The organism is Bombella dulcis (assembly GCF_026385505.1).
In the GTDB taxonomy this organism is placed as follows: domain Bacteria; phylum Pseudomonadota; class Alphaproteobacteria; order Acetobacterales; family Acetobacteraceae; genus Bombella; species Bombella dulcis.
Genome location: NZ_JANIDV010000001.1, coordinates 402,990 through 460,660, shown reverse-complemented (window position 1 = coordinate 460,660; position 57,671 = coordinate 402,990). Strand labels below are relative to the sequence as shown.

The following is a 57,671-nucleotide window of genomic DNA, read 5'->3' as shown; positions in this document are numbered from 1 at the left end:
CATTGCAGAGTGTTATTTGTTTTTCATCGTCAGAAGCATCTTTGTATTCTACTATGCGTTTTACCTGACCACTGTTTTCTGTGACTATTCTGCCATAGTGCCCAGGGTTTTGGGGACGCATCCCTAATAGAGAAAGGGTATTGCCATTTTCATGTGTATCTAGAAGATGCTTCATGGTGCCAGATGTTAACAGGGGATTGTCTGCATAGAGGATGATAGCCTTGCCCCTGTCTAGACCCTTTATACCTATCCTTGCAGCATGGCCCGTACCCAAACGTTCTGCCTGAATGACAGTTTCATGAGGTGCCACAAAACGGGTCAGATCATCCATGTCAGGTCCAACGACGACCACAATTCGGTCGACGACCTTTTGGGCAGTCTCAATCAGGTGCCATATCATGGGGCGATTCCCCAATCGTTGCATGGCTTTGGGATGGCGAGACTTCATGCGTGTCCCCATGCCAGCAGCCAGAATGACGGCAGTGGTGGTACAACTCATGGATCGTGCCTCCTGTATGTAAAAAAAGCCTAGTGAGCCTGATCATGGGATATTGCGGAAAGTTTCGGCTCCGCCTGTAGAACGATCAGGATTTCACCCATTTTGTAATGGTCAAATTCAATACGCGCAGGCAAAAGCCCGGCTTTCTCATCCTGTACAAACCAGACACTTCCCGGATGTGGCGTGGATTGGGCTGCTTTGAAACGGGATCCAATTGAAAATCCGCCAATTTGCCGTCCTGTAAAATCACATCTCAGAGAATTTCCCTTGAAATATGAGCCGTGATCTCTGGGAATGGCTGCTCTGGCTGGGCCATGCACTTCCAGATAGGAAAGACGAATACCGTCAAAAACCGGTTTACTGAAATTACAATCATTCTTCAGGGACATGCGACGGGTCAGGAAAACCAGGTAACTCAGCATATCGACGGATTGTTTAAGTTCAGTGTCTGGTAATGGTTCCCTCTGTTTGTCTGGTGGAACCAAGACGGTGACGTGAGGACCAGAAATATCAAAATCAATATGAGCTTTCTGTTCTTCGCCATGAGAAAAGCCATTATTGCTAAAAGCAACGGGAGAAACATCATCGCCATTGAAATGGCCCTGAGCATTACTCAATAAATTGAGTGTCAGGAACCAGCTTGCCAGGCCAACGGTATAAAGGTGCGTTTCTACACCATATCCCCAAGGCTGCAGAACATAATCAGCATCGGCACTTAAAGCATGATAGCCATGAACAAAAACACCAAAATGAAGGTGTATATTCTGAGCTGTTGCCGACTTTATCGCACCTTCCGGCTGAGGAAGAACTGGTAAAGCAGACTGGGCATCGGCCCTTGTCATCCCGAAGAGACAAGAGGACACTATTGCCAGACCTGTAAACCATCCGGCTATATACCTCCGGAATGGGGATTGATGATTAGACGTCAAGGTTGGCAACTTTCAGGGCATTATCAACGATAAATTCACGACGCGGCTCCACGACATCCCCCATGAGAGTCGAAAAGACCTGTCCTGCCTCATCAACATCTCCGATCTGAACCTGCAGCAAAGTGCGGGAAGCCGGATCAAGAGTTGTATGCCAGAGCTGTTCGTCATTCATTTCTCCCAGCCCTTTAAAACGGTTGATGGCCAGACCACGGCGCCCTTGAGCAAGAACATGTTCCATCAACATACCTGGACCAGAGAATTTAGAACTTCTTTGATCCAGAGTCAGGACAACTGGTTTAGTGAAAAAAGTAGCCAGCCAATCTGTCTGAGCTTGAAGACGACGGGCTTCACTTGAGCGAAGAAGTGTTGTTTCAAATATGTAGCATTCTCCCACACCACGCAGGAAACGTCGGCAGATGACACCTTGTGTATCAGCTTCGATCTCCCATCCCCGTTCATTTTCGGGAGAGGCTGAATTCAGACGCATGGCGAATTGTTCCAGCTTCTGCTGACGGATCGCTGCATCAGCATTGATGAGACCACTTACGGCAGCCTGCTCAACAACCCAGAGTGGCACACGAGCTGCAAGAGCACGCAAGTCCTGAGCAATATGACTGAAACGCTCAATCACCTCACGAAGGGCAGCTCCTTCCAATACCTGGCCATCATGAAGGGTTATGGAGGCATTCCCGAGGGCCTTGTCCAGCAGATAGGCGTCCAAGGCAGGTTCATCTTTGAGATAACGCTCTTCCTGACCCCGTTTTGCACGGAACAGTGGAGGCTGCGCAATATAGAGATGACCATTCTCTATCAGCTGTGGCATCTGACGGAAGAAGAACGTCAGCAGAAGGGTACGAATATGGGAGCCATCCACATCAGCATCCGTCATGATGACAATTTTATGGTACCGAAGCTTATCGATATTGAAGCCCCCCTGCTCGGCGGGGCCATGACCGATGCCTGTGCCTAATGCTGTGATAAGCGTACCAATTTCGGCAGATCCCAGCATCCGATCGAACCGGGCGCGTTCAATGTTCAGAATCTTTCCTCTCAAAGGAAGGATGGCCTGGAAGCGACGGTCCCGCCCCTGCTTTGCCGTCCCTCCAGCAGAGTCACCCTCCACGATGAAAAGTTCCGCCCCTTCAGGGTTCCGTTCCTGGCAGTCTGCCAGCTTTCCTGGGAGAGATGATACATCCAACACCCCTTTACGTCGGGTCAGCTCACGGGCGCGTCGGGCAGCTTCCCGAGCGTTGGCGGCGTCAGCAATCTTGGCAATGACGATCCGGGCTTCCTTGGGATGTGTTTCAAACCAATGGCTGATCATGTCAGCTGCAATGGTATGCACTACAGGCTGAACTTCCGAGGAAACCAGTTTGTCCTTGGTCTGTGATGAAAATTTTGGATCCGGAACCTTGACGGACAGTACGGCAGACAACCCTTCCCGCATGTCCTCACCGGTCAGGCTGTTGGTTTCTTTCCTGTTTCCTAATTGAGCGGCATATTTTCCGACGGCACGTGTCAGGGCCTGGCGGAAACCGGCAAGGTGTGTACCCCCATCACGCTGGGGAATATTGTTGGTAAAGCACAGCATGGTTTCGTGAAAGCTGTCATTCCAGCACAGAGCAAACTCTACCCGGATGCCAGATGCTTCATCCTGAAGCTCACCCGTAATGGGCGGATCAATCAGGGCAGTTTTGGAGCTGTTGAGCCATTGGACAAAAGCCGTCAGCCCACCTTCATAATGAAAGACGACCTCCCGTGTTTCGCTATGGCGTTCATCACGGAGAATGATCTTCATGCCTGAATTCAGAAAGGCAAGTTCACGGACACGACGTTCCAGAATACTGAATTCAAACTCAGTCTTGGAGAAAGTCTCTGCGCTGGGCTTGAAGGTAACTTCAGTCCCATTTTCTTCATCAGAGCTGCCGATAATTTCCAGTGGTGCTACTCGTTCTCCATGACGGAAGTGAATGACATGTTCTTTGCCCTGTCGCCATATACGGACATCCATACTCTCCGAAAGGGCATTGACGACCGCAGCACCCACGCCATGCAGCCCTCCAGAAACCTTGTAAGAATTCTGATTGAATTTGCCGCCAGCATGCAGCTTCGTGAGAACAACCTCAGCAGCACTGATTCCTTCTTCTTCGTGCATGTCTGTGGGAATTCCCCGTCCATTATCACGGACAGTGACAGAGCCATCCCCATTGAGAGTCAGAATGCAATAAGTGGCATATCCTGCCTGAACCTCGTCGACTGCATTATCAATAATTTCGAAGACCATATGATGCAGGCCGGAGCCATCATCAGTGTCCCCAATATACATGCCGGGCCGTTTACGAACCGCATCCAATCCCCGCAGTACGGAGATGGAAGAGGCATCATATTCCTCACGATCGGAAGACTGAATTTCCGGCTGGTTATGGGATTCTGACATGCCTAAGCATTACTCCGGTTAGATGGCGGATATGAGGCGTGAATATACTGCGAGAACCCTCTTCTGACCAGTGCAATCCCTTGTTGCCCCGGTGATCATCTGACCATGTTTGGGAAGGTTCGGGCAGAATGAAGCTCTCCATCACGGACCTGAAAGAATTCAGCAAATTTTCTGACAGGAAAGAAAGGATCAGCTTCAGTTCCAGTCAAAAGAGTTGTGGTCTTCAGGACGGATAAACTTTCCATCAGGACTGTGCGCCGTCTTTCATCCAGATGGATCAGTGGTTCATCCAACAGGATGACGGGTGGATATCCCCATATCCGGTCTATAGCGTGGGCGTGAGACAGGATAATGCTGAGCAGCATAATCTTTTTCTGCCCACTACTGGAGTGTGAGGTTCTTCTGCCAGATGTCGTATCACGCAGGCTCATGTCGGCTTTATGCGCACCTACGGAGGTACTTTTTCGGATTTTATCCTGATGACGTGACTGTCTGAGAAGACAGCAGAGCCAGTCCTCCACTTCCAGAGCTGGTTTTTCTTTCAGGGCAGTTGAAATAGGGCAATGTATGTCGAGGCTGGTGCGAGGAAAGGCCTCATTGCCAAAAGGTGTTGCCTGTAATGTTTCTATGAGATTCAGGCGACCCGCCGTTACAGCAACAGCATGGCGACTGATGGATCTCTCCAGTGAATCGAGCCAGGCAGCTTCACCTGGTTGTTCCATCAGAACCCGGTTTCGATTCATGACAGAGCGTTCGTGTGCCACGAGTTGCTGGGTATGGTCGGGAACCAGAGCTGTGGTCAAACGATCCAGAAAGCGACGTCGGGCCGATCCTCCCTCAAGGAAGAGACGCTCCATTTGTGGCGTAAGCCAGACACAGGAATAAAGTCGTGCAATGTCAGCTACGGTGCGAGGTTTTTCACCATCCAGCAGGAAGGTACGACGCCCTCGCTCTCCTGAAAAACCAGTAGATAGATGAAAACACTCCTTCCCTCTTTCTAATGCGGCCGCTATCCCCCAATGGGATGTACCGTGGCGAGGAAGAAGCTGGGGAGCTGATCCCAGAAGCCCCCTCCCCGGAGCAAGGAGAGAGATGGCTTCCAGAAAATTGGTTTTACCGCTGCCGTTTTCACCTGTCAGAACTGTTAACGGAGTAGTCGGTTCCCAGATACAGCGTCCGTAATTACGGAAATCTGTTAATATCAGTCGCTGTAGTTTCAAGGTTATACGTCAGACTCGTATGGGCATGAGAACATATAGGGCGGAAGGCTGTCCTGTATCACGAATCAGCGTCGGTGATGAACTGTTGGCGAAAGCGAATTCTACTTCGACATCAATCTGATCTGTAATGTCAGTCAGATAGCGTGCCTGGAACCCAATTTCCACATCATCGCTGTCATAGGTGACACTATTTTCGTCTAGTTCTTCCTGTGCAATGCCCTGATCAGGGCTGACAGCAGAAAGAGTCAGATGATTTCTGGTGATGGTCAACTTTACAGGGCGTGAACGTTCCTGACTGATTGCAGCTACGCGTCCTACAGCAGCGGCCAGATCCTGCTTTGCAACCCGTAGAATACGGGAGTTATTCTGGGGAATAACCCGAGAGTATTCCGGGAAGGTGCCATCCACCAGTTTGGACGTCAGCAGGATAGAACCAATACGGAACTGGATACGGGTTTCAGAAAGGGAAACCTCTACGGAGGAACCGTCGCCCTCAAGCAGTTTTCGAAGCTCAGTTACCGTTTTGCGAGGGATAATGATCCCTGGCATGGTTTCTACTCCAAAAGGAGCTGGCGTATCGATTTTGGCAAGCCGGTGACCATCAGTGGCTACAGCACGCAGATAGTTCTTTTTATCTTCAAGAACAATGTGAAGATAGATTCCGTTCAGATAGTAACGGGTTTCCTCGTTGGACATGGCAAACCGGGTGCGGTCGATCAGATCACGGAGGCCATTGGTCTCAATAGAGAAATGATGCGGCAGATCTCCAGCAAGCATGGCTGGAAAATTATCCACAGGGAGAACGTTCAGATTGGTCTCATAACGGCCAGCCCTGAGATGAAGAGGCTCTTCCTGACTTTCCTGCTCAAACTCAATCAATGCGCCATCGGTGAGTTTTCGAACAATTTCGAACAGAACAGCGGCAGGCACAGTCACAGACCCTGCACGGGTTGCCTCTGACGGAATTTCTTCCACGATTGCAATTTCCATGTCTGTTGCTGTCAGACGCAGAATTTCACCGTCGTGATTCATCAGCACGTTGGCCAGAATGGGGATGGTGTTCCGTTTTTCGGCGACACCCTGAATGTGAGAAAGTGCACGCAGAAGCGGCGCGCGATCAACGGTGAACTTCATGAGGACCCCAGAGCCTTATCGGGAATAGCAGTACGCATTCCTAGCAAAATAAGTGTGTGTTTGAAAAGATGTCTTCAACCCTCCAGCATATGCCGCAGAAGTTCAACACTTTCAGCTAGACCGGGATCCTGTTCCATAAGTTCAGAAACACGGCTGACCGCATGCATGACTGTTGTATGATCCCGATTTCCAAATTTCCGACCTATCTCTGGAAGGCTGCGGCTTGTGAGCTGTTTGGCTAGATACATGGCAATCTGTCGAGGACGTGCTACGGCCCGTGCCCTACGTGCTGAAGACATGTCTGTCAGACGAATGTTGAAGTGCTCCGCAACCTTACGCTGGATCTCATCAATCGTGACCCGTCGTTCATGAGCCTTGAGCATATCTTTCAGGACATCCTGCGTTGATTCCAGTGTTACAGGACGACCAACAAGGTCCGCATGGGCGATCAGGCGATTCAGTGCGCCCTCTAGTTCCCGTACATTAGTTGTGATCTTATGGGCAAGATATTCCAACACCTTGGGAGGCACCGGTGTACCGGAGGCTTTTGCTTTTGCTTCCAAGATGGAGATACGGAGTTCGAAAGTGGTTGCATGAATGTCAGCGACCATGCCGCAACCCAGCCGTGTCCGTAATCTGTCTTCAAGTCCTGAGAGGTCGGAAGGACTTTTGTCTGCGCTGACAATAATTTGCCGACCAGCATCAACCAGCGCATTGAAAGTATGAAAGAACTCTTCCTGAGTACTGTTTTTCCCAATGAGGAACTGAAGGTCATCAATCATCAGGACGTCAACGGAGCGCAGCTGTTCCTTGAATTCCATCTGTGATTTTGACTGCATGGAGGCAATGAAGCGGTACATGAATTTTTCAGCAGACATATACGCTACTGAAATGTTTCCACGACTCATCAGTTTGAGACCAATGGCATGCATGAGATGTGTTTTACCCAGTCCCACTCCGCCATACAGAAAAAGCGGGTTAAACCCGGGGCTTGCCGGATGATCTGCAACTCGCCCAGCACAGGCATAGGCAAACTCATTGGGCTTACCGACAACGAAATTATCGAATGTGAAGCGTCGATCGAGAGGGACAGCCAGATCATTCCGCACTTCATTAACTGAAGAAGGCAACGTAGTAGTTGTTTCTCGATCTAAGGCAGCAATATCTTCTTTAACCAGAGTTTGAATATCTGGATCAAAGGGTGTGGTCTTCGGGGTCGAAGAAGATGCTTCTCTTTCTGCATTTGAAGAACGCTGGGCCTTTTTATCAACCCGTAGTTCGACATGCTGGACAGTATGGCTTTCTTCGCGCCAGAGCGTCTGAAGACGCTGGCCATATTGACCCCGCACCCAGTCCCGTAAAAAGCGTTCCGGCAGGTAAAGAGTGATTTCATCTTCATCAAGTGGACCTAGCGTAATGCGCTGTATCCACATTCTATACTCTACGTCGCCTACTTCATTCTTTAGACGTTCGCAAATGCGTAGCCAGGATATTTTGAGAGACGATGCTGTATCAGAAGAGGCCAGAGCAGCGTCCTGAGACTGAGCTTTTTCCACTTCCGATCTCCATAATTACAGGCCTGCACATCCCCAGCAGGGTAAAGCTTGCTCACAAGGGGAATCAAGCATTTTCACCTGCACTGACGGATCGTGCATCAGAAGCAATGGTCCATCGTAGGGAATTTTATTCACTGGTTTGAATAATAAAAAAGAACGCGCCCGAGGGCGCGCCCCTGTCGATTCACCGGTTACGCATGAATCGACCTTACCACTCTGATAGGCAATCAAGCTGCAGCAGAGATAGACTTGATGCGAGCTGACAGACGAGAGAGCTTGCGGCTGACCGTATTCCGGGCAATGACACCTTTACCAGCGGCACGCTGCATCTCCGGTTGAGCAGCCCGCAGGGCCTCTGTTGCAGCTGCTTTGTCCCCGGACAGAATAGCCTTTTCAACATTCTTGATAAAGGTACGCATACGGGACAGACGGGAAGCGTTGCGCAGACGGCGACGTTCATTCTGACGGATGCGTTTACGGGCAGATGCGTTATTGGCCATGGGCTTCAGGTTTCCTGCGGATAGTTCGCTAAAAATAATGCTTGCCATTTACCTCTCTGGCAACGTTACGTCAAGCTCTGTCTTCAGTTCCGACGATAATGACAGTTCCTTTATGCTAGATTTTCTGACAGTGCGGACAAAAGAACGTGGATCGACCACTCTGCATCATGCGTCTGATATGAGATGGGCGGCTTTCTGGGGCACAGTTGGGACAGGGCTCCCCTTCTCGATCGTAGACGAGATGTAGTTCCTGAAAGGCCCCGGGCTGGCCATCCGTGTGAACATAATCCCTCAGGGTAGACCCTCCGGCAGCAATGGCAGACTGAAGAATATCCGTAATGAATCTGCGCAGATGATGAAGTTCTTCATATGTCAGGCTGTCCGCAGTTCTGGCAGGATGAATATGGGCTTTGAACAAGGCCTCGCATACGTAGATATTCCCCAGACCGACAATTCTGCGCTGATCCAGAAGAACATTCTTTATGGGCACACGGGTTGATGCACAGATGGAGGAAAGTTGGTCCGTCGTAAAATCATCTGACAGAGGCTCAAGGCCCAGATGTTTCAATGGAGGATATTGATTTTCCTGATCTGTCTGGAACAGACCGACCATGCCAAACCGGCGGGGATCGACCAGACCAATACGACACCCATTGTCAGTCCAGAATATGAGATGTTCATGTCTGCGCAAAGGAATGTTGCGTGTAGCAGAATCAATGAACAATCGACCCGACATGCCAAGATGAATCAGCAGGCTCCATCCATGCTGAAAATCAAGCAGGATATATTTTGCCCTCCGGCGTAACCTGACAACCGTTTCATTGAGCGGTATGGTGGAAAGACCGGAGGGAAAGGGCGTACGTAGGTCTGGCCTGTTGATGTCTATTGAGGTGAATTTCTGCCCTGTTAAAGCAGGTTTCATGCTCTGAAGGATGGTTTCGACTTCTGGGAGTTCTGGCATAAATATTCGCAATGGGATAACAATGGTTGCATGACTGAGAACCATTCTTCCCACACCTCTCCTTACCCGTCAGCTGATTTTGATGCTGGCACGATTGATTTTGGGTATCGTGACGTACCTCGGGGGGAGAAAAAGCCACTTGTCCGGCAGGTTTTTGAAAGCGTTGCGGGCAAATATGATGTCATGAATGATGCCATGTCCCTGGGCATTCATCGGGTCTGGAAACGCATTTTCGTGACCATGTTGTCACCTCAACCTCGGCATCATCTGCTTGATCTGGCAGGAGGGACGGGTGACATCACTTTTGGCTGGTTGCGTCGTGGTGGTGGACATGCCGTACTGTCTGATATCAATGAGGCTATGCTTGAGGTCGGTCGGAAACGAGCCATCAAGGCTGGACTGATCGGGAAGATGGATGTCTGCGTGGCCGACGCTGAAACTTTTCCCTTCCCTGATGCGTCCATGGATCGAATCTCCATGGCTTTTGGGCTGCGAAACTGCACGGACAAGGATGCTGTCTTACAGGAAGTCAGACGTGTTCTGAAACCAGGAGGGCGATTTTTATGTCTTGAATTCTCGAAGGTGGACGTAGCTGCGCTTTCAGCGGTTTATGATGCTTGGTCTTTTCAGGTGCTGCCTCGTATGGGGCAGATGATCGCCGGGGATGCTGAAAGCTATCAATATCTGGCCGAAAGTATCCGTATGTTCCCGGATCAGGAAACATTGGCTGAGATGATGCGTTCGGCAGGTATGGAACGAGTGTCTTATCAGAACCTTTCGGGAGGTATCGTAGCCATACATTCGGGCTGGCGACTCTAGGGGTAAGCTATCATGCCACGTATTATCCTTATCCTAGGTGGTGGTATTGCAGCTTATAAGGCTCTCGACATCGCCCGTCAGTTGAGCCGTGAGGGTATGGATGTTGTCCCGGTGATGACAGAAGCCGCCCATCATTTTGTGACGCCTCTATCATTGGAAGTATTATGCGGTCATTCTGTTCATGCTGATCTTTTCCAGCCCGGACAGGAAAGTGACGTAGGTCATATTTCTCTCGCTCGTTCGGCTGATCTGATATTGGTCTGTCCAGCCACGGCCAATCTGATGGCTCGTATGGCGCAGGGCATGGCCGATGATCTGGCAACAACCATTCTGTTGGCAACGGATGCTCCTGTCCTGCTGGCACCAGCCATGAATCCGCATATGTGGAGCCATTCTGCAACACAGGCCAATTTGTCTCTGTTATGTCAGAGGGGAGTAAAATGTGTTGGGCCTGCTCAGGGCAATGTGGCCTGTGGCGAGACAGGAACAGGGCGCCTGGCTGAGTTGGATGACATATTAATCGCCGTTCGAAGTGTGCTGGGTGCAGGAGAACTGGCAGGACGTAGGGTGCTTGTTACGGCAGGCCCTACTGTTGAGCCAATTGACCCTGTCCGTTTCATTTCCAATCGTTCTTCTGGATTACAGGGCTATGCCATAGCGGCTGCCTTAGCCAGAAGAGGTGCTGATGTCAGGCTTGTCAGTGGCCCTGTGAGCCTGCCAACACCTCCTTCAGTAAAAAGGATTGATGTACAGACAGCAGAAGAGATGAAAGCAGCCTGTCTGAATCAGAGTCCTTTTGATGCTGCCATCTGCGTAGCTGCTGTAAGCGACTGGCGGCCCGCTGCTGTCTATGAGAGCAAGGTGAAAAAGACAGGCGATACTCCACCTGTTCTGAATCTGGTTGAAAATCCGGATATTCTGTCCACCATTTCTCATATGAAAGGTCGGCCAGCACTTGTGGTGGGTTTTGCGGCAGAGACGGATCATCTTCAGAAGCATGCAGAACAGAAACGTCAGAAAAAAGGTTGTGACTGGCTTCTTGCTAATGATGTAACGAAACATCGCTTTGGCGGTACCCGTAATCAGGTTCTGTTTCTGGCAGATGCTGGAGTGGAAAGTTGGCCTGAGATGGATAAGTCGTCTCTGGCAGACCATCTGGCAGAACGAGTGGTGAATTTTTTCAGAACCGGGAATGACCGGTGATTCCTAGTGTTGAGGTCATGACTTATGTTGAATGATGTGCCCGTCCGTATTCTTCGTCTTCCTCACTCTGAAGGTCTGGCTCTGCCTTCATATGGGACTGCAGGTGCTGCTGGAATAGATTTCCAGGCTGCTGTAGACACTCCTCTCACGTTGAAACCGGGGGAGAGATGTTTGATTCCGACCGGTTTGTGTATTGCTCTACCGAAAGGGTATGAGCTTCAGATCCGTCCCCGTTCAGGACTGGCATTGAAACATGGCCTCGTGGTGCCGAATAGTCCCGGTACGATTGATGAAGATTACCGGGGTGAAATTCGTATCATCCTTATGAACATGGGAACAGAGGATTTTGTTATCGAGCGAGGTATGAGAGTGGCGCAGGGCGTTCTGGCCCCTGTAGTGAGAATACAGTGGCAGGAATGTATCAGTCTGGATACAACCGAACGGGGCTGTGGGGGGTTTGGAAGTACCGGTCACTGACTTGTCCCTTATGAACCGGAAGTTTGGCTGTTAAGGTCTGAGATTATGGACGTCAGTGTGTATTCGAGCCGATCATGAGAAGAGATGGGTGGCCTTTTGCCTATCTTTCAAAACTGGAAGGGCGGTTCGCGCGTTGGCTTCTAGGTGGCTATGGAAGTGGCCTGTCCTGCTGCATTCTGATCCTGGGGGCCCTGTATGGTCTCTGTCGGGGATGTGGGGTGCTGCCTCTTTCCCCACTTCCTACCCCGTGGGAAGATATGTTGTGGACCCTAGGTAAGGTAGCAACCGCCTTATTATTTGTTGTTTTAGGATATTGCCTTCTTCTATCTATTGCAGCCTGTTCTACATATCTGAAACGGGTGCTAACGAAACTTACAGTCGTTCTGGCCGAGATACCAGCTTTCTGTCTGCTTGGTTTTTTCTGTGCCATCTTCCCCTCCTTCTGGAGTGTGGCAGGCGTGGCCTGTTACAGTCTTCTGGCACGCACTGTTCATGAGAGTTTAAAAGCTGGAAATGAAATACCTTCCAGTTATCTGAAAACGGCACGTGCTTTACGGTTGGATCGCTGGCAAAGTTTCTGGCGTTTACACATGCCTTTTGCATTTCCTGATCTTGTTCGGACTGTGTTGCGTGGGCTTCCTGGATTCTGGTTACAGATTTTGGGAGGAGAGCTGGCCGTATCTCTGTTTCTTCCTCACACCTCGCCGGGATTGGGAAAAATGTTTCTTCAGGCCGTACAGAGGAAGGAACAGTTGGTTGCCTTTGGTATATTGGCACTTATGATGATGCTTATTTTTCTTGTACAGCATGGTTTTATCAGACCATTACGAGGATATGGGCGTCACTATGCCGTATGCGATCTGGCAAAAGCTGAAATAGATAAATATAATGATCGCCCGTCATTCTGTCGAACACATTATGTTGCCGGAGCGACGGGAACATTATTGGCATCTATTCTGTTATCTTGTGGTTTTTGGGGCTTTCCGGGGCCATTCATTGCATTGCTTGTTGCTATTCTGATGAACGGTATTTTTTGGGGAGTGGTTGGCGGCCTTTTACTGGGACTATCTATGGATATAAGAAAAAAATTTCGGAAATGTTGTCTGATTGCTGCTCTTATTCCTGTCTTTCTATTCTATATGGTATTTCCTGTTTCCTATTTGGCATTTATCGTACCGGCCTTGGCCATTGTGAGCATAAGTGGCTGGGCCTTCTTCCTGTATGATTCAAATGCTTCAGGAAGACAGTTTGTCATGATGGGACGATATCTACGTCTTCCTTTACTGTCTCGATGGAAAGATATTCGTTTTCCTCTACTATCCCCGGCTCTTTTGCAGGCAGCTATCATGGCACTGCCTTTTTTTTGGGACAATGTCTATATGATAGCCCTTCTGAAACAGGGAACGTATCATCTGACTATTCTTCAGGCCCATACTTATGGGATGCAGGGAATACTCCTGATTCTGATGACCCTGTTAGCTATTTCAGTACGTTGGGGAGTTTTTATTCCTTTACAGGAACGCATGTCACATCGGTATAGGATCTAGCTGTGAATGGTATTTTACGCTTGGTTGATTGTGCCCAATTTGCACACAAATCACGAAATCAGGACGTACCAATTGTTGAACAGATCAACATGGAAGTCCGTGAAGGTGAGATTCTGGGTCTGGTCGGGCGTTCAGGATCAGGCAAGTCAAGTCTTCTCAAAATTATGGCAGGTCTTGAAGCCCCTCGAAAAGGAAGAGTCTTCTGGAGGAATGAGAGGGCAATAGCTCAGGATCTTGAGAAAGTATCAATTATTTTACAGGATGATGTACTTTTCCCGTGGTTGACAGTTCGAGAAAATATTCTTCTGGCCCTCGAAGGAAAACGCTGGCCTAAAGAGGAACGGGAGAAGATAGCTAGTGCTATTATTGAAGTGCTTGATATGGACGGATACGAAGGAGCCTATCCTCGTGAATTATCTGATGCATTAGAAGAACGCACATCCCTGATCCGTGCTCTTGCACGACAGCCTGAAGTATTATTGCTTGATGAGCCATTTCTGAATATTGACCATCTGAGTGCAGAAAATCTGCGGACTGACCTGATTGAATTATGGCAGGAACACCGTCTTGGACCACTCAAGGCTATGGTCCTGGCAACACATGCCATAGAAGAAGCTGTGCTGATGTGTGACAGGATTCTGCTTTTTTCGTCCGGGCCAGGGCGTATCACTCATGAGATCGTTGTTCCTTTTCCTCATCCGCGCAACCGACAGGCTGACGACTTTCGACATTTTGTAGATCAGATATATACACTCATGACGTTGCGTGCTCCCAGTGTTTCAGAAGCTGAACTGGCTTTACCTGGGCAGGGAGAGGTACAGAATGAGAGCGATTCTTTCATCGTACTGCCTGATATTTCTATTGAACTATTAGTGGGGCTGATGGAATCTTTGAACCATGAGCCTTTATCTGGTCGAGCTGACCTGCCGGAACTGGCCAATCAGCTGCAGATGACACTTGATGACCTGTTCCCCTTAGGGGAAACGTTACAGCTTCTGGATTTGGCCGAACTGGAAGATGGTGACATCATGCTGACCAATACAGGGCGTGTTTTTGTGGAAGCTGATGCGGATGCGCGGCGTGACATCATGCGGGCTGCACTGCTTCATTCCGTCCCGCTCCTGAAATTGATCCGAGGAACACTTGATGAGCGGGCTAGCCACGCCACGGATGCTGGCCTCTTTCGACGCAAGTTGGAAAATTCCATGTCCGCGACATATGCGCGGCAGACGCTCAACGCAGCCATATCATGGGCACGTTACGCTAATCTATTCTGCTATGATGAGGAAACGGACTTGGTTCTGCTGGAAGAAGGTGAATGAGGGAAGTCTCTCCATATAAAAGAGCTTCCCTTCACGTACCAGTGGTCAGACTGTTTTTAATCTATCCCGATAGAGTTTCCGGGCCTTGGCAACTTTTGGTGCAACAACTGCGGCGCAATAGGCCGTTTCCGGGTTACGTGCAAAATAGTCATGATGACTCTCTTCAGCTTCCCAGAAGTGAGTTGGCCCTTCAATAGATGTTACAATTTCTCCTCCCCAGATATTCTGTTCTGCGATCTCATCGCGGATTGTACGGGCAGAAGCTTGCTGGGCGTTATCACCAAAAATGACAGAACGATATTGCGTTCCCATGTCATCCCCCTGGCGGTTGAGCTGGGTCGGATCATGAGTGGTAAAAAATACCCTCAAAATATCTTTTAAACTGATTTCTTCGGGATTGAAGATAACCTGAACAACCTCTGCATGCCCGGTTTTCCCTGTACAGACGTCTTTATAACTGGGGTGTTCCGTATGACCTCCCGCATAGCCTGGTTTGGCTGAAACGATACCTTTAAGCCCTGTAAAAATGGCTTCAACACACCAGAAGCAGCCGCCTCCGAGAATGATGGATGATGTCTGTGTCATGCTGGTCTCACTCCTATTGGATGTTATCATCCCATATGGTTCGTGGAAGAACAGAAACCTAGAGGGGTGTCATATGCTTTTCATATATTTCAAATTTCGTATGTTATAATTCTGTTTCTTACGATAAGACGCCATCAGACGTTTTTTCCTGAAGAGGTTTTTCAATGCCCGCTTATCGCTCTCATACAAGCACTCACGGCCGTAACATGGCAGGTGCCCGTGCCCTCTGGAGGGCGACGGGCATGAAGGACGATGATTTTAGTAAACCCATCATTGCCATAGCCAATTCCTTTACCCAATTTGTGCCTGGTCATGTGCATCTCAAAAATATGGGAGCACTGGTTGCTTCAGCTGTAGAAGAAGCAGGTGGTGTGGCCAAAGAATTCAATACGATTGCCGTGGATGATGGCATCGCCATGGGACATGGGGGAATGCTGTATTCCCTCCCCTCACGGGAACTGATTGCTGATTCTGTTGAATATATGGTCAACGCACATTGTGCTGACGCTCTCGTCTGTATCAGCAACTGCGATAAAATAACGCCGGGCATGCTCATGGCATCTCTGCGGCTGAACATCCCAACGGTTTTTGTATCTGGTGGTCCTATGGAGGCTGGAAAGGCCGACATGGATGGTATTGAACGTGCTGTTGATCTTGTGACATCCATGGTTGCAGCTGCTGATGACCGGATCAGTGATGATATTTCTGAACAGGTGGAACGGTCTGCCTGTCCGACATGTGGGTCCTGCTCTGGTATGTTCACAGCCAATTCCATGAACTGTCTGACAGAGGCTCTGGGACTTTCTCTGCCAGGAAATGGCTCGCTTCTGGCAACTCATAGTCAACGAAAAGAGCTGTTTCTGAAGGCTGGGCGTCTGAGTGTGGAACTGGCCAGACGCTGGTATGAACATGATGATGTTACGGCCTTGCCTCGTGGTATTGCTACAAAGGCAGCTTTCGTGAATGCCATGACACTGGACATCGCCATGGGGGGGTCCACGAATACCGTGCTTCATCTTTTGGCTTCTGCGCATGAGGCAGGTGTCGACTTTACGATGAATGATATTGATGCTCTTTCTCGAAAAGTCCCTCACCTTTGCAAAGTGTCTCCGTCGGTTGCCAATGTACATATGGAAGATGTCCATAGAGCTGGTGGTATCCCGGCAATTCTGGGCGAACTGGATCGGGCGGGACTGCTTGATACGACCGTTCCGACAGTTCACTCTCCTACTCTGGCTGATGCTCTGGAAAAATGGGATATCGTTCAGAATCATGAAGAAGCGGAGGCATTATTCCGTGCGGCTCCTGGTGGAGTCCGTACTGTTGAGGCTTTTTCGCAGAACAGTTCTTATAAGGAACTGGACAAAGATCGCCAGGCGGGTGTGTTACGGAATCGGAAACATGCTTTCTCGCAGGATGGAGGTCTTGCCGTTCTGTACGGGAATCTGGCTCTGGATGGGGCGATTGTTAAAACGGCAGGCGTTGCGGAGAATATCCTGAAATTTAAAGGTCGTGCTCGGGTTTTTGATAGTCAGGATGCTGCCGTGAATGCCATTCTGGGTAAGAAAATCATCCCGGGGGATGTTGTCGTCATACGATATGAAGGGCCTAAAGGTGGACCGGGTATGCAGGAAATGCTGTATCCAACAAGTTACCTGAAATCCATGGGATTGGGAGAAGTCTGTGCTCTGATTACAGATGGCCGTTTCTCTGGGGGAAGTTCCGGCCTTTCAGTTGGTCATATTTCTCCAGAAGCCGCAGAAGGTGGCCTGATCGGTCTTGTTGAAGAAGGTGACGATATTCTTATTGATATTCCAAGAAGACTACTGCATCTGGATGTATCGGATGATGAACTTGGGCTACGTCGTGCTGCCATGCATCAAAAAGGAATAGCTGGCTGGCAGCCTCAGCGTGAACGCACTGTTTCCACAGCCTTACAGGCTTATGCTGCCATAACAACCAGTGCAGCCCATGGTGCCGTTCGGGATCTTTCTCAGATCATCATAAAGAAGCGTTGAAAATCACAAGGGGAAAATAGTCTTTTTCCCCTTTCAGTTTCAGACAATGGCCCGCTCCCTTAGATAAGAGAGCGGGCCATTTTAATGAGATGTCCTTAACTGATACGACCAAGAGCGACAGTCTGTTTGGTCAGTTCTTGCTGGAAACTTTCCAAACGATCCCGATTCTCCTGTACAATCTCAGGCTTGGCACGAGCAACAAAATTTTTATTGGAAAGTTTTTTCTCAACCTTACCAATTTCACTCCGTAGACGTGCAATTTCTTTGCTCAGACGATTCCTTTCCGCATCGAGATCGATCACACTTTCCAGAGGAAGGAAAATTGTTGCCTCATCTATAACCAGTTGGGCCGCCATTTTGGGAGGTTCACTTGTTAGCGTAGTGACTTCAGATGCACGAGCCATCTGTTCAATGACAGCCTGCCATTTCTTGGCCCGTGCAATCGTCTTACTGGAAGCATCACGCAACAGTATGGGAGCTTTCTGAGAGGGAGGTACATTCATTTCTGAACGCACTGTTCGGACTTCGCTAATTAGACGAATGATCCAGGTGACTTCATCTGAGGCCTCCTCAGCGTCTGTCATTTGTGGGAGATCGGGCCAGCCATTAATTTCAAACGGCCCGGAATATCCCAATTTCTGCCAGAGTGTGTCTGTTACAAAAGGAATGGCCGGGTGCATCATGCGTAGAATAATGCCCAAGACATGGGCTGCTGCTGCTTTGAGTTCTTCAGCTTCATGTCCACCTGCGCGGAAAGTTGGCTTCGAAAATTCTACAAACCAGTCGCAGAAAATATTCCAGACAAAACTGTAGCAGCAACGGATGTATTCATCGAATCGGGAAGATTCCAATGCGGCATCAGCCTGGTTTACGGCTTTACGGGCTTCTGCCAGAATCCAACGTGCCAATGTGGATTGAACACTGGATGGATCGAAATCAGATTTTGGTTCCACACCATTCATCTGGAGGAATCGAGATGCATTCCATAATTTTGTGATGAAGGCACGGTGTTCTTCAACACGATTACGGCCCAATTTGATGTCACGGCCGAGACCTGCCCCAGCAGCAATGGCAAGACGCGTTGCATCTGCTCCATATTCTGAAATCAGGTCCAGTGGATCGATCCCATTGCCACGAGACTTGGACATTTTTTGCCCTTTTTCGTCACGGACAAGCCCATGAATCAATATTTTGCGGAAAGGGACTTCCCCCATGAAGTGAATACCCATCATCATCATCCGGGATACCCAGAAGAAAATGATATCAAAACCTGTTACGAGTGTGCTGGTAGGGTAATAAAATTCCAGAACATCAGTTTTATCTGGCCAGCCCAAGGTAGTGAACGGCCAGAGTGCTGAACTGAACCATGTATCGAGGACGTCTTCATCCCGTATCAGCGTAATGGACGGGCCTGCCTGCTTCTGGGCCTCTTCCTCTGTTTCAGCTACATAAGTCTGGCCGTCTGAACCATACCATGCCGGTATCTGGTGCCCCCACCAGAGCTGCCGACTTATGCACCATGGCTGGAGGTCTCGCATCCATGCAAAGAAAGTATTTTCCCACTGCCGAGGTTCGAAGATCATTTTACCGTTTTTGACGGCATCAACTGCAGGCTTGGCCAGTGCAGGCGCATCACAATACCATTGCAGTGTCAGACGTGGTTCAACAATGGCCCCTCCTCGTTCGGCGGTTGGTACCTGAAGGATATGGGGTTCAATTTTTTCCAGCCAGCCTAATTCTTCCAAGCGTGTAATAATTTTTGTTCGTGCTTCGTCTCGATGGAGTCCCTCCAGTGACTGCACGAAAGTTATATCGCTTACGCCATCATGTTCTTTCAGGTCTGATCGGATTTCATCCAGCCAGATGCAGGCTCCTTCATCCAGAATGGTTGGGGCAGGCAGTCCATGACGTTTTCCGACTTCAAAATCATTAAAGTCATGAGCTGGGGTAATTTTGACAGCCCCTGTTCCTTTCACTGGGTCAGAATGTTCGTCAGCAACAATAGGTATATGTCGTCCTGTCAAAGGCAGAATGACTTTTTGGCCAATCAGGGATGTATAACGCTCATCTTCAGGATTAACAGCAACAGCGACGTCACCGAGCATGGTTTCTGGCCGAGTTGTTGCAATCGTAATTGTTTTACCGTTCTCCAGAGGATAACGGATATGCCACATGGAGCCTCTGGTTTCCTTATTTTCCACTTCCAGATCAGAAATGGCTGAATGGAAAACAGGGTCCCAGTTGACTAGGCGGCGGTCTCTATAAATCAGTCCTTCTTTATAAAGTTGGACGAATACTTTACGAACCGCACGAGAAAGACCTTCATCCATCGTGAAGCGTTCACGTGTCCAGTCTGCAGATGCTCCCAGACGTCGCAGCTGTCTAATGATGGTACCACCATATTTATTTTTCCATTCCCAGACACGGTTAATGAATCCGGGACGGCCAAGCTCTTTGCGCCTGATGCCTTCCTGATCCAATGCTCGTTCAACAACCATCTGAGTGGCGATACCAGCATGATCTGTTCCAGGCTGCCAGAGAACGTTGCTCCCTTTCTCTCTTTGCCAGCGTATGAGGATATCCTGCAGCGTAAAGGTCAGGGCATGACCGAGATGAAGGGTCCCTGTTACGTTGGGGGGCGGGAACATGATCGAATATGCTGTTCCTTTTTTTTGAGGATCAGCATTAAATACGCCACTTTCTTCCCATTGTTCATAAAGCTGTCCTTCGTAGTGAGCAGGGATAAAGGCCTTTTCCAGAGTGGATGGCGTGCGTGATATGTTTGTTTGCTGTTTTGACATGGTATCCTAGAGGTGATTGCGTTTATGTCAGGTGTGACTGTTCATATCATCAGGTCAGAAACTTGCCGATAGAGTGGGTTTTAAAAACTGTTTTTCCTAACGGCCTGGAATATTCGTTTTGTAATCCCCTATTCCCCACAAACGGTTTCTCACAGCGTGATAATAAGCTTTTTCATCATACAGAGGCACATTAAGCTTGAGATCCACAGCGGTCAGATGCCCCGTAGCACGGGCAATGTCGTAAGACGACGTTACCAGAGAGCTCACACTCTGGATCAGGGCGCGTTGGGACTGCAAAAGAGTAGCCTGCTGCTGAAGAACAGACAGCGTTGTAGCTGTACCGACGAGAGCCTGTCTTTCTACACCGGCCAAGGCTGCCATATTTGATGAAACAGCCATTTTATGACTTTGAAGGGTCTCTTTAACTGCTTCATAAAGCTGCCAGCTTGATGAGGTTTGCTGGAGGGCCAGCCTACGTTGTACATCTACTTCATTACGAGCAGCAATGGCGGTTTGCCTTGCTTGTCGTATAGCTGAATACTCGCCTCCACCCTGGTATATAGGAATTTGTAGATTCAGTGTGGCATACTTATTGTCTTCAAGAGACTGGTCCTGCCCTTGATCTTTTGAACGCTGATACGCCAAACCTGCCGATATTTTCGGCATGATTGCAGACATTTGAACAGAAATATTATCCTTTTGTTGAGCTTCATTAAAAAGTGCGGCGATGACATTAGGATTATTACGGACAGCTTCTATCACAGCTTCTTGCTCAGTATGGACAGGAAGTGCTAAGGGCTGAGGGGAAGCGAGTTGAGGTGGAGCGGGAACACCTACCGTCTGAAGGTAACTGGCTTGGGCTGATTGTACGGCACCTTCGGCTTGGTGTAATTCAGCCGTAGCTGATGCCAATGCGCCTTGTGCCTGGGCTACTTCTGTCCGACTTAATTCCCCTAAACGGAAGCGTCTGTTTGTCGCATTCAACTGTTCACGTAAAGAACGTTCGTTATTGATACTAACCTGCAAGAGTTGTATATCAGCCACAAGATGAACGTATGCATTCATTGTGTTATAGAGAACTTCTTGCTCAGTTTCGATTAGACGAGCACGTTGAGCAAATATTTGATTTCTGGCCATATGAATGCCAGCAACGGTTTTTCCTCCTTGATAAATTGGTTGATTTAGAGAGACAGTAGTGTTGTATCCACCATTATTATAACGCTGCGTGTATGGTAGTCTGACATTTTTCCCGTCAATCTCAGTCTGTTGTGTGTAGCGACTACTCCCCTTGTAGTAGGTTAGAGCCCCATTCGCCGAAATAGTTGGCCTCCAGCCTGCCTGTGCTGTAGACATTTGCTCATCCACTGCGCGAAGTTGGGCTCTCGCTTCTCGGAGTTGGGGATTGGTGAGGTAAGCAAGAGCGAGTGCAGCTTCGAGAGTGTGCGGAGCAAACTCGGGACTGTTCCGGAACCCTTGGATAACTCCTTGAGCGTATACTTTCTGGTTACCCATTCCTGTAATCGCAAACAGGCTTAATCCGAATTGGATCGGTAATTTGATTCTCACAAAAAATCTGAGAGTAGGATTCATCTATCTTAGTCTGCCGAGTTTAATTGATTCACCAATAGGAGGGTGACACCGTAGAATGCTTTTAAAAATAAGTGAAGGAGGCTTTTTGGTTTTTCTCAGTTGACTTTTTCTCATGATCGATTACAAGTAAGAAAGCAATGAGGTCTGGTGGCAGAATGGCTATGCATCGGACTGCAAATCCGCGTATGTGGGTTCGATTCCCGCCCAGACCTCCATTGTATTCTCCCTATACGTCCCAGAACCCTTGTGGGACGGCCATTTTCGAGGTGTTTACTGTTCCGATTAGTCCCGTTGTATTCCACAATTTTGGGGGTAGTTTAGGGGGGTAAAACATTTTAGGGAGGGGATAGCATGCTGACGAATGCAGAAATAAAGCGAGCCAAACCTAGAGAGCGTCAGTACAAACTCTCTGATTCTCAGGGCCTCTATATATTGGTCCTCCCTAATAACGGTTCTAGGCTATGTAAATGAAGTACCGATTCAATAGTGCAAAAGACACTTTCTTTTGAAAATATCTAAAAGATTTCACTAGCTGAGGCCGGGCGACTACATGAGTAAGGGCGTTTCTGAAAACAGATATCTATCTCATCCGCCGCCGGGGCCAAAATTTTTACTGTTGGACAGGGAATAATTCGTTTCTTTAGATGTTAAAATGCGTGATCGCCATTAAAGAATCAATCGAAGATAACATGCTGACATTGTTAGGTCATATCCTCGTCTCCACTTCTTCCAAAACATGGTCGTCCCTTGTATGCCAGAATAAAACTATGCTGATTGCTTCCTTGTAACGAGCAAATAAAGTTGCCACAAAATAGCGTAAAACGACGATTATGATTGGTAGGGTTATACCATCCTCTCCTTCATTCAGTTCAGCAGCCTCTATCAGAGGCCAGAGTATTACGCAGACCACGACACTGGTCAGGCTAGAGCGGTATTTGCTACTGGTGTACGTATTTGCTAGTGTGCGACACAATGCCAATTTCAAATAAGACAAAACAAGCTGGAAAATGATGAGAGCTGTTATGATGAGTGTACCGCCACAAAACTGAACATATTAGCTTCTGTAATGGCGGGACTAACACAAGGAGCGGAGAAGGCACGGGAACATCTGAAGGATATTGGCTCGCTCTCAACTGCGTCAAGGCAGCTGGCCGTGGTGGGATAGTCGCAGCGCGGTCAGTCATGTCATCTTCACAAGCGAACGCAGACGCAGCCCGTGGGATACGAGCATTGAAGGGATGGCAAAAGGAAAACACCCACTGGCGTATTCCCTATCAGAATTTCCGTTGCAGACCTTGACCATTTCACCGGGGCCATGGCGATTCCAGCGCTATCAGCCCGGTGGAAGTATAGGGTCCTGCTCCGGGCCATACTGAAGACCGGGGGACGAACCCATTTGACCCTCAGTAGTCATGGGCGGTGGGTCGGACCTCAGTGCGTGACTTATTATTAGAATTAATAAGTTTGTACATCTATAGATATTGTAGAAATTTTATCTGATTATTTTTCTAACTAGTTTATAAGCAAACTCCTCTCCACCTTTGATATCTGACTTCCAATGCATCCCACAAATAATGCGGCTTTCTGCAAATTCATATGCTTGTTTTAATAGGATCTCTCGACGAGACGGATACATCTCACTTAATATTAAGGCAATCGTATATGCTCGCACGGTATGTCCCGAAGGATACGACCAGTTCGTAAAAAAATGTTCATAATTAAAAGTGCAAACTGCCCCTCCATAATCAATAAAAGGACGCCTTCTGTGCCAGATGTTTTTTTCACGCTTCATGGCTACATAAGCAAGTTTTTGAGCCTTTTGGAGATATAATAAAAACTCTTTATTCTCTCCGGGAGTCATCTGAATCCGGCTCCTGTTCAAAAAAAGTTGAACCGTTTCACTATCGCTTAAGTTCGCTTCAAAAGCAGCCCGCTGCCACCGTAGAGAACCGGCTAGCTTCCGAGTTTCAAAATATATTCTCTTATCTTCTTGTGCCTTAGCAGAATCAGGTTGGGGCGGAGGAATTATCCAAGCAGCCTGCGGCCCTAAAACATGATACCCCGAGCTCCAGCCACAGTACCCTGCCAGACCAATAATCACCGTCATAACAGCGGCTAACGGAAGCACCGTAGTATCATGCCTTCCATATCAACGCATCTGGGGGGCATACTTCTAACGAAGCATGCCCCCCAATGTTTTTACAAGACAGTTGTATGAGCAGTTTTGCTTGCATATGCAGCAGCAGCCCCATAAAGGCCAGGCTGAGGATGCGTGATAATTTTCACCGGCATTTCACTCATCATGGACTCAAAACGTCCTTTAGCAATGAAACGCTCAGAAAAACCAGAATGAGGTAAAATATGAGCCAGACGCTGCCCCAGACCACCAGCAACCACAACACCATGCGCACCATGAGCCAGAGCAAGATCACCTGCGACCGCGCCCAGACTCAGGAAGAAACGCTCCAGTGCGGCAGCAGCCAGAGTGTCAGTTCCTTCCATGGCCGTAGTCCATAGGGACCGGTTATCCTTGATCGTGATGGGACGATCCTGCAATTCAGCAATCACTTCATACAGATTCGTCAACCCGGGACCAGAAACGATTCGCTCCACAGAAACACGACGAAAACGATCACGCAAAGCACGGAGAATATGATCTTCGACGGCATCCAAGGGAGAGAAGTCAATATGTCCACCTTCCGTTTCGATAACATGATAACCGTTCTCTCCACGCAGAAGAGTGGCAACCCCTAATCCAGTACCTGGCCCAAGAATGGTGATCGTCCCTTTAGCCGGGAGTTCAACATCCGGTCCGCACAGATGGTTCATATGCTCTGGACCAACCTGGGCCACAGCATGACCAATAGCCCCAAAATCATTTACCAGAGCAAAATTATCCAGTTTCAGACGACTACCCAGCTGAGCAGGCTGAATGATCCAAGGATTGTTGGTCATCTTCAGGATATCACCCGTGATCGGACACGCTACGGCAATCCCAGCTTCCCGCGGCACGGGCCGCCCTAATGAACGGCCAAAAGCTTCCCATGCCAGTGCCAGAGAAGCATGCTCCGCACATTTCAGCGTTGTCGCTTCCCCAAGGGAAACTACATGGCCATCCTTGATCTTGGCGATTGCAAAACGGGCATGGGTTCCACCGATGTCAACGGCTACGATTTCTCTCATGTGATCTATCCCTTCCATAGAGATGTGCTGCTTCCTTTTCCCACGCCCTCCCTATGGCTGCAAGCACTCAGCCCGCAGGGTGGTCATTAATTATCAGTTACCGCCCATCTCACTTTCCGGGTGCTGCATGACATCCAGCTTTCTCAGAATCCTATGAGCAATAGGGCGTGGGAGGGCCATTTCCAGAAGGCGTGTCAGCTGGAATACCCACGGGAATACCAGCACCCCCCTGCCCTGATTAATGCTGCGGGCAATCTTACGGGCTGCTTTATCTACTGGCACCAGAAAAGCCTGCTCACCATCCAGCCGCTGGCTCATAGGAGTATCAATGAATCCTGGAGCAATCAGACACACCCGAACATTGTAAGGTGTCATGGCCGCCTGCAGAGCTGTACTGAAACGACCCAACCCGGCTTTGGAGCCGCTATAGACAGTTGCCAATGGCAGATCATGGAAAGAAGCCACTGATCCCATCAAAGCAATCCGTCCATGCCGTCGAGCGGCCATGCGATTGGCCATCTCTGTCGCCATAGCCACTGGCGTAGCAAAATTGACCATGGACATCTTGAGAGCCACTTCAGCAGATTCAGCCAACGCTTTATGTGGACGAATGTCAGCCATACCGGCGGACAGGATCAGAATATCAACAGGAAGGCTTTCATCAGTCCTGGTGAGAGCTTTCAGAGCGTTATCGGCCTTTGTCAGGTCAATGCTGAGGACATCCACACTGGCACCTTTTGTCCGTGCTGTGGACGCCGTTTTTTCCAGCCGCTCTTCACTCCGCCCCCACAATGTCAGGTGAACGCCTGGACGTGCATAATATTCTGCCAGAGCGGCTCCAATGCCACTGGAAGCCCCGGTAATGAGGATATGATGCCGATGAGTCATTTCTGGTCTGGACATGAAGCCCCTTTCTTTTTTGCCCTCTAGCGAGAACGCTCGTGTACGAGTATAGCCATTGCTATGCAATGTGAAGCACCAAACTCTCAATATGCCGAGGTCGATGTTCGTCCCGTGAACACACGGGGAGATTTACGTCGTTTTATCACACTTCCACGCCATATCTACAAAGGAATGGAAGGGTTTGTTTCCCCGCTGGACATGGAGCAGAGACATCTGCTCAGTCCCAAGGAATCACCGGTTTTCCGCCATGCTGAGATTCAGTACTTCCTTGCATGGTGCAATGGCCATCCTGTTGGACGAATCGCTGCCATCGTCGATCATAAGGCAATTGAACATTGGCAGGAAGTTATAGGCCAGTTTGGTGCGCTAGACGCCATCCCTGAAAAAAATATCGTATCTGCCCTTCTACAGGCTGTCGAGCTTTGGTTCAGAAAACGGCAGATTTCCAAACTCCGTGGCCCTGTTACCCTGAGTGGGAATGCGGAGACTGGTACCATGGTGAAGGGACAGTCTTCTGCTCCCATGATTGCCATGCCGTGGCACCCTGAAGGTCTGGACGCTCTTATCCGTGAATCCGGCTATAAAACTGCCCAGAATCTTCTCAGCTACCGTCTGGAACTTGATGGCAGTACAGAAGAACGTTTCAAAGTCCCCGGCAATCTGCGCCTTGGCGAAGGACGTCTGAACAGTATCACAACCCGTAACCTGTCCAAGAAAGAAATAACAACACAGGGGGAAGTGCTGCGTAAACTTTATAATGATGCCTGGTCACATAAATATAATTTCGTGCCCATGCAGGATTATGAAATGACGGCCATGATTGAACAGATCAAGCCGCTTCTGCGTCCTGAGCATTACGTCCAGATTGACCAAAATGGAGAGCCTGTTGCCATGGCCATGGTTCTTCCCAATCTTTATGACATTGCAGGTGACTTAGGAGGCTCTCCTTCTCCCCTCGGGTGGATGCGTCTTGGATATCGACTGGCAACACACAAGTTCCGCTCAGCACGGGTAATTCTTCTGGGTGTTTCCAGCAAGATGCGTGGCACAATGCTGGGGTCGCTTCTACCATCTCTGGCCATCGTAGAGCTGATGCGTCGCGGTCGAACACTACCCTACAAATGGGTTGAGCTTGGCTGGGTTCTAGAAAGTGATACGGGAATGCGTAATCTGGCTGAATCCCTTGTCCCATACCCTCATAAAACACATCGAATTTATGAGAAGACTCTTCTTTCTTGAATTACGGGGCAGAGAGAAGAGTTCTTTCCCTAGAAATGCTGCCAGCCAGTCCGTGAAAAACAGATAGGACGATGGTGTTTGTCCAGCACAGTCACTCCCTGTCCCTCCGTGACTGTACCTACCTTCGTGACCGGAACACCGTGCGTTTCGCAATGTTTCTGCAGAACTTCCTCCTGATCTGCCGGACAGGTCATAAGCAGTTCATAATCATCACCTCCCAACAAAATTGTTTCCCGATACTCAGTCAGATGTGCCCTGACCGCTTCAGAAAATGGTAATAATTCCTCAAAGAGTGTGATCGCTATCCCTGACTCTTCGGCAATATGTCCACAGTCCTGCACAAGACCATCAGAAATATCCATTGCTGCGCTCACTATCCCATATAGGGACAGTCCAACACGAGGCGTAGGCACACGATAGGCCTCCACCAAACTTGTATCTGCGTGTCTGAGCTTTCCCAACCGTACCTGCAAACCGAGAGCGGCACGTCCCAAACTACCCGTCACCCAGACACCATCTCCTGGCTGACTGCCATTGCGCCGTAAGGCTTCCCCTCGGCGGACTGTTCCCAGAATGGTTACATTTAGCATCAAGGGAAACGGACTGCCTGTCGTATCCCCTCCCAGCAAGGTCATGCCAAACTGTTTCTGATCTGCTTCAAGACCCTCAGCGAATTCCGTGAACCACCTCTCATCATAATGTCGGTCTGCAGGAACACTGACATTCAGCATATAGTGACATGGTCGACTGCCCATGGCAGCCAGATCCGACAGATTACATCGCAACAGCTTCTGGGCTATGCTCCTTGCAGGATCATCTGGAAGGAAATGTAAGCCCTCAATCATTGTATCACTGGAGAGCACCAGCTCTTCACCGACGGGAACGGACATGGTCGCACCATCATTGCGAAGTTCCATGGCTCCTTTACCAGCCAAGGGTCGGAAGTGACGGGCGATGAAATCAAACTCTCCCATGATCACCTACCTTAATTATGTATTTTGACCTCCACCCTGCTGGCGGGCAAATTTATCCAGAATTCCATTGACCATTTTCGGCTCATCACCGCTGAAAAAACTGTGTGCTACATCCAGATATTCATTAATGGCGACCTGGGGAGGAAGGCCTGTCATCATTTCACCAATCCCCGTCCGCAACAAAGCACGAAGGACCGGATCAAGACGTCCCATCGGCCAGCTTTCCGGAAGAAGCTCTGTTAAAGTCTTGTCTATGATGTCCTGCTTTGACACCGTATTACGGACAATATCCTCGAGCAGATTTAAATCTGCATCAGGTATATGACCGTCTTCAAAACTGGCCGTAGGCGTAATATGACGATGCCGGATAAATTCTACAATAACACTCTCAGGATTGGCTCGTGTCTGATCACACTGATAGAGAGCCTGCGTAGCTGCCATGCGGGCAATAGTTCGGCTGCGTTTGCGGGTCGTTACTGACGACGGTTCGGTCATGGAGACTCCTGAGGGGGCAGATCAGAAGGCCGATTCATATCAACGAGAATCTTTGAAAAAGCCTCTATCTCCCGAAAATCTTTATAAACACTGGCGAAACGGACATAAGCAACACCGTCAATATCACGCAGAGCATCCATGACGAGTTCCCCGATCCTGTAAGAGGGAATTTCCTGGTCACCGGATGATTCAAGCTGACGTACGAGACCATTCAGCAATCGCTCCTGACGAACTTCATCAACTGGGCGCTTTCTCAGAGCAATCCGGATGGAACGGGCCAGTTTATCCCGATCAAAAGGAATACGACGCCCATCCGCCTTGATGACGGTCAGCTCACGCAGCTGCACACGCTCAATGGTCGTGAAACGTTGCGTGCAGGTACAGCAAAAACGCCGTCGACGGATGGCCGTACCATCTTCGACTGAACGGCTGTCCTTGACCTGCGTCTCCTGATTTCCGCAAAAAGGGCAGTGCATGGTATATTCCGATTAGAAACCAGAATAGGGCCTTCCTTGACCCTACATGCAGCACAGTCTATCGGAAATGGCAGCGTTGAGGAATATGGCAGGACTTTTTTTCTTTATCTCTGCCCTGTATTCTCTTTCAATCCGATAGCGAGAACACAATTAATGAACATGATGATGCGTCTTCCTTTGGCAGTAACAGTGCTGCTGGCCAGTTTGAATATGGGAACCGCCATGGCCTCTGACAGCACGACAATCCCTTCCCTTAAAAATATCTCCATTGATAAAGCTGCCCTGCACACGCGATACAAAGATGCTCCTTTTGCCTTCGGCACTTTTGCCCTGACCAATCACGGTACGACAGATTTTCTGCTGCGTGGCATCACATCTCCTGACTGTCAGTCGGTAACATCCAACCGCAACAGTCAGGTGGCCATCCAGTCTCCCAGCCAGACATATGATATTTTTCAGCGTATGGCCGTTCCTCATGAAGGGACATTATTTTTTCCAACCAGTGGTTATCATCTCATCTGTCATGGACTGAAAGTACCTTATCAGCCGGGACATAAAATGAATTTCACATTCCATTTTCAGGGTGCTGGTGACGTAACAGCTCCCTTTACCATGCAGCCCATCATAGAAGAAAAACATGTTGGCCCCTGAAAGGAAACTTTTCAGGACAATTCCCTCAATATGGCCAGAACTGCGTCCCCATAACGGTCGACTTTGCTCTGGCCAACGCCCCGTACTTCCCCCAGCTCCTGCTGACTGGTAGGACGGGCCCGGATGATCTCCCGTAATGTGACATCCCGGAAAATGATATAAGGCGGGATACCCTGCTGGTAAGCCTCTTCCCGCCTCCACATTTTCAGTTCCAGAAAATAATGATTCTCTTCTTCTGAGAGTTCGTCCTCTGAGTTTCCATCTCCCATTGCAGCCAGATGTTTCAGAGAAGCATCTTCCCTCAGACTAACCATCATATCACCCCGGAGAATGGGGCGTGCTGTCTCCCGGCGCAGCCCCAGACCGCCATGGTCTCCCACCATGCCTATGGCACCTCGAGCAATCAGCTGTCTGATCACCATACGCCACCAGACATCTGTCTTGTCTTTACCGATTCCAAAAACGGAAAGATGATGCAAGGCATGACGCTCTACCGCCTCCGTCATCTTGCCTTTTAGAACGGCAATGAGCTGAACGGCCCCAAAGCGTTCACCTGTCCTGTAAATGGTAGAGAGCACTTTCTGAGCCGCTTCAGAGGCATCAAATGTGGATGGAGGATGAAGGCAGTTGTCACAATGTCCACAGGGAGCATGAAGAGTTTCACCAAAGCAGGCCAGTACGGCCTGGGTACGACAGCCTGTTGTTTCTGTCAGAGAAATCATGCTCTCCAGACGACCCTGCATGGCCCGTTTCTCACTTTCTGGAACCTGAGCCTCTTCCAGCCAATATCGTGCTCTCGCAACACCCTCCCCGCTATAGAGCAGTACTGTATGTGATAAATCTCCATCTCGACCGGCACGACCAATCTGCTGGTAATAGCCTTCCGGGGATGTCGGCATATCCAGATGTATGACTGCCCTGACATCTGGCCGGTCTATCCCCATACCAAAAGCAATAGTGGCTGCAACAACCATTGGTTCACCAGATCGAAAACGCAGAAGTACACTCTTCTTATCTGCTGGAGACATGCCAGCATGAAATGGAAACGCCGTGTACCCCTTCTCCCGAAGCTGACGTGCCATCGTCTCTGTTTTCTTACGGCTGCCACAATAAATGATAGCCGCTCCTTGCCCCATATGCCGACTCAGAGCATCTACCACCTGCCGAATCTCAGAAAGTTTGGGCTGGGCTTGGAGAAAGAGATTGGGCCTGTGAAAACTGGCCATCAGAATACGGGCCTGCGGCATATTCAGTGCAGAGAGTATGTCGTCCCGTGTCCGTTGATCCGCTGTAGCCGTCAGGGCAATTCTGGGTACTTGAGGAAAGAATTCCTTCAGATTGGCCAGTTCCCGATATTCAGGGCGGAAATCATGCCCCCATGCAGAAACGCAATGCGCTTCATCAATGGCAATCAGGGACAATGAACATCGTCTGAGCAGACTCAGGCTAAAAGGAGTGAGCAGACGTTCCGGGGAAATATAAAGCAGATCCAGCTGGTCACAGGTCAGATCCTCCTGAACCGTCTGCTGCTCCTGATAGTCCATCTCCGAATGAAGGGCTGAGGCTCTTACCCCCAGTTGCCGCAGCCCGGCAACCTGATCCTCCATGAGAGCAATCAGAGGAGAAACAACCAGCCCCACACCTTTACGACACAGGGCCGGCACTTGATAGCAGAGGCTTTTACCGCCCCCCGTGGGCATGAGGAGGAGCACATCCTCACAATTCATGAGGGCCTGAACAGCCTCTTCCTGCAATCCCCTGAAGGCAGGGAAACCAAAGACACGATGAAGGACAACGTCAGGGGATTCCCCAGTGTAACGGGGGAAACGGTCAATCGGATTGCCTATGCCTTCGTAAGGCTCACTGTCAGGCCGATCATGAACAGGAATCAATGTGAACCAAGATGAATCGTGACACGACGAAGAGCGACACGGGAATCTTCAACGGCTGTCGGAACGAAGGCTTCCTTACGGATGTCTTCACGTTTGATGCCATCTTTTACCAGAACATCGACAACATTCTCTGCCCGGGCATCAGCCAGTTTCTTCAGCACATCCGGATCTTCATTTTTCCCGGCAGAGCCAGAGACAGTGATCTGGGAAATATGCCGCCTGTTTGCCGCCCCAACGGCACTTGCAACAATTTCCTCTCCCGTCGGGCTTAACGTTACGGAATCTGTATCAAAGAAGACAACATAATCATCCCGTGGCGGATGTGACACACAACCAGCCAGCAGCCCTGTCACCATGAGGGAAGCAACCCCTACAGGAGCAAGACGACGCACGAAAGCAGAGACATTCTTCATGGAAGCACCCTTTCCATCGACCATAGAAAATACCTCTCTTAACTGCCCGTGCTTTGCCCTGTGGTCAATATGACCTCGGGATGGACAGTTCAAAAACATCCCTCCCCTTACAGAGCATGAGACGTCAGAATTCCATCCTGAATTGTCCAGAGGTGATCAAGTTGTTCAATACCCGTCAGACGGTGTGTAATCAGAAGAATGGATCGGGAGCGGTCGAGTGTGTTGAGAGTTGCCAGAAAGGCTTTTTCCGTCTCCATATCCAGTCCTGTCCCCGGCTCATCAAGAATCAGGACTGGCGCATCAGACAGTAAAACCCGTGCCAGAGCAATACGCCTCCCTTGACCACCAGAAACATGGGACCCATTTTCACCAATCCAGCTATCCAGACCATCTGGTAGGGAACGGACGAAATCAACAATCTGCGCCTGTTCCAGAGCTGCCCATATAGCATCTTCCGAAACACCTTCCCGTCCCAGAAGCAGATTGGAACGTATCGTATCATCAAACAGGTGACTTGCCTGAGACAGCCACGCTATTTTCCCTCTCAGCATTTCCGTTCTGATGACAGAGATATTCTCACCACCGAGGGTGATGCTTCCTTTCTGAGGGGACATCACCTTGAGCAGTAGAGCGGCAAGACTGGATTTGCCAGAACCTGAAGGGCCAATCAGTGCAGCCCGTTCACCTTCCCTCAATCGGAAACTTAGATTTTTCAGGACAATCTTATCGTCCGTCCAGCCAAAAGTAATGTTCCTGGCTTCGATCTCATACCCAGCGGGTGCAGGAACATTTCCTTCAGGGGGTGTCCCTTCAGGCATGGCTGCAGCTTCCGCCACACGCTCCGCAGCATGTCGAACCTGACCATACAGAAGCCCTGCTCTCGGCAGATCAACAATGCCATCCAGAGCTGTCATGACAACAAAAAGAACAGTAATGCCCGTCACGGCCTGCTCTTTGGGGAAAAACAGCCCAGCGCAGCCCCCTAAAGCACATATGACTCCCAGACGGGTCAGCAGCAGGGACAAAGCATGAACATGAGCCATAGCTCGTCCCTGCTCCTGCTGTGTTTTATAAAAGGCCTGTTCTGCAGCCAGAAAACGTTCTTTTATCGCTTCTTCCTGTCCGAAAATTCTTAGCTCACGCATACCGCCAACAAGATCGAGAGCCTGACTGTTCATTTCAGCCTGTGTCCGCTGCAATTCCGGCCCCCACCGATAGGCCACCTTGGCCATGAAAGTGGGAAGTACAAAAGCTGTCAGACAGAAGATGATACCAACACAGACAGCAAGCGACACACTGCCTTTCAGACAGACAAGAATGACGATGGGAAGACTGAACAAAGCCGTTGCCAGTGGCACAAGAATACGCAGGTAAAGACTGTCCAGACTCTGCACGTCAGCAACAAGACGTGACAGCAGATCACCGGATCGCCGGAAACCCAGCCCAGCAGCAGCTCCATGAGCCAGACGACGGTAGAACCAGAGGCGAACATCAGTCAGAACCCGGAATGTAGCATCATGCGTTGCCAAGCGTTCCAGATAGCGCAGAATGATACGCGAAGCTCCAGCGAGCCGGAGCAGCCCGAAACCAGCAATACCACCAATGGCAATCAACCCAAGCCGAGATCCCGTCTGCCCCATGAGAAGGAAAACGGAACAAACAGAGAATTCCGCCAGAAGCAGTCCAACGAGAAGACGGGCCCAGCGACCTTTCCAGACATTCGATAGAGAGCGTAACATCATGATAATACCTCTTCTGCCGTAATCTGGCCTTTCTTAATGACAAGACGTTTTGTCTCACCAATCTTATGAAACTGGGAAGAGTGAGTGGAAATCAGGGCCGTCCGACCTTTCAGGAGATCCCGAAGAGAAACAAGAATCTCCTGTTCTGTTGCAGGATCAAGATGGGCAGTGGGTTCATCCATGATGAGCAGAGGCGCATCTTTCAGGAACGCTCTGGCAATGGCGATACGTTGAGCCTGCCCACCAGACAGACCAAAGCCGCCCTCACCCAACTTGGTATCCAGACCATCTGGCAGATGCGGCAGATAGGCCATGACAGATGAAGCCTCGAGAGCGGCCTGAAGCTGCTCTTCGGAAGCATCGGGGGATGCGAACAGGATGTTATCACGCAGCGTACCTGCAAAGATGACAGGCTTCTGACCAATCCAGCTGATCTGCCGTGTCACATCTGCTGGTCTCATATCCTGCAGATCTATACCTCCAAGAAGCACCTTCCCCTGTGAGGGGCGAATAAACCCCAGAAGCATTTCTATCAGAGTCGACTTCCCTGCTCCGGATGAACCGGTCAGCAGAGCAACATCCCCAGCGTCAAGGTGGAATGACACATTGTCCAGTGCAAGAGGGCGATTTTCTACCCAACGATAGGATACACCCTGTACGTCCAGTGTGATCCCCTGGGCCTTCCGCTGTGGCACGGGGTGAGCAGAAGCTTCATTCTTTGCCCACTCAGGCAGGTTAGGTAATCTCTGTATGGCTTCTCCGCTATTGGTAATTTGCGCCCTATCCTGATAGGCCGCTGAAAGAGCACGGAACGGTGCAAAGGCTTCAGGCACCATGAGAACAGCAAAAAGAATACTGGTCACCTGCGGTATCGACCCCGCATGAAGAAGACCATGACGCTGGTCAACGACAATCCAGACCAGAGCAACGATCATGGCAACATCTGTTGAAGCAGAGGTGAGGAATGCTATGCGCAGCACCTTCATGGTACGCTGACGCAGTTCATCAGCAGCACGCCCAAGACCCTGCGCATCCTTTTCTGCACTCCCCGACAGAACAATGGTAGCGATCCCACGGATACGGTCGAGAAATCTCACCTGCAGACGATTGAGAGCCAGAATCTGACGCCGGGAAGCAATCGCAGTAGCAATACCGAAAACGGCCTGAAAAACGGGCAGGAAAAGACAGCAACCACCGAGAATAAGTCCCGCCCTATGATTCTGCCAGAACACGACCAGTACAACAGACCATTGTGCAACTACCCAGAGAGCTGAAGCCGGCAGCCAGCGAGAAAAATACCCCTCCAGAGCTTCAACCCGATCTGTCAGCATCGCAGCAAGAGCGGCACTATGCTGATGACGAAGCAGCGCAGGCCCCTGCGCAAAGAAGCGGGCAAGAAGCTCCCGCCTCAGGCGTTTACGGGCTTTCTCTCCGCTGGACATGGCCAGAAGTTCCTGACCGTAGCCTAGAATGACACGAACAACAGAAGAGAGAATGAACAGGAGCAGATAGTAACGATTTATCCTGTCTCCACCTGTCAGCCATTCTGCAAGGATGGTGGCAAGGCTCCATATCAGAACCATCCCGACAAGGACATTGAACATTCCCATCAGGGCCATCATCATGGTAGCCGGACGATTGGCGCGATTCTGCTGCCGCACCCAGCTTTTTAGCATCTTCTTGTCTGCCTTCATGCGGAGACATATACAGGCGCAGCCGACAAAAGAAAAACAGACAAAGTAAAAGTTTCCGATCGGAAAAATCTTTCTCGTATTCCATTGCCTGTTTTGTATTGCAAATCCTGCCCGTCTTCCGCACATCAGATGCATGTCTGCACCAATTCTCAATCTACAGAACATCTCCTACACACTCGGCGGGCGTCCTCTACTGGATGGTGCCGAACTTTCCGTGTCAGCTGGCGAAAGGCTCTGCCTTGTCGGACGGAACGGATCTGGAAAGTCCACCCTTCTCCGCATTGCGGCCGGTGAACTGGAACAGGACAATGGTGAGCATTTTCTCCAGCCCGGCCTGAAGGTTCACTATCTCCCCCAGGAGCCTGACCTTTCCGCATGGAAAACAGTCTTCGATTATGTCACGGCTGACCTGGATGAAACGACCCATTACCGTGCCCGTACCATGCTGAGTGAGCTTGGCATGAACGGCAATGAAACATGCGCTAGCCTCTCAGGTGGAGAAGCCCGGCGCAGTGCCCTCGCCCGTGCTCTGGCTACAGAACCTGACCTCCTTCTCTTGGACGAACCTACCAACCACCTAGACCTCCCCTGCATTGCGTGGCTGGAAAAGGAACTTCTGGCCTCTGGTGCCGGCATGATCATTATCAGCCATGACCGTCGTTTTCTCGAAACACTGTGCAAAGCTGTCATCTGGCTTGATCAGGGGAAAACACAACGACTTGATGCCAGATTCGCCCATTTTGAATCGTGGCGTGATGAACAGATCGAGCTTGCTGAACGGGCCGCCCATAAACTTGACCGTCAGATCGCCCGGGAAGAAGACTGGATGCGTTACGGTGTCACGGCCCGGCGAAAACGGAATGTCCGTCGTGTCGCTGAACTGTCGGCCCTGCGAGCTGAACGACATGACATAGCATCCCGTCAGAAAGGCACTCTGAAACTGGAAGCAAGCGAGGCTGACAATACAAGCAAGATCGTCATTGCAGCTGAAAATGTCAGCTGGGCCTATTCGGACCGGACTCTCATTCAGGACCTGACCCTGAAAATCAGCAAGGGGGACCGTCTGGGCATCTGTGGTGCCAATGGAGCCGGGAAGACAACCCTTCTACGGCTGCTTGTTGGAAACATGGAACCACAAACAGGCGAGGTCCGCCGCAGCCCTTCCATAAAGATGGTCACTCTGGATCAGCAGCGCAGTGCTCTGGACGGCGATCAGAGCGTGGCCAGCTTCCTGACTGATGGACATGGCGAAATAATACAGGTTGGAACCGAAAAACGTCATGTCATTGGGTATATGAAAGACTTCCTGTTCCGACCGGAACAGGCCCGTACCCCTGTCAGTCATCTTTCCGGTGGTGAACGGGGACGATTGGCTCTTGCTGCTGCTCTGGCCCGTCCATCCAATCTTCTCGTTCTGGATGAACCGACGAATGATCTTGACCTAGAAACTCTTGATCTTTTGCAGGACATGCTGGGCGATTATTCTGGAACGGTTCTCCTCGTCAGCCATGATCGTGATTTTCTGGACAGGCTGGCCACATCCACTCTGGTAGCAGAAAGAGATGGAAGCTGGATTGAATATGCCGGTGGTTACTCTGACATGCTGGCCCAGCGCAAAGGCCATGCGCCCACTGAACGACAGCAGAAGAGTTCCACAGCCTCTACGTCAGACAGAAATCGTTCCTCTCTCAGTTCCATAGCCAGAGAAACGACAAAACTGAGCTATAAGGAACAGCGGGAACTGGATCAGCTTCCCGGACGCCTTGAAAAACTGGAGAAGGATGCTGCTCTCTGTCGAAACGCACTGGCCGATCCCGAACTATATAACCGTGACCCTGTACGGTTTGAGAAAATCACGGCAGCACTGGAAAAAACAGAACAGCAGCTGAGTGCAGCAGAAGAACGGTGGGTAGAGCTGGAAAGCAAACGGGAAGAGCTGATGAGCTGACCATTATTTTTTCCTCCAGTCTGTTCCCGGCAGGCTGGAGGAGAGCAGCAGCATCGTCAGATCATAACCGGTTGATGAGACGTTCCTTGGCTTTGACAAATTCAACCTCAGTCAGTGCTCCACGTTCTTTCATTTGATAGAGCTGCTCGAGCGTGTGTTCGGGAGGGACGGCTGCGGTGGGATTCCCCAAAGACTGCGACCGATCCTGATACGGCCCCCAGTTCTGCCCATCACGGCCAGAAATCAGTTTTTCTTTCGGCCACAGAGACCAGATAAGAAGGCCAATCCAGAAAAGGCCAGTCCATCCTGCGAAAATGTTCAGGGCAACAAGCAGCCATTTCTGTGGGTGCTGTCTCATGATGGCAATGATACTGGGCAGGCAGTACATGGCCAGCATTGACAACATCAGAATGGTAAAAATCAGCAGACTCAGATACGGATTCAGCGCATTGATCTGTTGTGAGTATTCGGTCACGTTCACGAAGATGTCCCTTCCATTTTAGTCTGGTCAATCGATCAGGCCCGAACGCCGGGCCACATCCTGCGCTGCCTGTATCTCTCTTCCAACCTGTAAAGCGGCCTCAAGTGCCCTCAATCCGGCTCTCCCGTCAACAGTAACGGCCTCTCCATCAAGACATGAAGCCACAAACGCATCATGTTCAGCGGCAAGATTGTCATGATCTTTCCAGTAGACACTCTGTCTGCGGAAACCATTCCCATCTGGAAGCGGAATCCCCTCATGGCGATTGATGAAAACCAGCTTCCGATTCACAAAATCCGCAGAAAGATACCCTTCCTGTGCAAAGAGACGCATTTTCCGTTCCGTCTTGAAAGAAATACGGCTGGCAGTAATAGAGGCTACACATCCATTCTCAAAACGCACACGGGCATTTGCAATATCCTCATGGACACTGGAAACCACTGCTCCCATGGCATCAATATGAAGGATGGGGCTGTCTACAAAAGACAGGATGAAGTCGAGATCATGAATCATGAGGTCGAGCACGACTGAAACGTCTGTTCCTCTCTCCTTATAAGGGGCAATCCTGGTGGCCTCGATATAAAGAGGGTGCTTTATGCGTGTACTGATCGCCTTATGCTCTGCCGAATAACGTAGCAAGTGCCCGACCTGAAGGACACGCTTCTGCATCTCAGCATGACGGACCAGCTCCTCCCCTTCTTCTTTCGTGGAAGCCAGAGGCTTCTCAACCAGAACGTCACAGCCAGCTTCGAGAGCCTGCCGTGCCAGGGAGTAATGTGTCTCTGCGGGAGATGCGATGATGACGGCCTCACATCGCTCCAGAAGCTGTCCATAGTCCCTGAAAACGGACGTATTGACCTCCCGGGCAACAGTGGCTGCACGGTTCTGATCCAGGTCATAAAGACCAACCAGATTTTCCCGTCTGTGCCGTGCTGCCTGAAGAGCATGAAAGCGGCCAAAATATCCCGCTCCTACAATGGCTACATCAAGGACCTGTTTCTTCTTCATGGGCGGAAAGCATAGCATCAGTGTAAAGCTGCGCAAGACACTGGGCAGTCCTGCATAATGGTTGCAATGACCCCCTTAAAAGGGCATGGTCTCATCCACTTGCGAGATCGGTTCTGCCTCCTCCATTTTCACGTTTTTGAGGTTCTCTAACCCCCTATGTTGTATTACAGCCGCCTCAGGATGTTAGGTGTTGTGGGTATCTGCCTGATAAGTGCCCTGCTATGCCTGCCCAATTTCATGAAATCCCCTCTACCATCCCTGCCCTGGCACCAGGTACATCTTGGCCTTGACCTGCGGGGAGGTTCCTATCTCCTGTTGCAGCTGGATACAAAAACCCTCCAGCATGATCGGTTGCAGTCACTGGAAGGTGAAATCCGCCAGGGGCTTCTCAGTGCGCATCTGGGATACCGCAATATTGAACGTGATGATGTCACGGCCTCCGTCCTGATCACACCACGCTCCGAAAGTGAAAAAGAAAAAGATCGGAATGTCCTGAATGATCTGACACCATCCATTCCCGGAGAGCTGGCCATCAGTGAAAAAGAGGGCCGCTTTGTTGTCAGTCTGACAAAGGAATCCATCCGTAGCCGGGCACGTGAAGCCGTATCCCGCTCCATCGAAATTGTCCGCCGCCGTATCGACAGCACTGGTGCCATCGACCCCAGCATCGCCCGTGAAGGGGAAGACCGCATCGTGCTGGAACTTCCCGGCATCAGCGATCCACAGCGCATCAAGACTCTTCTGGGAACGACGGCCCGCATGACGTTCCATCTGGTTTCACCTGATCCGACACATGCTGGACCAGGCACAACCATGCTCCCCCTGCCCGGAGATCGCGGCAGCATTGCCGTTGAAGACCGGATTGATGTTGATGGGGCCAATCTGAGCGACGCCGCAGCCACCATGAGTGAAGGTCAGTGGGTTGTCGAGCTGAAATTCGACAATAAGGGAGCAGATGACTTTGCCCGCATCACAACGCAGAACGTTGGCAAGCCCTTTGCCATCGTGCTGGATGGCCGTATCCTGACAAGTCCGGTCATCAATGGCCCCATCACGGCAGGGCGTGGAATTATCACGGGCAGCTTCACGGCCCGCTCCGCTTCTGACCTCGCTCTCCTGCTGCGTGCCGGTGCCCTTCCGGCTCCACTGACTGTTGTCGAACAGAGGAGCATCGGACCAAGCCTCGGTGTAGCGTCCATTCATGCAGGCGTGATCAGTCTGGCCGTGGGGTTCGTACTGGTCGTACTTTTCATGCTACTGTTCTATGCCCGCTTCGGCCTGTATGCGGACATTGCGCTTTTTGCCAATCTCATCATGATACTGGCCATCCTGTCACTCTTTGAAGCGACCCTGACCCTGCCAGGTATGGCCGGTATCCTGTTGACTCTCGGCATGGCTGTGGATGCCAACATTCTCATCAATGAGCGTATCCGTGAAGAAGTCCGTCAGGGGCGTAAGCCTCTTCAGGCCCTTCAGGCCGGCTTCCAGCGGGCCACGAATACGATCATTGACAGTAATGCCACGGCATTCCTCGCTCATGTCATGCTCTTCGTCTTTGGCACGGGGGCTGTCCGAAACTTCGCACTGGCCATTACCATCGGTATCGTCACCACGCTTTTCACGACGCTGGTTCTTTCCCGTATGCTGATTATCCGTTGGTATGCCCATAAACGCCCACAGGAACTACCGGTCTGATCACCATGTTTTCTCGTCCCCTTCTCCGTTTCGTACATGATGACCGACAGATCCACTTCATGCGTGGGCGTCATGCCGGTCTGATCATCTCTGCCCTGCTTTCCATTGCTTCGGTGGTCCTGTTCTTCACACCCGGCCTCAATCTGGGGCTGGATTTCCGTGGTGGCGTGATCGTGGAAACGCATTCTCCCACAGCGGAGGACCCAGCCCACTTACGGGCCATACTGAAAGCCGGTCACGTTAATGCAGCGTCCGTACAGACCTTTGGTTCTCCACAGGACATGCGTATCGCCATCAACCTCCCTCGTGGTGGTGAAGACGAACATGTTACCCAGCAACTCGTGGATCATGTGCGTACCATCATTGTGCAGGCCATTCCGGGGGTACAGATACAGCGCGCCGATGCCGTTGGTGGCTCGGTTTCTTCCGAACTTTTTCGGGCTGGCGTTCTGGCTCTCCTGTTCAGCCTTGGAATGATTCTAATTTATATCTGGTTCCGCTTTGAACGTGAGTTCGCACTGAGTGCCGTTATCACACTGGTTCTGGACCTGACGAAGACCATTGGCTTTCTCGTGGTGACACGTTTTGAATTCGATCTCGTCATGGTGGCGGCCCTACTTACCATTCTGGGATATTCCACGAACGACAAGGTTGTCGTTTACGACCGTGTCCGTGAGAACCTGCGCAAATACCGTACCATGCCTCTGCGGGAACTGCTGGACCTTTCCATCAATGAGACCCTGAACCGGACACTGGGCACGTCCATGACCGTTTTCCTGGCTGCTTTGCCATTGGCCCTGTTTGGCGGTAGCACCCTGACAGGATTTGCAACAGTCATGCTGTTCGGCATTGTTGTGGGGACATCTTCTTCCATCTTTATCGCTGCCCCTCTTCTACTTTTGATGGGCCGGAAGAGACTGCGTAAAGGCTGATCCTGTTCCATAAATGATCAAAACAAAGAAAAAAGGGGGACACTTCGGTGTCCCCCTTCTTCATATATGCAGAAAATCTGTCAGCAGCTCATCTCTCGATCAGCCCGAGATAACGGGCTAGAATCTGATCAGCCCTGAAATCCGACCGGATCGTCTGGGAATCCAGATTATGCAGGACAGCTTTCCGTGTTGTCTCATCCATCTGAATGAGGACAGGCATGTCTTTCTGATGAAGCGTTCCCATCAGGAAAGCCCCCCGGGCCATCCCGTTTATGATGAAATAAGAATACAGGTGCGCATTCGGCGACAGAGGTACCCCGAAGGCAGAATCATCCGCCTTCACATGACCTATGAACAGGCCAGCAATCAAAACCAGGCCCGCTGCCCTGACTGAAAAACGTTTCATTTTTCTGACGAACGTGAAGCCAGAATATCGCGGATTTCCGTCAGCAACACTTCCTCCTTGGAAGGTTCCGGTGGAGCCACCGGTTTGGCTTCCTCCTGACGATGCAGCTTGCTTATCAGGCGCATCACCCAGAAGATGAAGAAAGCAATGATCAGGAACTGGATGACAGCATTCAGAAAGAGGCCCACATTGATGGTTACGGCCCCGGCCTTCTGAGCTTCACTTAGTGTCGCTTTGACAGGTCCTTTCAAGGTGATGAAAATGTTGGAAAAATCCACGCCTCCCGTTAGGCATCCCAGCACCGGTGTCAGAAGGTCCTTGACTGCACTATTGACGATGGAACTGAAAGCAGCACCGACCACCACACCAATCGCCAGATCCACGACGTTTCCACGCATGATGAACTTGTGAAAATCCGTCAACCAACCGGGTGATTTGACACGACTCATATGACCTCTCTTCTTCCAAGGTGAATAACGGATGCACTGGCAGCACACTACCATAAACAACGTAAATCCTGCCCCATCATAGAGGACAATATGGCAAAACTGTATGATATTCTTAACCTTATAGCTTATCAGGAAAAAAAGACCGTTAGCCTTTCTTTTATGGGGCTGATCCTGTATGAGGGCTTCGTCTGCTCCGGTCGGTATCGGAGCTCTCTCTTTCAGATTCAGGAAATGTTATGAAATCCGGCATCCACCCCGACTATCATGAAATCACAGTCGTGATGGCTGATGGCAGCGAATACACGACGCGCTCCTGCTACGGCGAACCCGGCGCAAAGCTGCGTCTTGACGTTGATCCCAAGACGCATCCAGCCTGGACGGGTGTTCAGCGTATTCTGGATACCGGGGGACAGGTTGCCAAGTTCAACAAGCGGTTCTCTGGCATCGGCAACATCAAGAAGTAAAAATCTGTCCCGTCAGGACAGACAAGGCAAAGCCCTCCCTCTCCCTATTCCGGAGAAGGGAGGGTTTCTTTTTTCTGCTGCCAGCTACCTCATCCATCTTGACCTCCCTTCCTCTCTGGAGCATTTTGGTGGCAATGTCGTGCATTGTTGCAGGCACCGCCCCTCACGAGGGTGGCGGGTGATTCTTTTTCAGAGTGGCCCGGGCCCTGCCAGATGCCGGACCATATACCCGCTCTGCAAAAAGGACTACGTTCACATGACCCTGCCACTGATGCCAAAAGCAACTGCCGTCTGGCTGATTGAAAAAACCGGTCTCACCTTCGATCAGATAGCCATATTCTGTGGCATGCACCCGCTGGAAATTCAGGCCATCGCTGACGGTGAAGTTGGCGGTGGAATCAATGGCTATGATCCCATCAAGAACAATCAGCTTACCGCGGCCGAGATCAAGCGTTGCGAGGCCAATCCTTCTGCCCGCCTCAAACTGATTGCCACGCCCAATCCTGTAGCCCGTCGTGCAAAAGGTGCACGCTACACCCCGGTGGCAAAACGGCATGACCGTCCTGATGCCATTGCTTTCATACTGCGTCAGTTCCCACAGCTGAATGACACACAGATCGTCCGCCTTCTGGGTACGACCAAGGATACGATTGCCAAGATACGCAACCGTGAGCACTGGAACAGCACCAATATCAAGCCCCGTGATCCGGTCATCCTTGGCCTCTGCACGCAGACGGACCTGAACGCTGCTGTACAGGCAGCTAATGATCGTCTCGTCCGGGAAGGCAAACCCCTTCAGGAAGATCACGGGGAACTTGATCCAAACAGTCTTTTCCCTTCTCACGATGAGACAGGCAGCAGTTTCTGAGAAGGCGGAGCAAAACACTATGAAAGCCTCATCAACACCTCTGGTCGGTGTGATCATGGGCAGCCAGTCCGATTGGGAAACCATGCGGCATGGCTGTGAAATGCTAGAGAAACTGGGAATTTCTTACGAAGCCCGGATCGTCTCCGCCCACAGAACACCGGACCGTCTTGCTGACTATGCCAGAACAGCCCGCAAACGGGGACTGAAGGTTGTCATTGCCGGTGCTGGTGGGGCGGCCCATCTTCCTGGAATGTGCGCAGCCTGGACATCCCTGCCTGTTCTGGGGGTTCCTGTAGAAAGCAGGACGCTCAAAGGGCAGGATAGCCTGCTTTCCATCGTGCAGATGCCTGCTGGTGTTCCGGTTGGTACACTGGCTATTGGGAAGGCTGGGGCCATCAATGCGGCTCTTCTGGCGGCCTCTGTCATTTCTCTCATTAATGAACAGGTGGCAGAACGGCTGGACACCTTCCGTGCCGAACAGACAGCCTCTGTCGCAGAGGTACCTGTCGGATGACGGTCACAGCACTGAAGCCAAGAGCCAGGATCGGCATTGTTGGCGGTGGGCAGCTTGGTCGCATGTCGGCCGTAGCAGCGTCACGACTGGGATATGAGGTTCATATCCTTTCAGACAGTCAGCCCAGCCCCGCAGCAGAAACAGCAGCCCGCTTTACGGTGGGATCATACGATGATCCTGCCTGCTTGGAAAAATTTGCCCGTTCCTGCGATGTCATCACCTTTGAATTTGAGAATATCAGCACAGCGGGTCTAAGCCATCTGTCCCGTTTCTGTCCTGTGCATCCATCCGGTCATATTCTGGAAATCAGCCAGGACCGCATCGCTGAAAAAACCATGCTGGGTTCGTATGGCCTTCCTGTTGCCCCCTGGAAGGAAATCGCCTCCCCAGATGATTTACGGTCACTGCCTGCTTTCGGTTTTCCCTGTATCCTGAAGACAACCCGTTTTGGGTATGATGGAAAAGGCCAGTTCCGTCTTCCTGACGAAACGGCCTTCCAGGGGATTCTTCAGAAAGCGGAAAGTCTCCCTTATCCTCTGGTAGCTGAACAGCAGATTGACTTTGCCCGTGAGATCAGCGTGATGGTTGCCCGTGGTACGGATGGCACCATCCGCTGTTTTGACGTGGCGGAAAATCATCACCGTCAGGGTATTCTGCGTGCCTCGATAGTTCCTGCTCCCATCATGCCGGAACTGGCCCAGAAGGCGCAGACGCTAGCCGCCACACTGGCGGAAAAGCTGAACCTGGTGGGCATCATGGGCGTGGAGCTGTTCGAAGAACGGAATGGCGATCTGCTTGTGAATGAAATTGCGCCGCGTCCTCACAATTCAGGGCACTGGACCATGAATGCCTGTCTAGTGGACCAGTTTGAAATGCATATCCGCGCTGTGGCTGGGCTACCTCTGCCACCTGCCCGGCGTCATTCAGATGCCTATATGCACAACCTCATCGGTCCAGATGACATGGCCCTTCTTCCTGAACTGCTTCAGGAAGAAAATGCGTCCATTCATCTCTATGGTAAGGAAGAAGCCCGTCCTGGCCGTAAGATGGGACATGTAAACCGTATATTCCCTCGTGGAGGTATGCCTGGCGACATGGTCTTGTCTCATTATCAGCCAAGACTTGAGGACTGATTACTCAGCACCGAGAAGCCCAAGCTGGCGGAAGCTGGTCTGGGCTTTTTTTGTAATGATCAGATGATCAATCAGTTTTACTTCTATGACTTTCAGAGCCATCTCAATATTCTGGGTCATGATGATGTCCCCTCTGGACGGGTTTGGCTGTCCAGCCGGGTGATTATGCACCATGATAATTCCGGCAGCTTTCAGCTCCAGACAACGTTTTGCGATTTCGCGGGGATAGACCGGTACGTGGTTGATTGTTCCACGTCCCTGCACTTCATCCCGGATGAGATGATTCTTTCCATCAAGAAAAAGCAAACGGAACTGTTCCACACGTTCTCTGGCCATATGAACCATCAGATAATCTCTTAGCAGCTCAGGCTGTTCAAGCAGATCGCCTTCGGGTAACAGGGAACGCCCATATCGATGGGCCAGTTCTTTCAGTACAATACAGAAAACAGCCAGTGAGACATTATCTTTCGGTATGTGACTTCTGTCTGATGGCTGGGAAAAAATCAGTTGGGACAAGGACGAATGATATTTCAGTAGATCATTCGTCAATTTCTCCTGTGCATCATCTTCAGACACGACGAATGATGCAATTCTCTGGAAAACCTGTTTCAAAGAGACAGCGTGTAAAGGAACTGTCACAATCTTACAGTAGTCCTGTCTCATTCATGCTGACATACCACCCCTCCCCTATCAGGATGCTTTCATGAAGGGTGATGCTGAGACTCTGAAGTGCCTGTTTCAACCCACGCACTTCGGGAGCGAGAGCTGTCGCAGGGCTTCGTGGATGATAATAGGCAATGATGGCTGCCGTAGCGTGACATGACAGGAGATACTGAGCAATTGCGCGATGATAAGCGTGAAGGTTGCTTTCAGCCGGAAATGTTTCTTCCGCAATGAGGCCATTATTGCTGTCCAGACAGATCAGTCCGATGACCGGCTTTTCCATCCTATGTAGCGTCCCTTTCAGGTAATTCATCAAAGTTTCGGCATTGCTCAACTGAAGAGGTGTATCATCATCGCTTTCCATCAGGGAACGTGCTGCCAGAACAGGAAGCTCCAGAAGGGATATGAGACGCCTGCTCAGGCCGTATTGCTCCAGTGTTTCGGAAGATGCCTGCAACAGCTTTCCGATTGATCCAAAAGCCGACAATAATACTTTAGCCTGTGGGTTCGTATCCCGTCTGGGAATGGCATAGAACAGCAGGACTTCCAGCAATTCATAATCGGCCAGGGTTTCAGCACCATGAACAAGGATGCGTTCCCTCATGCGTGCCCTATGTCCCTGTTTTGGTGAAACCGCTTTTTTCACAACTGGAGGTTATGTCCTAGCCATTGAATATGGTGCGCATTATACCAGATAATCGTGATGGATGATCTTTTTTCCCCCCGTTTTTCGCCCTCTGGTCCTGACTATCTGGATGACCTGAATGCAGAACAGCGTCTGGCTGTGGAGACCACACAGGGGCCTCTGCTCATTCTGGCGGGTGCCGGAACAGGCAAGACACGTGTTCTGACAACACGCTTTGCTCATATCATTCTGGAAAAACTGGCTTGGCCGGAACAGATTCTGGCGGTCACTTTCACCAATAAAGCGGCCCGGGAAATGCGGGAACGCATCAGCAGCATTCTTGAGCGACCAGTGGAAGGCTTATGGCTGGGGACATTCCACTCTCTCTGTGCCCGCATGTTACGTCAGCATGCAATTCTGGTCGGGCTGGAGCGGAACTTCACCATCCTGGATATGGATGACCAGATACGTCTGCTGAAACAGGTCATGGAACCGTGGAATCTGGATCTGAAACGCTGGCCTCCCGCCAAGATCATGCATCAAATTCAGCTGTGGAAAGACCAGGCTCTTCTTCCTGATGCCATCACGCCAGTACAGGTTCCAGAACTGGCAAACGGACAGGCGAGAGCCATCTATGCATCCTATCAGACACGACTGAAAGAATTGAATGCCTGTGATTTTGGAGACCTGATGCTCCATATGGTGACAGTTCTCCGCCAACATCCTGACGTTCTGGAACAATACCAGAAACGTTTCCGGTATATTCTGGTAGATGAATATCAGGATACGAATACCATCCAGTATCTCTGGCTACGTCTTCTGGCCAAAAAACAGGATGGAACACCTACCAATATTGCGTGTGTCGGTGATGATGACCAGTCCATCTACTCATGGCGTGGAGCGGACATCGCGAATATCCTGAGATTTGAAAAGGATTTTCCCGGTGCAGCAGTGATCCGCCTTGAACAGAATTACCGTTCTACACCTCGCATCCTGAATGTGGCTTCGCAGATTATCACCCATAATGAAGGACGGTTGGGTAAAGTTCTACGCCCCGGAGTGGCAGCTGAAGACGGAGAACTGATTGAAGTCATTAATACACCTGATTCAGATGATGAAGCCCGGGTTGTAGGAAGCCGCATTTATGATCTTCATAAGCAGGGTCATACTTATGGCTCCGTAGCCATTCTTATGCGGGCCGGCTTTCAGACGCGCCCTTTTGAAGAGGCTCTGGTCCGTATGGGTATTCCCTATCAGATCATTGGTGGTCTTCGTTTTTATGAAAGAGCTGAAATCCGGGACGCCATTGCTTATATGCGGGCTGTTTTATATCCGGTTGACGATCTGGCTTTTGAACGGATTGTCAATCTTCCCAGACGTGGTTTCGGTAATGTTGCTCTTTCCAAATTACGGGTAGCGGCAAGAGAGATAGGCCTGTCTCTTCAGCAGACACTTCAGCATCAGCTGGAACGAGGACTTCTGAAGGGCAAGTCATCTGTCGCACTTATGGAGCTGATGACTGTCCTGATGAAGGCACGGGAGACAGTTACCAAAGAAGGGCATGTCATTGCGACAGACATGGTTTTGGAGGACAGCGGCTATCTTGCCATGTGGCGGGATGACCCTAAGACGGTGGAAGCATCCGGGAGACTGGATAATATTCGTGAGCTGTTGCGTGCCATTGGAGAGTTTCCCACAATGGAAGCTTTTCTGGAGCATATTGCCCTGATCATGGATACTGACAGTCGTGAAGACGATCAGGATAAAGTCAGCCTCATGACGTTACATGCTGCAAAGGGGCTTGAGTTTCCAACTGTTTTTCTCCCTGGCTGGGAGGAGGGTCTCTTCCCTTCCCAGCGTTCTCTGGATGAAGGAGGCAATCAGGCTCTGGAGGAAGAACGGCGGTTGGCTTATGTTGGACTTACCCGTGCTCGTGAGCGTGTGGTTATTTTGTATGCTAATAATCGAAAACTTTATGCCAACTGGCAAGATTCCATACCAAGCCGCTTTCTTGATGAACTTCCTGAAGATCAGATCATCCGGACCGTCCTTTCATCCAGACAGAATCAGCAGCCCCAGACATTTTTCAATCGTCAGTTCCGTTCTCCTACAAGACAGCGCAGTTCCACTATTTCCCCTTCCCGACCGGCAGTTCCTATTGGTGCTACAGTAAGGCATAACCGTTATGGCGAAGGTGTCGTCATCAATGTGGAAGGTGACCGGCTGTCCATTAATTTTGAAAATATCGGTCTGAAACGGATCATGGCCGGTTTCGTGGAGATTATATCATGAAAAGCAGACAAAACCTCATTGCCCCCTCCCATATCGGCTCTCGACATGCCCGTGCCCTGGAAACACTGTCCATCGTCGTTGAAGAAGCTCATGTGCCGCTTTTTGAACAGGCTCTGCTGGGTGTCTGCGATACCGTAGGCATGTTCGAGGAAGATGACGAACAGCGTTACTGGCGGCTGGAAGCCATAAAAGAAAAAGGCAAGAATGAGGAAGAGCTGGACAATGCTCTGGCCCTCGTCCGTGCCATGACAGGCGTTGAAACGCCACTCCACCGTCAGGATACCGAAGCCGAGGGCTGGCTTGCCCGTACTCAGGAAGCCTTTCCACCGCAATATGTGGGCCGCCGTTTCTGCATCCGGGGCACACATCTGAAAGACACCCCCTCTTCCAACAGACTGAACATTACACTGGATGCCGGCATTGCCTTCGGTTCAGGCGAGCATGGTTCAACTCGTGGCTGCCTGCGGGCACTGGAGCTGATCGCTCATCGCAACCCCCGTCATATTCTGGACATGGGGTGCGGTTCCGGCATTCTGGCCATGGCCGCTGCCCGACTGTTCCACCGTCCCGTCCTGGCCGTGGACATAGAACCGTGGTCAGTCCGTGTTGCCGCTTCCAATGCCCGTCTGAACGGTCTTGGACCATTGCTGGACTGCCGTTTTGGCAATGGCTGGCATACTGAAACTGTCAGGCAGAAAGCCCCTTACGATCTGGTTTTCGCCAATATCCTGGCCCGTCCTCTCTGCCGCATGGCCAGGGACCTTGCCAGCAATCTCCAGTCCGGAGGCACAGCCATTCTGGCAGGCCTGCTCAATACACAGGCCCGCATGGTACTGGTCGCCCATCAGAGGCAGGGTCTGGTTCTTGAGAAGCAGCTCAAGGAGGGACCGTGGAGTACGCTTATTCTCCGGAAGCCAGCCTGAGCTTCCCCAGCCGCCTTTTCCCCTGACTGTCACTTGCTGGTGTATTCATGTCCCTGTCGTCTGTTCCTCTGGAAGAACGCCCCGCCCTTGTCCGTCAACATTTCAGCAGACTGTCCATTTCAGGATTCATCGTCACACGAGGTGACGAGTATCTGGGGGAATATGTTGCCCCCCATGCTGAAAGACTGGCGTGGCTGACGGGCTTTACCGGCAGCGCAGGGCTGGCCATCCTTCTGGAAAAAGAAGGAAGTGTCTTCTCGGACGGCCGCTACACCGTACAGATGGCTGAACAGGCTCCTGCCTCCCTGTGGGAGACCCATCATGGAGGACAGATCCCACCACGGCAGTGGCTCGCCCAGAAAGCGCAGGGGGTGCGCATTGGCTATGATCCGAAACTGACCAGTCAGAAAGAATTTTTATCATGGGAGACTGCCGGAGTGCAGCTTGTTCCTCTTGATGAAAACCCGATCGATCTTGCCTGGCCCGACCAGCCTGCCGCCCCGGCAGGACCGATCCATCACCACCCTCTGAAATTCACTGGCGAAACAAGCCGGAACAAAAGAGACCGTCTGGCGCAGCAGCTTCGTGATGCTGGGCAGGATGCCATGATTCTGGCGGACTGCCCGTCACTCGCATGGCTGCTCAACATCAGGGGGGACGATATCTCCATGACCCCCGTAGCCCACGCCTATGGCATCCTTCATGCCGGTGGTACCGCCGACATTTTTGCAGATGCGTCACGCTTCCTCGATGCTCCCGAAGATACAGGCATCCGCCCCTGCCCGGCGTCCAGCCTCATCACGGCCCTGAATGGCTTTTCCGGCAAGACCATCCGGCTGGACCCTGCAACAACACCCATCTGGTTCAGAATGATTCTGGGCAGGGCCGGTGCCCATGTCGTTGACGGAAATGATCTCTGCACCTTGCCAAAAGCCATCAAGTCAAAGGTGGAACAGGACGGCAACCGTCAGGCCCACAGACTGGACAGCATCGCCATGGCCCGCTTCCTCCACTGGCTGGAACAGCATGGAACGGGACACCATGAAACCGAACTGACGGCCAGACTGGAAGCATTCCGCGCCCTCTCTCCCGATTACAGAGGCCCCAGTTTCGAGACAATTTCAGCAGCTGGCCCTAACGGGGCCTATCCCCATTATCGGGCTGAAAAGGGACGGGACAGCATCCTTCAGCCCAACAGCGTCTATCTTGTGGATAGCGGTGCCCAATACCCCTTCGGCACTACAGACATCACCCGTACGATCTGGAATGGACCAGACGAGGCTCCCGCTGCCATCAGACAGGCTTTCACCGCCGTCCTGAAGGGAAACATCACGCTCAGCCGTCAGCGTTTCCCGAAAGGACTGCCGGGATACCGGCTGGATACGCTTGCCCGTTCTGCACTGTGGAATCTGGGGCTAGACTTTGACCATGGAACAGGTCACGGGATCGGCAGTTACCTCTCCGTCCATGAAGGCCCCCAGTCCATCTCGGTGGCTCCACGCCCCACCGGGCTTGTGCCGGGAATGATCCTCTCCAATGAACCCGGTTATTATGAGGTCGGAGCTTATGGCATCCGCATCGAAAATCTGCTTCTGGTCCGGGAAAGCTCCCTGAAGGATTCACCCTGCCCCTGTCTGGAGTTTGAAGTCCTGACCCATACACCCATCGACCGTAAACTGATCAACGTGAATCAACTGACCACGGAAGAACGTCAGTGGCTTGACCACTACCACGCCACGGTCCTTGAGACACTCCGTCCTCTGCTGGAGGAAGAGCTTCATCCGTGGCTTGAACGGTGCTGCGCCCCTCTAAGCTGACACTCATAAAAAAATCCCTCTCATCATGACCGGATGAGAGGGATAGGCATTGATCAACGGAACTACATATCTTCAGGCAGGAGGCAGGTCCTCTTCCAGTACTGTCATGTTGACGGCATAGGACACTTCGCCCTCATCCTCATCCCGATAAACAGTTCCGACAACCTCGCCAGCCACTGCAATTTCCACGCTCATGCCTTTACGGGGTGGCACTTCCACCGTCAGTTCAGGTGAGCCGAGAAGACGCCGCAATGCCTTCTGCAAACGGTGGACTTCAGCAGTGGAAATATCGGCCATAAGGCACCCTCCAAAAAGAGAAAATCTTTCTCTTTTCTAACTCATCGGTCTTAATACTAAAACCCATCTTTCTGGCAGAAAGAAAAACATGGTAGAGCATCCCCGCACAGCCAGCCTTTCTGCCCTCATGGAGAGAGAATGACGTTTCGGAAAATCCTGTACCGGCTTACCTGTATGCTGCCCCTCGGCCTGTCCGCCTGCGGGTATTGGGATGCTCTCGAGGCTCACAAGGCACAGTATGAAATGGTGGGCATGACGACATATGACCTCCAGGCCTGTGCAGGGGCACCCAATTCCACCAAGACGCTGAGCAGTGATGTCGCCATCTGGGAGTACGATATCAGCCGCTCGGTTGCGACAGTCAGCAGCACGCAGGGTACGTCCCTTTTCCCCATCAACATCCCCGATGTCATCAATGGATACCAGCAGCTTTTCGGCAAACCGGGTTCAGCATGTCGCATGCTCGTGCGTATCGATCATGACCGCATTTCCGAGGTCCATTATGCCGGAGATGATGATGAATATATCGGCGAAGACGGCATCTGCTCCATGATCACCCGTGGCTGTGCACGGCAGCCCGAAGGGACAATGCGTGATGCTCCGGGCATCTGGCCCATGGGACCGATTTCCGCATTCCATTCCATGCCGACGGAAGACCAGCGGACAGACGCAACATACTCGGACAAGTCCGGGAAATTCGTCCCCAATTACGACCACAAACCGGGCGACCCTCTCATCCAGCCCGCTCCCAAAGATGGGTCCATCCCCAAGGTGCGCCGCAATAACGGCCTGATCAACCTGTATCAGGGGGATAACGGTCTCCCGATCATAACCACATACCACCGCTGAGACAGGTGAGGCCGTCCTGCATGCAGGCAGCCTCCCCCATTCTCCGACCTCTTCAGCTCAGCAGGTCCTTCATCTTCCGTACCGAGGCCCCAAGCCCGACAAACACGGCCTCGCTGATCAGGAAATGCCCGATATTCAGCTCCCTGAGACCGGGCAGCCGTGTGATGGGTGAGACATTCTCATAGGTCAGGCCATGCCCCGCATGCAGCTCCAGCCCACACTCAGCAGCGATGCGGGCCGCCTCGTGCAGTCGCTCCAGCTCCCCTTCTCTACCCAGGGCATAGGAGCCTGTATGCAGTTCAATGACAGGAACTCCCAAAGCCGCTGCGGTCCGGATCACCTCTGGCTCCGGATCAATGAAGAGCGACACGCGAATGCCAGCGTCACGCAGACGGGCCACACGCGGTGCCAGACTGTCTCGCAGCCCGATGACATCCAGCCCTCCCTCCGTCGTCAGCTCCTCCCGCCGTTCAGGAACAAGACAGCAGGCATGGGGCCTGAGGGCACAGGCCATGTCCACCATTTCATCCGTAACAGCCATCTCAAAATTGAGGGGAGCCGAAAGAGCACGGAGCCGCCTGACATCCTCATCCCGGATATGGCGACGATCCTCACGCAGATGAGCCGTAATGCCATCGGCTCCATGCTCCAGAGCCAGTTCAGCCGCCCGGACAGGGTCAGGATAATGCTCACCCCGCGCATTCCGTAATGTCGCAACATGGTCAACATTGATACCCAGACGGATCATGAGCCGTTCCTTTCCCTCTTCATATGGCCTGCGCATCATACGCAGCACGCTGACGGACCATATTATGGGCCATCCCGAGAGCCGATAAAAGGCTTGAGATGCTGGCCTGTCCCGTCTCTCCCGGCTTCACGGCAATGTCGAAGGCCGTGCCGTGATCAGGCGATGTACGGATGATGGGCAGACCAAGCGTGATATTCACGCCTCCTGCCATGTCCAGCGTCTTGACCGGAATCAGACCCTGATCGTGATACAGGCATATGGCGGCATCATAGCGGGAACGGGCCGCCGCACTGAACATGGTATCCGGCGGCATGGGACCGAGAACCGTCATGCCCTCTCCACGCAGAGCCTCGACGGCAGGCCTGATGATCCGGATTTCCTCCTCACCCATCATGCCATTCTCCCCTGCATGGGGATTCAGCCCGGCGATGGCCAGCCTTGGCTGACGGATGCCAAAATCACGCTGCAGGGCCACTGCGGTCAGTCGGCTTACGCTCATGATCCGCTCTGCCGAAAGGGTTTCAACAGCCTGCTTCAGAGAAACGTGAATGCTCGTCAGCGTCACCCTGAGATCAGGGCAGGCCAGCATCATGACTTCCTGCCCGACCGTATCACACAGGGCCGCCAGAAATTCCGTATGCCCCGGATGAGGGAAACTGGCTGCCGCCAGAACATGCTTGGCGATCGGATTCGTCACGACAGCTCCGGCATCCCCTGCAAGAACATGCCTCACGGCCTGCTCTATGCTGCTGATGACAGCCGCTGCATTCCCTGAAGAAGGCTGACCCGGGCGGACCTGCTCCGGACAGATCACTTCCTGGACTGGCAGAGCCTCCGAGAAACAGGCCACCGCTTCTGACGGATGCCGGATCACCCTATAGGGCAGGTCAGGCCCCAGAAGGGCAGGATCACCAATCCAGAAAAAGACACGTTCACTGTCCCTGAGATGCTGCCATGTCCGCCATGCCAGTTCCGGCCCAATGCCAGCAGGATCGCCCATGGTCAGGGCCAGAGGCAGGGTTATGTTACGCTCCCACATGTTTCACCGGGCCAGAGCCGCCAATATGCGAACCCAGGACCGTATCCCACGATGGAACGATTCAAGGCCGTACTGCTCATTAGGAGAATGAATCCGGTCGTCAGCCTGCGCAAAACCGACCATGAGTGCATCCATGCCGAGAGCGTCACGTACTTCCTCAGCCACGGGAATGGAGCCGCCACACCCGGTCGTCACGGCCTGTTTTCCCCATTCTTCACTCAGGGCAGACAGCGTGGCCGGCAGAAACGCACTCTCCCGGCTCACGGCAAAACCAGCCGATGCACCGTGAGAGATGAAGTTCACACTGACATCGTCCGGCAGGCTCCTGCGGACATAGGCCCGGAAAGCCTCCCGTATTTTCAGCGGGTCCTGCCCCGGCACCAGACGGAAAGACAGTTTCGCCGAAGCCCGTGCCGGAATCACCGTCTTGAAGCCATCATCCCGATAGCCCCCTCCGATGCCATTGACCTCAAAACTGGGACGGCACCATGTCTGCTCAATGGCACTGAACCCCTGCTCCCCCGCGGCCCGAGAGAGGCCGACCTCTCCCAGAAGAGCCAAATCATCGGGGTAGAGCTGCCGCCACTGCTGGCGTGTCCGTTCATCCGGTATGCTCACGCCATCATAAAAACCGGGCAGCGTAATCCGCCCTGTTTCATCCCGCAGACCGCTGATGATCCTGCACAGGAGAAACGCCGGGTTGGCCGCCGCATTGCCATACATGCCTGAATGGAGGTCCTGACGGGCCGCCACCAGCTCAATCTCTTCAGCAACCGTTCCACGCAGGGACGTCGTGATGGCAGGTGTCTGCCGGTCAGGCATCGCCGTATCACAGATCAGGGCCACATCCGCTTTCAGTTCCTCGCTGTTCGCCCTGAGGAATGGCAGGAGATTCTCGCCACCAGACTCTTCTTCACCTTCCAGCAGAAAACTCACAGCGACAGGCAGATCACCATGAACCGCCTTCCAGGCACGACAGGCCTCAATGAAAGTCATCACCTGTCCCTTGTCATCACTGGCACCACGGGCCACGATGACTTCACGCCCTTCCCCGTCCTTCCTGATACAGGGTTCAAACGGGTCCGTCTGCCAGAGCGCATCAGGGTCTGTCGGCTGAACATCATAATGCCCATAGAAGAGAACATGCGTCTGCCCGGCATCCTTCTTCCCGGCATTATCCTCATCATGCCCCACCACCATGGGATGCCCCGGCTCAGCCCAGGACACTTCCCTCAGGCTGGCCGTAAAGCCCAGCCCCTGAAGCTCATCAACCAGCCAGCCTGCGGCCCGGCGACAGTCATCCTTATGGTTCTTCTGTGTGGAAATGCTGGGAATACGCAGCAGAGCCATGAGTCGCTCCAGTGCCTCTTTCCGATTCGCATCCACATACTGAAGAACGGCTGCCGTTTTCTCAGTCACGCTCAACCTCTTCCTTCTGCTCATGATGTTCTTCTGGCAGCGTCACGCCAAGATGGGTGGGCAATGGCATGAACTCATCTTCCGACTCAGCATTTTCCTGATCTCCAGCGGCACCATCAGCAGAAGACGGCTCAACAACCGCTTTCAGCGTGATCCGCAGAGGGGCAGGAGCAAACACCCTGCGCCGGAACGTGCTTTCCTCCACAAAAGGACGTTCCGTCCTATTTGACCTGTCGAACAGCGTTTCCACGAAACGCCCGAAAGCTTCATGGAGATGACTGTCATCATGCCTTTTCCGGACAGCCTCATAGGCCCTGTTCCGCAATCCATTCCACAGCTCCGGCTCCTCATACAGACGGATCAGCTGTCCGGCAAAACGCTTGGGATCATTGAATCCTCCATCCAAGGCCTCTTCACCGTCTTTCCAGCCCAGACGCTCCAGCTGGGGACTGCTCAGCACGGCCGGAATTCCCTGCCCAGCGGCTTCCAGAACCTCGGTTGCCTGTCTGGACGGTACCCGTGATGGGTCAGCAAGAACACGGCACTGCTGCATCATGGTTAGCAGGGCATTCTTCCCGGCCAGCCCCTCCAGGGAGGCCAGACGTTCGTAGAATCCAAGATCGACCACCGGGTGATGATACCCGCCAACCCCAACGGGTATGTCTTCACCAAAATGACGTCTCATGTCCGGCATGACGGAAAAGCAGAACCAGTCAAACCCATCATGTCCAGCGTCACCAGCCCGATAGATGGAAAGGGGAAACAGTATCCCCCGGCGTCGTGCAAAATCATCCTCTACCAGAAAGGGACAAAGCGACACAGCATAGGGAAGATGCATGACATTGCCATAGCCCAGCTGACGCAGCAGAGCCGTCTCCTGTGCATCCCCCGTGATGATTCCCTGACAGAGCCATGCATGATCCAGCTCCGCCCGGGCGTCCCTCATGAGAATTTCCGGCCGGTCCACCACTCCGACAAGCCGCCTCATATGCTCTTCAACAGCCCTGAGACCAACTCCTTTCAGGCTGACCGTATCGAGGACCAGGGCCTTTCCCCGAAAATCACAGTCCCCTGACGCCAGAACCGGCCCCAGCCGGGACAGAACATCCGTTCCCCCAAGCCAGAGAATCTTTATCTCCATCTGCCGTTCCCGCAGGAAAGCAGAAAAGTCCCGTACGCCACGCCAGCATTCAACATCCGCCGGATAATCGTGTGGCACGACAAGCCGGTCTTCATCCCCCCTGTCGAGACCGACGGCAAGAACACGCCAGCCAAGCCAGCGGAATGCTTCGATCTGCTGCATGATCCTCCGGGTAGGGCCACCCTCCTCAAGCCGCGGAAGATGAGGGAAAACCATCATGACACTGGGGCGACTGCCTCCCGCAGTCATGGAACCTTCCCGTGCAATGGCCTGCGTGGAGAGGGACACCGGGAACAGACGCCGTATGGCCTCTTTCCCTTCATCTCCTGCCGCATACGTCTCTACTGTCGCATTCAGCATTCTGGCCTGTACGGCAGGCCAGTAAGACAGGATTTCACCCTTTACACGCAGGGCCATGGAAAGGCAGGCAAAGAAAGGCTCTGCCATATGCCCGTCCAGATAGTTCAGGGCCTCTGTCAATCCTTTCCGATGACAGAACAGGAATCCGCCCTGCACCGCATCTATGGTACGCTGGAAACTGACAGACTGTGACTGTATCGTCTCCCCCTGCCCACAGCATGTAATGCTCCCGTCCCGCCATACGGCACTTCCTGCCTCAAGCACCCTGCTGGTACCTGTCACGATTCTGCCGGTACCACCGGTCCGGTCTTTCATCATGGCTGACATGGCAGACACCAGG

The 57,671-nt window shown here is 51.5% G+C and carries 51 protein-coding genes and 1 tRNA gene (2 of these 52 cut by a window edge); 20 read left to right on the top strand and 32 right to left on the bottom strand.

All coding sequences use genetic code 11. The features are described from left to right. The 8 genes from glmU to mutM form a co-directional block, all read right to left on the bottom strand. Positions 1 to 499, bottom strand: the 5' portion of a protein-coding gene (glmU, locus tag NQF87_RS02095; protein WP_266126760.1) for a bifunctional UDP-N-acetylglucosamine diphosphorylase/glucosamine-1-phosphate N-acetyltransferase GlmU. 830 nt of this gene lie to the left of the window's left edge; only the first 499 of its 1,329 coding nucleotides appear in the window; its start codon is at positions 497 to 499; the stop codon falls past the left edge of the window. A gap of 29 nt (positions 500 to 528) precedes the next feature. Next, positions 529 to 1,341 (bottom strand): DUF3108 domain-containing protein, encoded by an 813-nt coding sequence (locus tag NQF87_RS02090; RefSeq protein WP_266126759.1) that lies wholly within the window; start codon positions 1,339 to 1,341, stop codon positions 529 to 531. A 76-nt stretch (positions 1,342 to 1,417) separates the two neighbouring features. Further along, positions 1,418 to 3,865 carry a DNA topoisomerase (ATP-hydrolyzing) subunit B gene (gene gyrB / locus NQF87_RS02085; RefSeq protein WP_266126758.1) on the bottom strand — a complete coding sequence of 816 codons (2,448 nt, stop codon included), beginning with the start codon at positions 3,863 to 3,865 and terminating at the stop codon, positions 1,418 to 1,420. 95 nt (positions 3,866 to 3,960) lie between these two features. After that, the gene (gene recF / locus NQF87_RS02080; protein ID WP_266126757.1) at positions 3,961 to 5,085 is read right to left on the bottom strand and encodes a DNA replication/repair protein RecF; all 1,125 of its coding nucleotides are present in this window, start codon (positions 5,083 to 5,085) and stop codon (positions 3,961 to 3,963) included. A 9-nt stretch (positions 5,086 to 5,094) separates the two neighbouring features. After that, complete coding sequence (gene dnaN, locus NQF87_RS02075) at positions 5,095 to 6,219, bottom strand: DNA polymerase III subunit beta (RefSeq protein WP_266126756.1); 1,125 nt, start codon at positions 6,217 to 6,219, stop codon at positions 5,095 to 5,097. A gap of 74 nt (positions 6,220 to 6,293) precedes the next feature. Continuing rightward, entirely contained in the window at positions 6,294 to 7,775 is a 1,482-nt protein-coding gene (dnaA, locus tag NQF87_RS02070; protein WP_266126755.1) for a chromosomal replication initiator protein DnaA, read from the bottom strand. A 227-nt stretch (positions 7,776 to 8,002) separates the two neighbouring features. Further along, positions 8,003 to 8,275, bottom strand: a complete 273-nt coding sequence (gene rpsT / locus NQF87_RS02065; RefSeq protein ID WP_266126754.1) for a 30S ribosomal protein S20 — start codon at positions 8,273 to 8,275, stop codon at positions 8,003 to 8,005. Positions 8,276 to 8,390: 115 nt separating this feature from the next. Then, positions 8,391 to 9,281, bottom strand: a complete 891-nt coding sequence (gene mutM / locus NQF87_RS02060) for a bifunctional DNA-formamidopyrimidine glycosylase/DNA-(apurinic or apyrimidinic site) lyase (RefSeq protein WP_266126753.1) — start codon at positions 9,279 to 9,281, stop codon at positions 8,391 to 8,393. Here mutM and ubiE point away from each other — a divergent pair. The 5 genes from ubiE (at position 9,267) to NQF87_RS02035 (ending at position 14,604) form a co-directional block, all read left to right on the top strand. After that, the gene (ubiE, locus tag NQF87_RS02055; RefSeq protein WP_266126752.1) at positions 9,267 to 10,055 is read left to right on the top strand and encodes a bifunctional demethylmenaquinone methyltransferase/2-methoxy-6-polyprenyl-1,4-benzoquinol methylase UbiE; all 789 of its coding nucleotides are present in this window, start codon (positions 9,267 to 9,269) and stop codon (positions 10,053 to 10,055) included. The genes mutM and ubiE overlap by 15 nt on opposite strands. Before the next feature lie 12 nt (positions 10,056 to 10,067). Next, a complete protein-coding gene (gene coaBC / locus NQF87_RS02050; protein WP_266126751.1) occupies positions 10,068 to 11,258 on the top strand; it encodes a bifunctional phosphopantothenoylcysteine decarboxylase/phosphopantothenate--cysteine ligase CoaBC in 1,191 nt (396 codons plus the stop codon). Between the two features lie 24 nt (positions 11,259 to 11,282). Continuing rightward, on the top strand, positions 11,283 to 11,735 hold the full coding sequence (gene dut, locus NQF87_RS02045; protein WP_266126750.1) for a dUTP diphosphatase: 453 nt from the start codon (positions 11,283 to 11,285) through the stop codon (positions 11,733 to 11,735). 218 nt (positions 11,736 to 11,953) lie between these two features. Then, positions 11,954 to 13,282 (top strand): ABC transporter permease subunit, encoded by a 1,329-nt coding sequence (locus NQF87_RS02040; RefSeq protein WP_266126749.1) that lies wholly within the window; start codon positions 11,954 to 11,956, stop codon positions 13,280 to 13,282. Positions 13,283 to 13,293: 11 nt separating this feature from the next. Then, positions 13,294 to 14,604 carry an ABC transporter ATP-binding protein gene (locus NQF87_RS02035; RefSeq protein WP_407651989.1) on the top strand — a complete coding sequence of 437 codons (1,311 nt, stop codon included), beginning with the start codon at positions 13,294 to 13,296 and terminating at the stop codon, positions 14,602 to 14,604. 45 nt (positions 14,605 to 14,649) lie between these two features. Here NQF87_RS02035 and msrA read toward each other — a convergent pair whose 3' ends face one another. Next, positions 14,650 to 15,189 carry a peptide-methionine (S)-S-oxide reductase MsrA gene (msrA, locus tag NQF87_RS02030; protein ID WP_266126747.1) on the bottom strand — a complete coding sequence of 180 codons (540 nt, stop codon included), beginning with the start codon at positions 15,187 to 15,189 and terminating at the stop codon, positions 14,650 to 14,652. A 164-nt stretch (positions 15,190 to 15,353) separates the two neighbouring features. Here msrA and ilvD point away from each other — a divergent pair, with 164 nt between their 5' ends. Beyond that, on the top strand, positions 15,354 to 17,207 hold the full coding sequence (gene ilvD / locus NQF87_RS02025) for a dihydroxy-acid dehydratase (RefSeq protein WP_266126746.1): 1,854 nt from the start codon (positions 15,354 to 15,356) through the stop codon (positions 17,205 to 17,207). A gap of 95 nt (positions 17,208 to 17,302) precedes the next feature. Here the strand turns inward: ilvD and NQF87_RS02020 are convergent, their stop codons facing one another. Together NQF87_RS02020 and NQF87_RS02015 are read right to left on the bottom strand one after the other, a co-directional pair. Further along, a complete protein-coding gene (locus tag NQF87_RS02020) occupies positions 17,303 to 20,008 on the bottom strand; it encodes a valine--tRNA ligase (protein WP_266126745.1) in 2,706 nt (901 codons plus the stop codon). A 96-nt stretch (positions 20,009 to 20,104) separates the two neighbouring features. Then, a complete protein-coding gene (locus NQF87_RS02015) occupies positions 20,105 to 21,598 on the bottom strand; it encodes a TolC family outer membrane protein (protein WP_323670704.1) in 1,494 nt (497 codons plus the stop codon). A gap of 141 nt (positions 21,599 to 21,739) precedes the next feature. Between NQF87_RS02015 and NQF87_RS02010 the strand changes: the two genes are divergently transcribed. Next, positions 21,740 to 21,813: transfer RNA gene (locus NQF87_RS02010), tRNA-Cys, on the top strand. Between the two features lie 1,277 nt (positions 21,814 to 23,090). Here the strand turns inward: NQF87_RS02010 and NQF87_RS02005 are convergent. The 3 genes from NQF87_RS02005 to NQF87_RS01995 form a co-directional block, all read right to left on the bottom strand. Continuing rightward, a complete protein-coding gene (locus tag NQF87_RS02005; RefSeq protein WP_266126744.1) occupies positions 23,091 to 23,726 on the bottom strand; it encodes a phosphatase PAP2 family protein in 636 nt (211 codons plus the stop codon). A 71-nt stretch (positions 23,727 to 23,797) separates the two neighbouring features. Further along, positions 23,798 to 24,781 (bottom strand): glucokinase, encoded by a 984-nt coding sequence (gene glk / locus NQF87_RS02000; protein ID WP_266126743.1) that lies wholly within the window; start codon positions 24,779 to 24,781, stop codon positions 23,798 to 23,800. A 93-nt stretch (positions 24,782 to 24,874) separates the two neighbouring features. Beyond that, positions 24,875 to 25,684 (bottom strand): SDR family NAD(P)-dependent oxidoreductase, encoded by an 810-nt coding sequence (locus tag NQF87_RS01995; RefSeq protein ID WP_266126742.1) that lies wholly within the window; start codon positions 25,682 to 25,684, stop codon positions 24,875 to 24,877. A 60-nt stretch (positions 25,685 to 25,744) separates the two neighbouring features. On the opposite strand from NQF87_RS01995, the gene NQF87_RS01990 reads away from it, so the two are divergent. After that, positions 25,745 to 26,923, top strand: coding sequence for a hypothetical protein (locus NQF87_RS01990; protein WP_266126741.1), 1,179 nt, complete (start codon positions 25,745 to 25,747; stop codon positions 26,921 to 26,923). 29 nt (positions 26,924 to 26,952) lie between these two features. On the opposite strand, the gene thiL is transcribed toward NQF87_RS01990, so the two are convergent. The 3 genes from thiL to nrdR are packed head-to-tail and all read right to left on the bottom strand — an operon-like array spanning position 26,953 to position 28,868. Next, positions 26,953 to 27,897, bottom strand: coding sequence for a thiamine-phosphate kinase (gene thiL, locus NQF87_RS01985; RefSeq protein ID WP_266126740.1), 945 nt, complete (start codon positions 27,895 to 27,897; stop codon positions 26,953 to 26,955). Between the two features lie 15 nt (positions 27,898 to 27,912). Further along, entirely contained in the window at positions 27,913 to 28,392 is a 480-nt protein-coding gene (gene nusB / locus NQF87_RS01980; RefSeq protein ID WP_266126739.1) for a transcription antitermination factor NusB, read from the bottom strand. Continuing rightward, a complete protein-coding gene (gene nrdR, locus NQF87_RS01975; protein ID WP_266126738.1) occupies positions 28,389 to 28,868 on the bottom strand; it encodes a transcriptional regulator NrdR in 480 nt (159 codons plus the stop codon). Before nrdR ends, nusB begins: the two co-directional genes overlap by 4 nt. A 36-nt stretch (positions 28,869 to 28,904) precedes the next feature. Here nrdR and NQF87_RS01970 point away from each other — a divergent pair, with 36 nt between their 5' ends. After that, positions 28,905 to 29,519: a copper chaperone PCu(A)C gene (locus NQF87_RS01970; protein ID WP_266126737.1), complete on the top strand. Its 615-nt coding sequence runs from the start codon at positions 28,905 to 28,907 to the stop codon at positions 29,517 to 29,519. A gap of 11 nt (positions 29,520 to 29,530) precedes the next feature. Here NQF87_RS01970 and recQ read toward each other — a convergent pair whose 3' ends face one another. The 4 genes from recQ to cydD all read right to left on the bottom strand — a co-directional run bounded on the left by recQ (position 29,531) and on the right by cydD (position 35,260). Continuing rightward, positions 29,531 to 31,354, bottom strand: a complete 1,824-nt coding sequence (gene recQ / locus NQF87_RS01965; RefSeq protein ID WP_407651988.1) for a DNA helicase RecQ — start codon at positions 31,352 to 31,354, stop codon at positions 29,531 to 29,533. A 53-nt stretch (positions 31,355 to 31,407) separates the two neighbouring features. Further along, positions 31,408 to 31,848 carry an OmpA family protein gene (locus tag NQF87_RS01960; RefSeq protein WP_266126736.1) on the bottom strand — a complete coding sequence of 147 codons (441 nt, stop codon included), beginning with the start codon at positions 31,846 to 31,848 and terminating at the stop codon, positions 31,408 to 31,410. Between the two features lie 83 nt (positions 31,849 to 31,931). Further along, the gene (gene cydC / locus NQF87_RS01955; protein WP_266126735.1) at positions 31,932 to 33,566 is read right to left on the bottom strand and encodes a thiol reductant ABC exporter subunit CydC; all 1,635 of its coding nucleotides are present in this window, start codon (positions 33,564 to 33,566) and stop codon (positions 31,932 to 31,934) included. Beyond that, entirely contained in the window at positions 33,563 to 35,260 is a 1,698-nt protein-coding gene (gene cydD, locus NQF87_RS01950; RefSeq protein ID WP_266126734.1) for a thiol reductant ABC exporter subunit CydD, read from the bottom strand. The genes cydC and cydD overlap by 4 nt, the downstream gene beginning before the upstream one ends. A gap of 133 nt (positions 35,261 to 35,393) precedes the next feature. Here cydD and NQF87_RS01945 point away from each other — a divergent pair, with 133 nt between their 5' ends. Beyond that, positions 35,394 to 37,208, top strand: coding sequence for an ABC-F family ATP-binding cassette domain-containing protein (locus tag NQF87_RS01945; protein WP_266126733.1), 1,815 nt, complete (start codon positions 35,394 to 35,396; stop codon positions 37,206 to 37,208). Between the two features lie 61 nt (positions 37,209 to 37,269). Here the strand turns inward: NQF87_RS01945 and NQF87_RS01940 are convergent, their stop codons facing one another. Next, complete coding sequence (locus NQF87_RS01940; protein ID WP_266126732.1) at positions 37,270 to 37,689, bottom strand: superinfection immunity protein; 420 nt, start codon at positions 37,687 to 37,689, stop codon at positions 37,270 to 37,272. A 27-nt stretch (positions 37,690 to 37,716) separates the two neighbouring features. Next, the gene (locus NQF87_RS01935; protein WP_266126731.1) at positions 37,717 to 38,697 is read right to left on the bottom strand and encodes a Gfo/Idh/MocA family protein; all 981 of its coding nucleotides are present in this window, start codon (positions 38,695 to 38,697) and stop codon (positions 37,717 to 37,719) included. 156 nt (positions 38,698 to 38,853) lie between these two features. Between NQF87_RS01935 and secD the strand changes: the two genes are divergently transcribed. Both secD and secF read left to right on the top strand, forming a co-directional pair. Further along, on the top strand, positions 38,854 to 40,392 hold the full coding sequence (gene secD / locus NQF87_RS01930; protein WP_266126730.1) for a protein translocase subunit SecD: 1,539 nt from the start codon (positions 38,854 to 38,856) through the stop codon (positions 40,390 to 40,392). Positions 40,393 to 40,397: 5 nt separating this feature from the next. Further along, the gene (gene secF, locus NQF87_RS01925) at positions 40,398 to 41,324 is read left to right on the top strand and encodes a protein translocase subunit SecF (protein WP_266126729.1); all 927 of its coding nucleotides are present in this window, start codon (positions 40,398 to 40,400) and stop codon (positions 41,322 to 41,324) included. Between the two features lie 88 nt (positions 41,325 to 41,412). On the opposite strand, the gene NQF87_RS01920 is transcribed toward secF, so the two are convergent. Continuing rightward, positions 41,413 to 41,568 (bottom strand): hypothetical protein, encoded by a 156-nt coding sequence (locus tag NQF87_RS01920; protein WP_266126728.1) that lies wholly within the window; start codon positions 41,566 to 41,568, stop codon positions 41,413 to 41,415. Between the two features lie 158 nt (positions 41,569 to 41,726). Next, on the bottom strand, positions 41,727 to 42,179 hold the full coding sequence (gene mscL, locus NQF87_RS01915; protein WP_266126727.1) for a large conductance mechanosensitive channel protein MscL: 453 nt from the start codon (positions 42,177 to 42,179) through the stop codon (positions 41,727 to 41,729). A gap of 236 nt (positions 42,180 to 42,415) precedes the next feature. Here mscL and rpmE point away from each other — a divergent pair, with 236 nt between their 5' ends. The 4 genes from rpmE (at position 42,416) to NQF87_RS01895 (ending at position 45,158) form a co-directional block, all read left to right on the top strand. Next, positions 42,416 to 42,643, top strand: a complete 228-nt coding sequence (gene rpmE / locus NQF87_RS01910; RefSeq protein ID WP_266126726.1) for a 50S ribosomal protein L31 — start codon at positions 42,416 to 42,418, stop codon at positions 42,641 to 42,643. Positions 42,644 to 42,899: 256 nt separating this feature from the next. After that, on the top strand, positions 42,900 to 43,511 hold the full coding sequence (locus NQF87_RS01905) for a DUF1013 domain-containing protein (RefSeq protein WP_266126725.1): 612 nt from the start codon (positions 42,900 to 42,902) through the stop codon (positions 43,509 to 43,511). 19 nt (positions 43,512 to 43,530) lie between these two features. Further along, complete coding sequence (purE, locus tag NQF87_RS01900; protein ID WP_266126724.1) at positions 43,531 to 44,025, top strand: 5-(carboxyamino)imidazole ribonucleotide mutase; 495 nt, start codon at positions 43,531 to 43,533, stop codon at positions 44,023 to 44,025. Continuing rightward, on the top strand, positions 44,022 to 45,158 hold the full coding sequence (locus NQF87_RS01895) for a 5-(carboxyamino)imidazole ribonucleotide synthase (protein ID WP_266126723.1): 1,137 nt from the start codon (positions 44,022 to 44,024) through the stop codon (positions 45,156 to 45,158). The genes purE and NQF87_RS01895 overlap by 4 nt, the downstream gene beginning before the upstream one ends. Here NQF87_RS01895 and NQF87_RS01890 read toward each other — a convergent pair whose 3' ends face one another. Beyond that, positions 45,159 to 45,734: a JAB domain-containing protein gene (locus tag NQF87_RS01890; RefSeq protein WP_266126722.1), complete on the bottom strand. Its 576-nt coding sequence runs from the start codon at positions 45,732 to 45,734 to the stop codon at positions 45,159 to 45,161. It abuts the gene before it with no gap. Between the two features lie 67 nt (positions 45,735 to 45,801). Beyond that, complete coding sequence (locus NQF87_RS01885; protein ID WP_266126721.1) at positions 45,802 to 46,425, bottom strand: JAB domain-containing protein; 624 nt, start codon at positions 46,423 to 46,425, stop codon at positions 45,802 to 45,804. Between the two features lie 99 nt (positions 46,426 to 46,524). Here NQF87_RS01885 and NQF87_RS01880 point away from each other — a divergent pair, with 99 nt between their 5' ends. From NQF87_RS01880 to NQF87_RS01870, 3 genes are read left to right on the top strand one after another with little or no spacing between them, the layout of a single operon-like run. Next, on the top strand, positions 46,525 to 48,738 hold the full coding sequence (locus NQF87_RS01880) for an ATP-dependent helicase (RefSeq protein ID WP_266126720.1): 2,214 nt from the start codon (positions 46,525 to 46,527) through the stop codon (positions 48,736 to 48,738). Further along, positions 48,735 to 49,661 carry a 50S ribosomal protein L11 methyltransferase gene (locus NQF87_RS01875; RefSeq protein WP_266126719.1) on the top strand — a complete coding sequence of 309 codons (927 nt, stop codon included), beginning with the start codon at positions 48,735 to 48,737 and terminating at the stop codon, positions 49,659 to 49,661. The genes NQF87_RS01880 and NQF87_RS01875 overlap by 4 nt, the downstream gene beginning before the upstream one ends. A gap of 47 nt (positions 49,662 to 49,708) precedes the next feature. Further along, complete coding sequence (locus NQF87_RS01870; protein ID WP_266126718.1) at positions 49,709 to 51,478, top strand: aminopeptidase P family protein; 1,770 nt, start codon at positions 49,709 to 49,711, stop codon at positions 51,476 to 51,478. Between the two features lie 72 nt (positions 51,479 to 51,550). Here NQF87_RS01870 and NQF87_RS01865 read toward each other — a convergent pair whose 3' ends face one another. After that, positions 51,551 to 51,775 (bottom strand): DUF3126 family protein, encoded by a 225-nt coding sequence (locus tag NQF87_RS01865; RefSeq protein WP_266126717.1) that lies wholly within the window; start codon positions 51,773 to 51,775, stop codon positions 51,551 to 51,553. Positions 51,776 to 51,913: 138 nt separating this feature from the next. Between NQF87_RS01865 and NQF87_RS01860 the strand changes: the two genes are divergently transcribed. Next, positions 51,914 to 52,624, top strand: coding sequence for a hypothetical protein (locus tag NQF87_RS01860; protein ID WP_266126716.1), 711 nt, complete (start codon positions 51,914 to 51,916; stop codon positions 52,622 to 52,624). 52 nt (positions 52,625 to 52,676) lie between these two features. Here NQF87_RS01860 and NQF87_RS01855 read toward each other — a convergent pair whose 3' ends face one another. The 4 genes in view from NQF87_RS01855 to NQF87_RS01840 are tightly spaced (at most 19 nt apart) and all read right to left on the bottom strand, a layout consistent with a single transcriptional unit that may run on beyond the window. Beyond that, positions 52,677 to 53,372, bottom strand: coding sequence for a pyridoxine 5'-phosphate synthase (locus NQF87_RS01855; protein ID WP_266126715.1), 696 nt, complete (start codon positions 53,370 to 53,372; stop codon positions 52,677 to 52,679). A 19-nt stretch (positions 53,373 to 53,391) separates the two neighbouring features. Further along, complete coding sequence (gene pdxA / locus NQF87_RS01850) at positions 53,392 to 54,411, bottom strand: 4-hydroxythreonine-4-phosphate dehydrogenase PdxA (RefSeq protein ID WP_266126714.1); 1,020 nt, start codon at positions 54,409 to 54,411, stop codon at positions 53,392 to 53,394. Positions 54,412 to 54,414: 3 nt separating this feature from the next. Then, a complete protein-coding gene (locus tag NQF87_RS01845; RefSeq protein ID WP_407651977.1) occupies positions 54,415 to 55,854 on the bottom strand; it encodes a M20/M25/M40 family metallo-hydrolase in 1,440 nt (479 codons plus the stop codon). Beyond that, positions 55,823 to 57,671, bottom strand: partial view of a glycosyltransferase family protein gene (locus tag NQF87_RS01840; protein WP_266126712.1) — the 3' portion only. It continues 1,358 nt past the right edge of the window; only the last 1,849 of its 3,207 coding nucleotides appear in the window; its start codon lies off the right edge, out of view — the gene reads right to left on this strand; it ends in the stop codon at positions 55,823 to 55,825. The genes NQF87_RS01845 and NQF87_RS01840 overlap by 32 nt, the downstream gene beginning before the upstream one ends.

What these genes read in the sequence shown, in the direction of transcription:
- pdxA (WP_266126714.1), bottom strand. Translation starts at nt 54,411, where the DNA reads ATGTGGGAGCGTAACATAACCCTGCCTCTGGCCCTGACCATGGGCGAT.
- ilvD (WP_266126746.1), top strand. Translation starts at nt 15,354, where the DNA reads ATGCCCGCTTATCGCTCTCATACAAGCACTCACGGCCGTAACATGGCA.
- cydD (WP_266126734.1), bottom strand. Translation starts at nt 35,260, where the DNA reads ATGAAGGCAGACAAGAAGATGCTAAAAAGCTGGGTGCGGCAGCAGAAT.
- NQF87_RS01885 (WP_266126721.1), bottom strand. Translation starts at nt 46,425, where the DNA reads ATGAGGGAACGCATCCTTGTTCATGGTGCTGAAACCCTGGCCGATTAT.
- gyrB (WP_266126758.1), bottom strand. Translation starts at nt 3,865, where the DNA reads ATGTCAGAATCCCATAACCAGCCGGAAATTCAGTCTTCCGATCGTGAG.
- NQF87_RS02090 (WP_266126759.1), bottom strand. Translation starts at nt 1,341, where the DNA reads ATGACAAGGGCCGATGCCCAGTCTGCTTTACCAGTTCTTCCTCAGCCG.
- NQF87_RS01920 (WP_266126728.1), bottom strand. Translation starts at nt 41,568, where the DNA reads ATGGGAACGCTTCATCAGAAAGACATGCCTGTCCTCATTCAGATGGAT.
- NQF87_RS01895 (WP_266126723.1), top strand. Translation starts at nt 44,022, where the DNA reads ATGACGGTCACAGCACTGAAGCCAAGAGCCAGGATCGGCATTGTTGGC.
- mscL (WP_266126727.1), bottom strand. Translation starts at nt 42,179, where the DNA reads ATGAGTCGTGTCAAATCACCCGGTTGGTTGACGGATTTTCACAAGTTC.
- secF (WP_266126729.1), top strand. Translation starts at nt 40,398, where the DNA reads ATGTTTTCTCGTCCCCTTCTCCGTTTCGTACATGATGACCGACAGATC.
- NQF87_RS02020 (WP_266126745.1), bottom strand. Translation starts at nt 20,008, where the DNA reads ATGTCAAAACAGCAAACAAACATATCACGCACGCCATCCACTCTGGAA.
- msrA (WP_266126747.1), bottom strand. Translation starts at nt 15,189, where the DNA reads ATGACACAGACATCATCCATCATTCTCGGAGGCGGCTGCTTCTGGTGT.
- NQF87_RS01880 (WP_266126720.1), top strand. Translation starts at nt 46,525, where the DNA reads ATGGATGATCTTTTTTCCCCCCGTTTTTCGCCCTCTGGTCCTGACTAT.
- dnaN (WP_266126756.1), bottom strand. Translation starts at nt 6,219, where the DNA reads ATGAAGTTCACCGTTGATCGCGCGCCGCTTCTGCGTGCACTTTCTCAC.
- nrdR (WP_266126738.1), bottom strand. Translation starts at nt 28,868, where the DNA reads ATGCACTGCCCTTTTTGCGGAAATCAGGAGACGCAGGTCAAGGACAGC.
- glk (WP_266126743.1), bottom strand. Translation starts at nt 24,781, where the DNA reads ATGAGAGAAATCGTAGCCGTTGACATCGGTGGAACCCATGCCCGTTTT.
- NQF87_RS01875 (WP_266126719.1), top strand. Translation starts at nt 48,735, where the DNA reads ATGAAAAGCAGACAAAACCTCATTGCCCCCTCCCATATCGGCTCTCGA.
- NQF87_RS01945 (WP_266126733.1), top strand. Translation starts at nt 35,394, where the DNA reads ATGTCTGCACCAATTCTCAATCTACAGAACATCTCCTACACACTCGGC.
- rpsT (WP_266126754.1), bottom strand. Translation starts at nt 8,275, where the DNA reads ATGGCCAATAACGCATCTGCCCGTAAACGCATCCGTCAGAATGAACGT.
- NQF87_RS02015 (WP_323670704.1), bottom strand. Translation starts at nt 21,598, where the DNA reads ATGAATCCTACTCTCAGATTTTTTGTGAGAATCAAATTACCGATCCAA.
- NQF87_RS01995 (WP_266126742.1), bottom strand. Translation starts at nt 25,684, where the DNA reads ATGTCCAGACCAGAAATGACTCATCGGCATCATATCCTCATTACCGGG.
- NQF87_RS01855 (WP_266126715.1), bottom strand. Translation starts at nt 53,372, where the DNA reads ATGATCCGTCTGGGTATCAATGTTGACCATGTTGCGACATTACGGAAT.
- NQF87_RS01860 (WP_266126716.1), top strand. Translation starts at nt 51,914, where the DNA reads ATGACGTTTCGGAAAATCCTGTACCGGCTTACCTGTATGCTGCCCCTC.
- cydC (WP_266126735.1), bottom strand. Translation starts at nt 33,566, where the DNA reads ATGATGTTACGCTCTCTATCGAATGTCTGGAAAGGTCGCTGGGCCCGT.
- NQF87_RS01865 (WP_266126717.1), bottom strand. Translation starts at nt 51,775, where the DNA reads ATGGCCGATATTTCCACTGCTGAAGTCCACCGTTTGCAGAAGGCATTG.
- ubiE (WP_266126752.1), top strand. Translation starts at nt 9,267, where the DNA reads ATGACTGAGAACCATTCTTCCCACACCTCTCCTTACCCGTCAGCTGAT.
- thiL (WP_266126740.1), bottom strand. Translation starts at nt 27,897, where the DNA reads ATGGGAGAGTTTGATTTCATCGCCCGTCACTTCCGACCCTTGGCTGGT.
- coaBC (WP_266126751.1), top strand. Translation starts at nt 10,068, where the DNA reads ATGCCACGTATTATCCTTATCCTAGGTGGTGGTATTGCAGCTTATAAG.
- nusB (WP_266126739.1), bottom strand. Translation starts at nt 28,392, where the DNA reads ATGACCGAACCGTCGTCAGTAACGACCCGCAAACGCAGCCGAACTATT.
- NQF87_RS01935 (WP_266126731.1), bottom strand. Translation starts at nt 38,697, where the DNA reads ATGAAGAAGAAACAGGTCCTTGATGTAGCCATTGTAGGAGCGGGATAT.
- NQF87_RS01870 (WP_266126718.1), top strand. Translation starts at nt 49,709, where the DNA reads ATGTCCCTGTCGTCTGTTCCTCTGGAAGAACGCCCCGCCCTTGTCCGT.
- NQF87_RS01960 (WP_266126736.1), bottom strand. Translation starts at nt 31,848, where the DNA reads ATGGTCGATGGAAAGGGTGCTTCCATGAAGAATGTCTCTGCTTTCGTG.
- rpmE (WP_266126726.1), top strand. Translation starts at nt 42,416, where the DNA reads ATGAAATCCGGCATCCACCCCGACTATCATGAAATCACAGTCGTGATG.
- secD (WP_266126730.1), top strand. Translation starts at nt 38,854, where the DNA reads ATGTTGTATTACAGCCGCCTCAGGATGTTAGGTGTTGTGGGTATCTGC.
- NQF87_RS01905 (WP_266126725.1), top strand. Translation starts at nt 42,900, where the DNA reads ATGACCCTGCCACTGATGCCAAAAGCAACTGCCGTCTGGCTGATTGAA.
- NQF87_RS01845 (WP_407651977.1), bottom strand. Translation starts at nt 55,854, where the DNA reads ATGAGCAGAAGGAAGAGGTTGAGCGTGACTGAGAAAACGGCAGCCGTT.
- purE (WP_266126724.1), top strand. Translation starts at nt 43,531, where the DNA reads ATGAAAGCCTCATCAACACCTCTGGTCGGTGTGATCATGGGCAGCCAG.
- NQF87_RS01990 (WP_266126741.1), top strand. Translation starts at nt 25,745, where the DNA reads ATGCAATGTGAAGCACCAAACTCTCAATATGCCGAGGTCGATGTTCGT.
- mutM (WP_266126753.1), bottom strand. Translation starts at nt 9,281, where the DNA reads ATGGTTCTCAGTCATGCAACCATTGTTATCCCATTGCGAATATTTATG.
- dut (WP_266126750.1), top strand. Translation starts at nt 11,283, where the DNA reads ATGTTGAATGATGTGCCCGTCCGTATTCTTCGTCTTCCTCACTCTGAA.